Annotated in this window: 59 protein-coding genes (1 of these 59 only partly in view); 21 read left to right on the forward strand and 38 right to left on the reverse strand. The window is 73.6% G+C overall.

Going from position 1 to position 55,014, the window contains the following annotated elements; translation table 11 throughout:
• Positions 1-312 precede the first annotated feature (312 nt).
• Complete coding sequence (locus O2W53_RS15135; protein WP_269163885.1) at positions 313-942, reverse strand: alpha-ketoglutarate-dependent dioxygenase AlkB; 630 nt, start codon at positions 940-942, stop codon at positions 313-315.
• A gap of 55 nt (positions 943-997) precedes the next feature.
• Positions 998-3,238, reverse strand: a complete 2,241-nt coding sequence (locus tag O2W53_RS15140) for a RecQ family ATP-dependent DNA helicase (protein ID WP_269163886.1) — start codon at positions 3,236-3,238, stop codon at positions 998-1,000.
• Positions 3,239-3,318: 80 nt separating this feature from the next.
• On the opposite strand from O2W53_RS15140, the gene O2W53_RS15145 reads away from it, so the two are divergent.
• The 4 genes from O2W53_RS15145 to O2W53_RS15160 all read left to right on the forward strand — a co-directional run bounded on the left by O2W53_RS15145 (position 3,319) and on the right by O2W53_RS15160 (position 6,599).
• Entirely contained in the window at positions 3,319-4,146 is an 828-nt protein-coding gene (locus O2W53_RS15145; RefSeq protein ID WP_269163887.1) for a PHP domain-containing protein, read from the forward strand.
• 69 nt (positions 4,147-4,215) lie between these two features.
• A complete protein-coding gene (locus tag O2W53_RS15150; protein ID WP_269163888.1) occupies positions 4,216-4,464 on the forward strand; it encodes a hypothetical protein in 249 nt (82 codons plus the stop codon).
• Positions 4,465-4,515: 51 nt separating this feature from the next.
• Entirely contained in the window at positions 4,516-5,493 is a 978-nt protein-coding gene (locus tag O2W53_RS15155; RefSeq protein ID WP_269163889.1) for a carbamate kinase, read from the forward strand.
• Between the two features lie 2 nt (positions 5,494-5,495).
• Entirely contained in the window at positions 5,496-6,599 is a 1,104-nt protein-coding gene (locus O2W53_RS15160) for a ring-opening amidohydrolase (RefSeq protein WP_269163890.1), read from the forward strand.
• Between the two features lie 55 nt (positions 6,600-6,654).
• On the opposite strand, the gene O2W53_RS15165 is transcribed toward O2W53_RS15160, so the two are convergent.
• From O2W53_RS15165 to O2W53_RS15175, 3 genes are all read right to left on the reverse strand, one after another.
• Positions 6,655-7,317: a hypothetical protein gene (locus O2W53_RS15165; RefSeq protein WP_269163891.1), complete on the reverse strand. Its 663-nt coding sequence runs from the start codon at positions 7,315-7,317 to the stop codon at positions 6,655-6,657.
• A 182-nt stretch (positions 7,318-7,499) separates the two neighbouring features.
• The gene (locus tag O2W53_RS15170) at positions 7,500-7,859 is read right to left on the reverse strand and encodes a hypothetical protein (protein ID WP_269163892.1); all 360 of its coding nucleotides are present in this window, start codon (positions 7,857-7,859) and stop codon (positions 7,500-7,502) included.
• Between the two features lie 142 nt (positions 7,860-8,001).
• Positions 8,002-8,424 (reverse strand): organic hydroperoxide resistance protein, encoded by a 423-nt coding sequence (locus tag O2W53_RS15175; protein ID WP_269163893.1) that lies wholly within the window; start codon positions 8,422-8,424, stop codon positions 8,002-8,004.
• 176 nt (positions 8,425-8,600) lie between these two features.
• Here O2W53_RS15175 and O2W53_RS15180 point away from each other — a divergent pair, with 176 nt between their 5' ends.
• A complete protein-coding gene (locus O2W53_RS15180; protein WP_269163894.1) occupies positions 8,601-9,692 on the forward strand; it encodes a PP2C family protein-serine/threonine phosphatase in 1,092 nt (363 codons plus the stop codon).
• A 17-nt stretch (positions 9,693-9,709) separates the two neighbouring features.
• Here O2W53_RS15180 and O2W53_RS15185 read toward each other — a convergent pair whose 3' ends face one another.
• From O2W53_RS15185 to O2W53_RS15210, 6 genes are all read right to left on the reverse strand, one after another.
• A complete protein-coding gene (locus O2W53_RS15185) occupies positions 9,710-10,399 on the reverse strand; it encodes a lysophospholipid acyltransferase family protein (protein WP_269163895.1) in 690 nt (229 codons plus the stop codon).
• Positions 10,400-10,401: 2 nt separating this feature from the next.
• Positions 10,402-10,665, reverse strand: a complete 264-nt coding sequence (locus tag O2W53_RS15190; RefSeq protein ID WP_269163896.1) for a hypothetical protein — start codon at positions 10,663-10,665, stop codon at positions 10,402-10,404.
• A 113-nt stretch (positions 10,666-10,778) separates the two neighbouring features.
• A complete protein-coding gene (locus tag O2W53_RS15195; RefSeq protein WP_269163897.1) occupies positions 10,779-11,534 on the reverse strand; it encodes a hypothetical protein in 756 nt (251 codons plus the stop codon).
• Positions 11,535-11,571: 37 nt separating this feature from the next.
• Positions 11,572-12,984 (reverse strand): DUF1116 domain-containing protein, encoded by a 1,413-nt coding sequence (locus O2W53_RS15200; protein WP_269163898.1) that lies wholly within the window; start codon positions 12,982-12,984, stop codon positions 11,572-11,574.
• A complete protein-coding gene (locus tag O2W53_RS15205; RefSeq protein WP_269163899.1) occupies positions 12,981-14,447 on the reverse strand; it encodes an FdrA family protein in 1,467 nt (488 codons plus the stop codon). Before O2W53_RS15205 ends, O2W53_RS15200 begins: the two co-directional genes overlap by 4 nt.
• Before the next feature lie 11 nt (positions 14,448-14,458).
• Entirely contained in the window at positions 14,459-14,866 is a 408-nt protein-coding gene (locus O2W53_RS15210) for a DUF4345 domain-containing protein (protein ID WP_269163900.1), read from the reverse strand.
• Positions 14,867-15,091: 225 nt separating this feature from the next.
• On the opposite strand from O2W53_RS15210, the gene O2W53_RS15215 reads away from it, so the two are divergent.
• From O2W53_RS15215 to O2W53_RS15230, 4 genes are read left to right on the forward strand one after another with little or no spacing between them, the layout of a single operon-like run.
• Complete coding sequence (locus O2W53_RS15215; RefSeq protein ID WP_269163901.1) at positions 15,092-15,967, forward strand: FAD binding domain-containing protein; 876 nt, start codon at positions 15,092-15,094, stop codon at positions 15,965-15,967.
• A complete protein-coding gene (locus O2W53_RS15220; protein ID WP_269163902.1) occupies positions 15,964-16,527 on the forward strand; it encodes a (2Fe-2S)-binding protein in 564 nt (187 codons plus the stop codon). The genes O2W53_RS15215 and O2W53_RS15220 overlap by 4 nt, the downstream gene beginning before the upstream one ends.
• Positions 16,524-18,941 (forward strand): aerobic carbon-monoxide dehydrogenase large subunit, encoded by a 2,418-nt coding sequence (cutA, locus tag O2W53_RS15225; protein ID WP_269163903.1) that lies wholly within the window; start codon positions 16,524-16,526, stop codon positions 18,939-18,941. Before O2W53_RS15220 ends, cutA begins: the two co-directional genes overlap by 4 nt.
• Positions 18,938-19,591 carry an SRPBCC family protein gene (locus O2W53_RS15230; protein ID WP_269163904.1) on the forward strand — a complete coding sequence of 218 codons (654 nt, stop codon included), beginning with the start codon at positions 18,938-18,940 and terminating at the stop codon, positions 19,589-19,591. The genes cutA and O2W53_RS15230 overlap by 4 nt, the downstream gene beginning before the upstream one ends.
• On the opposite strand, the gene pdxR is transcribed toward O2W53_RS15230, so the two are convergent.
• Positions 19,567-20,994 (reverse strand): MocR-like pyridoxine biosynthesis transcription factor PdxR, encoded by a 1,428-nt coding sequence (pdxR, locus tag O2W53_RS15235; protein WP_269163905.1) that lies wholly within the window; start codon positions 20,992-20,994, stop codon positions 19,567-19,569. The genes O2W53_RS15230 and pdxR overlap by 25 nt on opposite strands.
• Before the next feature lie 66 nt (positions 20,995-21,060).
• Here pdxR and O2W53_RS15240 point away from each other — a divergent pair, with 66 nt between their 5' ends.
• Both O2W53_RS15240 and O2W53_RS15245 read left to right on the forward strand, forming a co-directional pair.
• Complete coding sequence (locus O2W53_RS15240; RefSeq protein ID WP_269163906.1) at positions 21,061-21,954, forward strand: DMT family transporter; 894 nt, start codon at positions 21,061-21,063, stop codon at positions 21,952-21,954.
• A gap of 131 nt (positions 21,955-22,085) precedes the next feature.
• Positions 22,086-22,688 (forward strand): hypothetical protein, encoded by a 603-nt coding sequence (locus tag O2W53_RS15245; RefSeq protein WP_269163907.1) that lies wholly within the window; start codon positions 22,086-22,088, stop codon positions 22,686-22,688.
• Positions 22,689-22,713: 25 nt separating this feature from the next.
• Here O2W53_RS15245 and O2W53_RS15250 read toward each other — a convergent pair whose 3' ends face one another.
• Entirely contained in the window at positions 22,714-23,430 is a 717-nt protein-coding gene (locus O2W53_RS15250) for an SDR family NAD(P)-dependent oxidoreductase (RefSeq protein ID WP_269163908.1), read from the reverse strand.
• A 90-nt stretch (positions 23,431-23,520) separates the two neighbouring features.
• On the opposite strand from O2W53_RS15250, the gene O2W53_RS15255 reads away from it, so the two are divergent.
• Positions 23,521-24,135 (forward strand): TetR/AcrR family transcriptional regulator, encoded by a 615-nt coding sequence (locus tag O2W53_RS15255; RefSeq protein WP_269163909.1) that lies wholly within the window; start codon positions 23,521-23,523, stop codon positions 24,133-24,135.
• A gap of 7 nt (positions 24,136-24,142) precedes the next feature.
• Here the strand turns inward: O2W53_RS15255 and O2W53_RS15260 are convergent, their stop codons facing one another.
• Entirely contained in the window at positions 24,143-25,024 is an 882-nt protein-coding gene (locus tag O2W53_RS15260) for an alpha/beta fold hydrolase (protein WP_269163910.1), read from the reverse strand.
• Positions 25,025-25,109: 85 nt separating this feature from the next.
• Here O2W53_RS15260 and O2W53_RS15265 point away from each other — a divergent pair, with 85 nt between their 5' ends.
• A complete protein-coding gene (locus O2W53_RS15265; RefSeq protein WP_269163911.1) occupies positions 25,110-25,649 on the forward strand; it encodes a CGNR zinc finger domain-containing protein in 540 nt (179 codons plus the stop codon).
• Between the two features lie 12 nt (positions 25,650-25,661).
• On the opposite strand, the gene O2W53_RS15270 is transcribed toward O2W53_RS15265, so the two are convergent.
• Positions 25,662-26,213, reverse strand: coding sequence for a TetR/AcrR family transcriptional regulator (locus O2W53_RS15270; protein WP_269163912.1), 552 nt, complete (start codon positions 26,211-26,213; stop codon positions 25,662-25,664).
• Positions 26,214-26,300: 87 nt separating this feature from the next.
• On the opposite strand from O2W53_RS15270, the gene O2W53_RS15275 reads away from it, so the two are divergent.
• The gene (locus O2W53_RS15275; RefSeq protein WP_269163913.1) at positions 26,301-27,332 is read left to right on the forward strand and encodes an aldo/keto reductase; all 1,032 of its coding nucleotides are present in this window, start codon (positions 26,301-26,303) and stop codon (positions 27,330-27,332) included.
• Positions 27,333-27,371: 39 nt separating this feature from the next.
• On the opposite strand, the gene O2W53_RS15280 is transcribed toward O2W53_RS15275, so the two are convergent.
• Entirely contained in the window at positions 27,372-27,779 is a 408-nt protein-coding gene (locus O2W53_RS15280) for a RidA family protein (protein WP_269163914.1), read from the reverse strand.
• Between the two features lie 80 nt (positions 27,780-27,859).
• Here O2W53_RS15280 and O2W53_RS15285 point away from each other — a divergent pair, with 80 nt between their 5' ends.
• Positions 27,860-28,498 carry a TetR/AcrR family transcriptional regulator gene (locus O2W53_RS15285; protein WP_269163915.1) on the forward strand — a complete coding sequence of 213 codons (639 nt, stop codon included), beginning with the start codon at positions 27,860-27,862 and terminating at the stop codon, positions 28,496-28,498.
• Here the strand turns inward: O2W53_RS15285 and O2W53_RS15290 are convergent.
• Positions 28,484-29,200 (reverse strand): TetR/AcrR family transcriptional regulator, encoded by a 717-nt coding sequence (locus O2W53_RS15290; RefSeq protein ID WP_269163916.1) that lies wholly within the window; start codon positions 29,198-29,200, stop codon positions 28,484-28,486. The two genes, O2W53_RS15285 and O2W53_RS15290, sit on opposite strands and share 15 nt — an antisense overlap.
• A gap of 93 nt (positions 29,201-29,293) precedes the next feature.
• Here O2W53_RS15290 and O2W53_RS15295 point away from each other — a divergent pair, with 93 nt between their 5' ends.
• The 3 genes from O2W53_RS15295 to O2W53_RS15305 are packed head-to-tail and all read left to right on the forward strand — an operon-like array spanning position 29,294 to position 31,109.
• Positions 29,294-29,983, forward strand: coding sequence for a DUF4386 domain-containing protein (locus O2W53_RS15295; protein WP_269163917.1), 690 nt, complete (start codon positions 29,294-29,296; stop codon positions 29,981-29,983).
• A gap of 44 nt (positions 29,984-30,027) precedes the next feature.
• Positions 30,028-30,474 carry a MarR family winged helix-turn-helix transcriptional regulator gene (locus O2W53_RS15300; protein WP_269163918.1) on the forward strand — a complete coding sequence of 149 codons (447 nt, stop codon included), beginning with the start codon at positions 30,028-30,030 and terminating at the stop codon, positions 30,472-30,474.
• Positions 30,471-31,109, forward strand: coding sequence for a hypothetical protein (locus O2W53_RS15305; protein ID WP_269163919.1), 639 nt, complete (start codon positions 30,471-30,473; stop codon positions 31,107-31,109). Before O2W53_RS15300 ends, O2W53_RS15305 begins: the two co-directional genes overlap by 4 nt.
• A 61-nt stretch (positions 31,110-31,170) precedes the next feature.
• Here O2W53_RS15305 and O2W53_RS15310 read toward each other — a convergent pair whose 3' ends face one another.
• Positions 31,171-31,944, reverse strand: a complete 774-nt coding sequence (locus tag O2W53_RS15310; RefSeq protein WP_269163920.1) for a hypothetical protein — start codon at positions 31,942-31,944, stop codon at positions 31,171-31,173.
• 11 nt (positions 31,945-31,955) lie between these two features.
• Positions 31,956-32,858 carry an ABC transporter ATP-binding protein gene (locus tag O2W53_RS15315; protein ID WP_269163921.1) on the reverse strand — a complete coding sequence of 301 codons (903 nt, stop codon included), beginning with the start codon at positions 32,856-32,858 and terminating at the stop codon, positions 31,956-31,958.
• A 179-nt stretch (positions 32,859-33,037) separates the two neighbouring features.
• Between O2W53_RS15315 and O2W53_RS15320 the strand changes: the two genes are divergently transcribed.
• From O2W53_RS15320 to O2W53_RS15330, 3 genes are all read left to right on the forward strand, one after another.
• The gene (locus O2W53_RS15320) at positions 33,038-34,177 is read left to right on the forward strand and encodes a sensor histidine kinase (RefSeq protein ID WP_269163922.1); all 1,140 of its coding nucleotides are present in this window, start codon (positions 33,038-33,040) and stop codon (positions 34,175-34,177) included.
• Positions 34,174-34,842, forward strand: a complete 669-nt coding sequence (locus tag O2W53_RS15325; RefSeq protein WP_269163923.1) for a response regulator transcription factor — start codon at positions 34,174-34,176, stop codon at positions 34,840-34,842. The genes O2W53_RS15320 and O2W53_RS15325 overlap by 4 nt, the downstream gene beginning before the upstream one ends.
• Before the next feature lie 75 nt (positions 34,843-34,917).
• Positions 34,918-35,259 (forward strand): hypothetical protein, encoded by a 342-nt coding sequence (locus O2W53_RS15330; RefSeq protein ID WP_269163924.1) that lies wholly within the window; start codon positions 34,918-34,920, stop codon positions 35,257-35,259.
• A 23-nt stretch (positions 35,260-35,282) separates the two neighbouring features.
• On the opposite strand, the gene O2W53_RS15335 is transcribed toward O2W53_RS15330, so the two are convergent.
• From O2W53_RS15335 to O2W53_RS15425, 19 genes are all read right to left on the reverse strand, one after another.
• Positions 35,283-36,053 carry a hypothetical protein gene (locus O2W53_RS15335; protein WP_269163925.1) on the reverse strand — a complete coding sequence of 257 codons (771 nt, stop codon included), beginning with the start codon at positions 36,051-36,053 and terminating at the stop codon, positions 35,283-35,285.
• 49 nt (positions 36,054-36,102) lie between these two features.
• Positions 36,103-37,209, reverse strand: coding sequence for an aminotransferase class V-fold PLP-dependent enzyme (locus tag O2W53_RS15340; protein ID WP_269163926.1), 1,107 nt, complete (start codon positions 37,207-37,209; stop codon positions 36,103-36,105).
• Positions 37,206-38,003, reverse strand: coding sequence for an amino acid ABC transporter ATP-binding protein (locus tag O2W53_RS15345; RefSeq protein ID WP_442929285.1), 798 nt, complete (start codon positions 38,001-38,003; stop codon positions 37,206-37,208). The genes O2W53_RS15340 and O2W53_RS15345 overlap by 4 nt, the downstream gene beginning before the upstream one ends.
• Positions 38,000-38,956 (reverse strand): amino acid ABC transporter permease, encoded by a 957-nt coding sequence (locus tag O2W53_RS15350; RefSeq protein ID WP_269163927.1) that lies wholly within the window; start codon positions 38,954-38,956, stop codon positions 38,000-38,002. The genes O2W53_RS15345 and O2W53_RS15350 overlap by 4 nt, the downstream gene beginning before the upstream one ends.
• Positions 38,949-39,899, reverse strand: a complete 951-nt coding sequence (locus tag O2W53_RS15355) for an ABC transporter substrate-binding protein (RefSeq protein ID WP_269163928.1) — start codon at positions 39,897-39,899, stop codon at positions 38,949-38,951. Before O2W53_RS15355 ends, O2W53_RS15350 begins: the two co-directional genes overlap by 8 nt.
• Positions 39,900-39,928: 29 nt before the next feature.
• The gene (locus O2W53_RS15360) at positions 39,929-41,008 is read right to left on the reverse strand and encodes a LacI family DNA-binding transcriptional regulator (protein ID WP_269163929.1); all 1,080 of its coding nucleotides are present in this window, start codon (positions 41,006-41,008) and stop codon (positions 39,929-39,931) included.
• A 197-nt stretch (positions 41,009-41,205) separates the two neighbouring features.
• Positions 41,206-41,814 (reverse strand): maleylpyruvate isomerase family mycothiol-dependent enzyme, encoded by a 609-nt coding sequence (locus O2W53_RS15365; protein ID WP_269163930.1) that lies wholly within the window; start codon positions 41,812-41,814, stop codon positions 41,206-41,208.
• Between the two features lie 108 nt (positions 41,815-41,922).
• Positions 41,923-43,005 carry an alkene reductase gene (locus O2W53_RS15370; RefSeq protein ID WP_269163931.1) on the reverse strand — a complete coding sequence of 361 codons (1,083 nt, stop codon included), beginning with the start codon at positions 43,003-43,005 and terminating at the stop codon, positions 41,923-41,925.
• Positions 43,006-43,186: 181 nt separating this feature from the next.
• Complete coding sequence (locus tag O2W53_RS15375; RefSeq protein WP_269163932.1) at positions 43,187-44,362, reverse strand: MFS transporter; 1,176 nt, start codon at positions 44,360-44,362, stop codon at positions 43,187-43,189.
• Between the two features lie 85 nt (positions 44,363-44,447).
• Positions 44,448-45,557 (reverse strand): ABC transporter ATP-binding protein, encoded by a 1,110-nt coding sequence (locus tag O2W53_RS15380; protein WP_269163933.1) that lies wholly within the window; start codon positions 45,555-45,557, stop codon positions 44,448-44,450.
• 99 nt (positions 45,558-45,656) lie between these two features.
• The gene (locus O2W53_RS15385) at positions 45,657-46,748 is read right to left on the reverse strand and encodes a mandelate racemase/muconate lactonizing enzyme family protein (RefSeq protein ID WP_269163934.1); all 1,092 of its coding nucleotides are present in this window, start codon (positions 46,746-46,748) and stop codon (positions 45,657-45,659) included.
• Positions 46,745-47,629 carry an NAD-dependent epimerase/dehydratase family protein gene (locus tag O2W53_RS15390; protein WP_269163935.1) on the reverse strand — a complete coding sequence of 295 codons (885 nt, stop codon included), beginning with the start codon at positions 47,627-47,629 and terminating at the stop codon, positions 46,745-46,747. Before O2W53_RS15390 ends, O2W53_RS15385 begins: the two co-directional genes overlap by 4 nt.
• Complete coding sequence (locus O2W53_RS15395) at positions 47,626-48,477, reverse strand: sugar phosphate isomerase/epimerase family protein (RefSeq protein WP_269163936.1); 852 nt, start codon at positions 48,475-48,477, stop codon at positions 47,626-47,628. The genes O2W53_RS15390 and O2W53_RS15395 overlap by 4 nt, the downstream gene beginning before the upstream one ends.
• Positions 48,474-49,640 (reverse strand): dihydrodipicolinate synthase family protein, encoded by a 1,167-nt coding sequence (locus O2W53_RS15400; protein ID WP_269163937.1) that lies wholly within the window; start codon positions 49,638-49,640, stop codon positions 48,474-48,476. Before O2W53_RS15400 ends, O2W53_RS15395 begins: the two co-directional genes overlap by 4 nt.
• Entirely contained in the window at positions 49,637-50,785 is a 1,149-nt protein-coding gene (locus O2W53_RS15405) for a Gfo/Idh/MocA family protein (RefSeq protein ID WP_269163938.1), read from the reverse strand. Before O2W53_RS15405 ends, O2W53_RS15400 begins: the two co-directional genes overlap by 4 nt.
• Positions 50,786-50,814: 29 nt before the next feature.
• A complete protein-coding gene (locus tag O2W53_RS15410; RefSeq protein WP_269163939.1) occupies positions 50,815-52,233 on the reverse strand; it encodes a Gfo/Idh/MocA family oxidoreductase in 1,419 nt (472 codons plus the stop codon).
• An 83-nt stretch (positions 52,234-52,316) separates the two neighbouring features.
• Positions 52,317-53,684 carry an ABC transporter substrate-binding protein gene (locus O2W53_RS15415; RefSeq protein WP_269163940.1) on the reverse strand — a complete coding sequence of 456 codons (1,368 nt, stop codon included), beginning with the start codon at positions 53,682-53,684 and terminating at the stop codon, positions 52,317-52,319.
• A 59-nt stretch (positions 53,685-53,743) separates the two neighbouring features.
• Positions 53,744-54,616 carry a carbohydrate ABC transporter permease gene (locus tag O2W53_RS15420; RefSeq protein WP_269163941.1) on the reverse strand — a complete coding sequence of 291 codons (873 nt, stop codon included), beginning with the start codon at positions 54,614-54,616 and terminating at the stop codon, positions 53,744-53,746.
• 7 nt (positions 54,617-54,623) lie between these two features.
• A protein-coding gene (locus O2W53_RS15425) for a carbohydrate ABC transporter permease (RefSeq protein ID WP_269163942.1) crosses the window boundary here: on the reverse strand, positions 54,624-55,014 show its final stretch. Its footprint extends 575 nt past the window's final position; only the last 391 of its 966 coding nucleotides appear in the window; its start codon lies beyond the right edge, outside the window; it ends in the stop codon at positions 54,624-54,626.

Here is a 55,014-nt window from a genome sequence, read left to right on the forward strand (position 1 = left end):
GAAGGACGCCGAATGGGGGTATTGATATATGGCACTGACTTTCGGCACGCTGTTGAGTTCTCAAGGAGCGGACGCGCACGTTCCCCGACCAATTTCTTGGCCGTTCTCCGTGGCGGTGATTTCCACTTTACACCAAGTTCCGCAGCGGGTGAACCTCGGGGGTTCTTCCGGCGGTTTCCCAGGCCCTGCGGCCCGGTCCGTTCTCGCTTGGTGCATGGAGAACGATACACGCCTTCAGAGGGGCTCTGCAGGGGGGTCCCCGGAGGGGTCTTCGAACGGTCCGGATGCGCTGCTGAGCAGGGAGAACGCGGCTCAGGCCACCCCGCGGGGGCGGAACTGGACGCTCACGCGTGGGCCGACGGGCTTGGTCGTCTTCGGGATGCAGTGCTCCCAGGTGCGCTGGCACGAGCCGCCCATCACCACCAGGTCGCCGTGCCCGAGGGTGAAGCGCCGGCTCTCGCCGCCACCCATCGGCCGGAGCAGGAGGGGCCGGGGGGAGCCGAACGAGACGATGGCGACCATCGTGTCCTCGGTGCGGCTGCGCCCGATGCGGTCGCCGTGCCAGGCGACGCTGTCCCGGCCGTCGCGGTACAGGCACATGCCGGCCGTCACGAACGGCTCGCCCAGCTCTGGCCGGTAGTGGTCGTCGAGGGCAGTGCGGGCGTCGGTGAGCACGGGGTGCGGGAGCACCTCGCCGCCCCCGTACCAACGCAGCAACCGGGGGACGGCGACCTCGCGGTCGTACATCTGCCGGCGGTCCTCCCGCCAGCCGATGTCGCCCAGCAGGACGTCGAGCACGCTGTCGGATCCCTCGACCCAGCCGGGCAGGTGGTCGACCCAGGCGCCACGGGTCAGCAGGTGCCGGGAGACCCGCCCCGCGAGCGGGCTGAGCGCAGCCTCCTCGGCCACGTCCCAGATCGACGGCTGGTGCGCGAGCGACATGGAGGGAGGTTACCCCCGGTTTCGCACAGGTGTTCGAAAACCTGTGGACAACCCGTCAGGCGCTGAGTGCCAGCACGAACGGCAGCACCGCACCGGCTCCCGCCAGCCGCAGCTCCCGGCCGGCGACGGTCATGGTCCAGCGCGAGTCGGCCAGGTCGTCGACGAGGAGCACCGGGGCGTCACCGAGCTCGGCCAGCCGGTCGCGGAGCTCCGGCCCGACCACGATGCGCTGCCAGACGCCCGCCAGCCGGAAGGCGCTGTTGCCGCCCGGCCCGCCGGTGGGGCCGCCGTGCGCCAGGTCGAGAGCCCCCAGGTAGGGCAGCCGCCCGAGCTGCGCCAGCCCCTGCGCCACGCCCGTCACCAGCGCGGGCCGCCGCCGGGACGGCATCGCCACCACGCCGGCTGGGCGCTGCGACCAGTCCCAGGAGCCCAGCACCCGCGCGCAGGCCTTGAGCAGCTCCTCGTCCGGCGGTGCGTCGTTGGGCAGGCCCGGCCGCATCACCCGGTGGCTCACGTCGTTGGCGGCGTCCGGGTCCTCCTCGATCGAGGGCGCCTCGAGGTCCTCCGCCAGGCTGGCCACGCCACCGACGCCGTCGTCCCCCAGGAGGGTGCGCAGGCGCTGACCCCAGCCCAGGTCGGTCAGCCGGGCCACGGCTCGACCGGTGGCGATCTGCTCGCCCGCCGCGATCTTGCCCTTCACCTCGACGCCCAGCCGGTCGGCGCCGGTGGGCCACTGCGCCCGCGGCGCGAGCTCCACGCCAGGACGGTCCAGCCGCGCGGAGGCCGCCTCGGCCGCCCCGGCCGGCACGTCGGTGGGGTACCAGGGGCCGGCGCAGACGTCACACCGCCCGCAGGGGGCGGCGGTCGGGTCGTCGAGGGCCGTCTGGAGGAAGGCCATCCGGCACTCGGCGGTGTCCACGGGCCGGGCGTAGCTGAGCATCGACCGCTGCTCGGCCTCCCGGGTAGCGGTGACCCGGGAGTACCGCTCGGCGTCGTAGACCCACGGGACGCCGGTGGAACGCCAGCCGCCCTGCACCCGCTCCACCGCGCCGTCGACGGCGAGCACCTTGAGCAGCAGCTCGAGCCGGGAGCGGCGCACGTCGGCCACCGTCTCCAGGCGGGCCACGGACCACGCCTTGCCGTCGGCCATCGCGGTGAGGACGGCGGCGGCGTGGTCCTCCCGGGGCATGGAGGACGTGGCGAACCACTGCCAGATCGCGATGTCCTCGGGGCCGGGGAGCAGCAGCACGTCGGCGTTGGCCACGGCGCGGCCGGCACGGCCCACCTGCTGGTAGTAGCTCACCGGGGACGACGGTGCGCCCAGGTGGACGACGAAGCCCAGGTCGGGCTTGTCGAAGCCCATCCCGAGCGCCGACGTGGCGACCAGGGCCTTCACCCGGTTCTCCCGCAGCGCCTCCTCGGCGTCCTTGCGGTCGGCGTCGTCGAGCCGCCCGGTGTAGGCGCGCACCTCGTGGCCGGCGTCGCGCAGCAGCGCCGCCGTCTCCTCGGCCGCGGCGACGGTGAGCGTGTAGACGATGCCGCTGCCCGGCAGGTCGCCGATGTGCGCCGACAGCCAGGCCAGCCGGGCGCGGTCGGTGTCCAGCCGCAGCACGCCCAGCCGCAACGAGTCGCGAGCCAGCGGGCCGCGGACCGTGGTGACCTCGACCCCGCCGGCGCCGAGCTGCTCGGCGACGTCGGCGACCACCCGCTCGTTGGCCGTGGCGGTCGTCGCGAGCACCGGGGTGCCGGCGGGCAGCTGACCGAGCAGGTCGCGGATGCGGCGGTAGTCGGGGCGGAAGTCGTGCCCCCAGTCGGAGACGCAGTGCGCCTCGTCGACCACCAGGAGCCCGCAGCGCTCGACCAGGCTGGGCAGCTGCTCGTCCCGGAAGCGCGGGTTGGTCAGCCGCTCCGGGGACACCAGCAGGACGTCGACGTCGTCGGCGGCGAGCCGGGCGTTGATGTCGTCCCACTCGGTCACGTTGGAGCTCGAGATCTCCACGGCCTTGATGCCCGCGCGGGCGGCCGCGGCCACCTGGTCGCGCATCAGCGCGAGCAACGGGCTGACCAGCAGCGTGGGGCCGGCACCGCGGCGGCGCAGCAGTGCGGTGGAGACGAAGTAGACCGCGGACTTCCCCCAGCCGGTGCGCTGCACCACCAGCGCGCGCTGGTGCCGCTCGACGAGCGCGGTGACGGCGGCGTCCTGCCCCTCGCGGAAGACGGCATCGGCTCGGCCGGTGAGCTCGCGCAGGACGCCGAGCGCCTCATCGGCCAGATCGGTCTCGACAGCGGTGCTCATGCCCCCGACCGTAGGCGGCGGCACCGACAACGGGGACCTGGGCGTGCGGTGGCTGTGGACGACCGGTTGGATGGGCCTCGATGCTGCCCCCGGACAACCACGTGCACTCCGAGTTCTCGTGGGACACCGGCCCACGAGCCTCTCTGCTGCGCGCCTGCGAGCGTGCCGTGGAGATCGGCCTCCCGGCCATCGCCTTCACCGAGCACCTGGACTTCACCGTCTGGGACGCCGCCGATCGCGCCACCGCGCAGGGGCTGACCGACCGCCACCCCGCCAACCAGCTGCCGATCGACGTCGACCTCTACGCCGAGACGATCTGGGAGGCCCGCCAGCGCTTCCCGACGCTGCGGGTCTGGTCCGGCGTCGAGGCCGGCGAGCCGCACCTGTTCGGTGCCAGCGTCGCCGCGCACCTGGGCGCCTCCCCGGTCGACCGGGTGCTCGGCTCGCTGCACTCGCTGCCGGTCGACGGTCGGCTGATGGGCGTCAACCGGCTGCTGCACGCCCCGGGCGTCGACGTCATCGCCACGATGCGCCGCTACCTCACCGAGATGGTGGCGATGATCGAGAGCAGCGACGTCTTCCAGGTGCTGGCCCACTGCGACTACCCCCGGCGCTACTGGCCCGGCGGCCGGGAGCAGTACCCGGAAGCCGTGTTCGAGGAGGAGTACCGGGCGGTGTTCCGGGCGCTGGCCGGCAGCGGCCGGGCCCTCGAGGTGAACACCACCAGCCCGCTGTGGTCGGTCGGGCTGCTCCGCTGGTACCGCGAGGAGGGCGGCGACGCCGTCAGCTTCGGCAGCGACGGCCACCAGCCACACCTGGTCGGGCAGCGGTTCGACCTGGCGGTCGACGTCGTCGAGCAGGCCGGCTTCCGCCCCGGCCGGGACCGCTTCGACTTCTGGCGCCGCTGAACGCGCTCGCGGACGACCATCCGAGAACGGTGGGTGTCGATCCGGTCGTGGACTGCCGATGAGGAGGTCGTGACCGTTCCGGCTGGCTCAGAGGCCCCGACCGACGAGGACGACGCCGTCCCCTTCGGCCCGCAGACCGTCGTCCAGGAGGCGACCACCGCCGGCCTGGCCGCCATCGCCCGGCTGCACGAGGAGGCCCTCGCGGCGATCGCCGCGCTGGCCGAGAGCTGGGAACAGCCCGCCGACCCCGTCCGGGTGCTCCGCACGGCCGAGCGGCCGGCCGTCGTCCTCCGGCCCGGGAGCGCGGCCGCCGCCTGATTCTCGCGGAGGTACTTCACCGCTAAGGCAGTTCACCGCTAGGGTCACGCAATGGCCCTCCCCCGTCGTGTCGTCATCGCCTTGGGCGGCAACGCGATGACCGGTGCTGACGGCTCCGCCACCCCACGCGCTCAGCGAGACGCCATCGCCGTGGCAGCCCGGCACGTGGCCGCCGTCGTCGCCACCGGGGCCGAGGTGGTCCTCACCCACGGCAACGGTCCCCAGGTCGGCAACCTGCTGGTCAAGAACGAGCTGGCCGCGCACGTGGTGCCACCGGTCCCGCTGGACTGGAACGTCGCCCAGACCCAGGCGACCATCGGCTTCACCTTCGCCGACGAGCTGGACGCCGCGCTGGCCGCCCTCGGCTCGCCGCAGCGCACCGCGGCGCTGGTCACCCGCACCCTCGTCGACCCCGCCGATCCGGGCTTCGCAACGCCGTCCAAGCCGGTCGGCCGGCACCTGCCCCGCGACGAGGCCCAGCGCTTCATCGAGCTCGGGCAGAACTGGGAAGACCGCGGCGAGCGCGGCTGGCGACGGGTGGTCCCCTCACCCGAGCCGCTGTCGGTGGTCGACGTCCCGGCCATCTCGGCGCTCAGCAGCGCCGGGTTCGTGGTCGTCTGCGCCGGCGGAGGCGGGGTCCCCGTGGTCCCGGGCGCCCAGGACGGCGATGCGCTGCTGGGCGTCGAGGCCGTCATCGACAAGGACCTCACCGCCGCGCTGCTCGCCCGGGAGCTCCGTGCGGACACGCTGGTCATCGCCACCGACGTCCCGCACGTGATGGTCGACTTCGGCACCCCGTCGGCCCGCCCGCTGACCCGGGTCACCGTCGCCGAGATGCGTGCCCACGCCGACGCCGGCCAGTTCGCCCGCGGCAGCATGGGCCCCAAGGTCGAGGCCGCGCTCCGGTTCGTGACCGACTCCGGGGACGGCCGTCAGGGCGCTCGCGCCGTCATCACCGCACTGACCCACATCTCCGACGCCGTCGCCCGTGACGACGTCGGCACCGTCCTCACCGCACAGAAGGAGTAGCCATGCCCGCACCGATCGAGGTCCGCAAGGTCCCGCTGCACAACGTCAGCGACGCCTCCGAGCTCGCCAAGCTCATCGACGACGGCGTCATGGAGGCCGACCGGGTCATCGCCGTCATCGGCAAGACCGAGGGCAACGGCGGCGTCAACGACTACACCCGGATCATCGCCGACCGTGCCTTCCGCGAGGTGCTGATGGAGAAGGGCTCGCGGAGCAAGGAGGAGGTCGGCGAGATCCCGATCGTGTGGTCCGGCGGCACGGACGGCGTGATCAGCCCGCACGCCACCATCTTCGCCACGCTGCCCGAGGACTCGGTGGAGAAGACCGACGAGCCGCGGCTCACCGTCGGGTTCGCCATGAGCGAGGTGCTGCTGCCCGAGGACATCGGCCGGCTGACCATGGTGGAGAAGGTCGCCGAGGGTGTGCGCCGGGCCATGGCCGAGGCGGGCATCACCGACCCGGCCGACGTCCACTACGTGCAGACCAAGACGCCGCTGCTGACCATCGAGACGATCCGCGAGGCCAAGTCCCGCGGCCAGGAGACCTACTACGACGAGCCGCACGGCTCGATGGACCTCTCCAACGGGACGACGGCGCTGGGCATCGCGCTGGCGCTGGGCGAGATCGAGATGCCGGAGCAGAAGCAGGTGATGCGCGACTTCGACCTGTTCAGCGCGGTCGCCTCCTGCTCCTCGGGCGTCGAGCTGGACCGGGCGCAGATCATCGTCGTCGGCAACGCCCGCGGGCACGGCGGCGACTACCGGATCGGCCACTCGGTGATGACCGACGCCCTCGACCAGGACGGCATCTGGAACGCCATCCGGGACGCCGGCCTCGAGCTGCCGGAGCGCCCGCACACCTCCGACCTGGACGGCAACCTGGTCAACGTCTTCCTCAAGTGCGAGGCCGACCCGACCGGTTACGTCCGCGGCCGGCGCAACGCGATGCTCGACGACTCCGACGTCTTCTGGCACCGGCAGATCAAGGCCACCGTCGGCGGCGTCGCCGCGTCGGTGACCGGCGACCCGGCGGTGTTCGTGTCGGTGGCCGCAGTGCACCAGGGCCCCTCCGGCGGCGGCCCGGTCGCCGCCATCGTCAAGACCTGACGGACGACGCGCGGCGCCGGTCGGGGCTCCCCGACCGGCGCCGCAGTCATGTCGGTCACGGCGTCCTGCGGTCGCATCCGATGAGGGCCTGGAAGTAGGTCATCGGTCCTCTGGCGCCGCTGCGCTCGTCCATCACGGGCGAGAGCGCCCGGCAATGTGCCGCAGTCAGGGGCCAGACCCGATGCGCCAGCAGGACCGCGACTGCGTGGCCTGCTCTGCTGTCGTCCGTCTCGGTGACGTACCGCACCACCTCGTCGTGACCTCCCTCCACCACCGCGCCGTAGGGCAGCGACGCGGACACGTGGACCTCCAGGTGACGACCATCGGGCAGCGACAGTCGGTAGGAGCAGCCGACGTCGTCCGAGTCCGCCACCGGGAGCACCTGAACCGGTGCGATCGCGGCGAGATCCCGCTGGATCGGCTCGTGCACGTTCGCACCTGCCCTGGCCCACGCGAGCTGAAAGTCAGGGTGCGCCGGGTCACCATAGGCGGACCGCAGGTAGTGGTCGATCGTCGCGTGCGCCGGGTCGGGTGGCACAGGACCGAGCTCAGGTTCCGCTGGGTTCGCCTCGTCGTCCCACCCGAGGTCATCATCAAGCTGCGCTGTCGCCGTGGCCAGCCACTCTCGGAGGTCCTCGAGCAGGGCAGTGACGTCGTGCTCGTCACCCAGCTGCCCGGTGCCCATCGCCAGCTCGCAGGCCCGGACCAGGCTGCGCACGGTCGCCTCGTCGCTGTACCGGACACACCAGACGAAAGGGTCGAGCACGGAGCCGCCCGCAGACAGGCGCTGCTCCAGCGCCCAGACGAGGAGCCGGTTGGCGTTCCGCTGGGTGAGGCCGGGCAGGTCGAGAGACCAGTACGGCCACTCGGTCAGCTCTGACTCCGTGGGTCCTCCTCCGATCAAGGAGCATTCCCCCCGAGCTCATCGCCCAACAGCCCGAGCACCTGGCCGGCGGGGTCGTCGGGGGTCCGCCGGTCTCGCTCCGGGCCGACGAGGTCCCAGAACGCCGCCAGCGTGTCCTCGGAGCGCGGCTGCCAGCGCCGCGGCTTGTTCCGCTTCCCGTCAAGCACCTCGACGGCGCCGGCGACGAGCAGCTCGTCGATGGTGTCGTGCCGCAGCGAGCTCCACCGCCAGGCCGTGGATCGCTCCATCACCCGGCGGTGGGTGGCGGCGTCGCAGTCCAGCATCGCCACGGCGAGTTCCTGCTCATCGCGCAGCCAGAGCTGTTCGGCGATGTCCTCCCGGGTGGCGACGATCACCGAGCGAGTGTGACGGCCCACAGCCTCGTCAGACGCAGCGACACCCGCTTGGGCGCACGTGCGATCCGTTCTCTCCGCGACCGGCGCGGTGACACCGGCGCCCACCCGGTCGCGGAACCGATCGGTGGGCCGTCGTCCTCCGTCAGGCGACGGTGGTCTCCAGGGTGACCGGGACGTTGCCGCGGGTGGCGTTGGAGTAGGGGCAGACCTGGTGGGCGGCCTCGACCAGCTGCTCCGCGGTCGCCTGGTCGACGCCGCCGAGCTCGACGTGCAGCGCGACCTCGAGACCGAAGCCACCGGCGTCGTTCGGGCCGATGCCGACCTCGGCGGTGACGCCGGCGTCGCTGATCGGGGCCTTCTGCTTGCGGGCCACCATCTTCACCGCGGACAGGAAGCAGGCGGCGTAGCCGGCGGCGAACAGCTGCTCCGGGTTGGTGGCCCCGCCCTCGCCACCCATCTCCTTCGGGGTGGCCAGGTCCAGGTCGATCAGACCGTCGGAGGAGCGGGTGTGGCCGTTGCGGCCGTCCCCGGTGGCGGTGGCGACGGCGGTGTAGACGCTGGACATGAGCGGGCCTCCAGATGGTTGGTCACGACACCTCCGTGTACCCGCCGTGTCGGCCGCACGCATCGGCGCGACGCCGATCTCGCTCACACCCGGGGTACACGAGGCTGACCAGTGGGTTGGCTACCTTGATCACTGCGCTGGCCCGGGGGAGGCCGGACGGACGAGGAGCTGCTGCGGTGACGAGGTCGCAACGCCTGCAACGGGCGCTGCCCGCCGGGGTGCTGGCCGTCGTCACGGTGACCGACGTCCTCAGTGGGCCGGAGCAGGTCATCCTGGGCCTGGTCGTCATGTCCCCGCTGCTCGCGGCGACGACGCTGGGCCGGCGGGCGACGGTCGGCTACGCCGTCCTCGCGCTCGTCCTGGCAGCGCTGCTGGGCATCTACGACGAGCAGTACACCGCGAGCACGCTGGTCCCCCAGGCCGTCCGGTTGCTGGCGGTGGCGATCGGCGGCGTCCTGGCCGTGGGCGCCTGCACGCTCCGGCAGCGACGCGAGGCCCAGCTGGCCCGGCTGAGCGCCCAGGCGGCCACCACCGAGGCGACGCTCCAGATGGCCGAGGCGCTGCAACTGAACCTGCTCGGCCCGCCGCCGCAGGTGGCCGGCCTGGAGTCGGCCGTGCGCTACCTGCCGGCCAGCCAGCACACCCAGGTGGGCGGCGACTGGTACGACGCCTTCTCCCTCCCCGACGGGAGCACCATGCTGGTCATCGGGGACGTCGCCGGGCACGACGCCCCGGTGGCCGCGAGCATGGCCCAGACCCGGGCGATGCTCCAGGCGATCGCCCACCGTTCGACGGGCTCCCCGGCGGAGGTGCTGCGGGCCCTGGACGAGGTGCTCGCCGCGCTGCAGCTGCACACCCTAGTCACGGTGCTGGTGGCCCGGATCGACGCGCGGTCGCCCGATGCCGTCGACGGCACGCGGCTGCTCCGGTGGTCCAACGCCGGCCATCCACCGCCGGTGCTGGCGCAGGCCGACGGCGGGGTCACGCTGCTCGATCGCCCCCCGGAGAGCCTGCTCGGCATCGCGCCCGGCGCCCCGCGGACCGACCACACCCTGCGGCTGTGCCCGGGCGACACGCTGCTCTTCTACACCGACGGACTCATCGAGCGACGCGACGCACCGCTCGACGACGGGTTGGCCTGGCTGGTCGACGAGCTGACCCGGACCGGCCGCGAACCCCTCGACCGGCTCTGCGACGGCCTGCTGGGCGAGCTCGGTGGGCGGGTCGACGACGACGTGGCCCTGCTCGCCGTCCGTCTCCCCGACTGAGCGCGGGCGCCGGGGGTTCAGGCCGCGCGGTCGCGCCCCTCGGCCTTGACGTCGGCGGCGTACCGGTCGACGTACTCGGCACCGGACAACCGCTGCAGCTCGGCCATGACCTCGTCGGTCACGCTGCGCAGCGCCGCCCCGTCGTCGGCCGGCCCCGGGTGGTCGGAGAAGTCCAGCGGTTCACCGATCCGGACGACCACCCGGCCGGGACGGGGCAGCCGCGCGCCCGGGGGCATCAGGGCGCGGCTGCCGATCACGGCGATCGGCACGACCGGGGCCCCGGTGGTCAGCGCCAGCCGCGCCACCCCGGTCTTGCCGCGGTGCAGCCGGCCGTCGGGTGACCGGGTGCCCTCGGGGTAGATGCCGAGCACCCCACCACCGGCGAGCACCTCCCGACCGCGCCGCAGCGCGGCCTCGGCGGCCGTGGCCCCGCCGCGGTCCAGCGGGACCATGCCGATGCTCTCGAGCAGCAGCCGCATCGCCCGGCCCAGCAGCCCGGGTCGGGTGAAGTACTCGCTCTTGGCCAGGTAGGTCACCCGGCGGTGGCTGAGCACCGGGGGGAAGAACTGGTCGAGGGTCGAGGGGTGGTTGCCGGCCAGGATCACCGGCCCGGTCGCCGGGAGGTTGTCCGCCCCCTCGACCTGTGGCCGGAACAGGCCCAGGACCAGCGGCCGCACGAGCGCGAGGACGACGGGGTAGGCGTCCATGCTCACCGCTCGTCCGGTGCCCGGCCGGCATGGTCGACCAACTGCTCGGCGCTGTCCTGCCCGTGCATCCGGGCGCAGGACGCACAGCAGAAGAAGACGCCGTCGGCCTCGACCCCGTGCCCGACCACCTTCACCCCGCAGTTCTCGCACACCGGTGCGAGCGCGTGGATCGCGCACTCGAAGCTGTCGAAGGTGTGCACCGCCCCCGCGGCGTGCACCTCGAAGCTGAGCCGGTAGTCGTTCCCGCAGACCTCGCAGCTGGCCATGGCCCCACCCTCCGTCTCCGGGTGACCGGGTCCGGTCACGTGCGATGCGACCTACCCGAGGACGCCGTGGGGTAACGGCGGGTACCGGATCGTCAGCGCTCGGTGCGGGACTGCTAGGTGCAGCTCTGCTCGGGGCCGGGCACGTAGCCGACCTGGAGCCCGTCGACGGCCGGACCGCTCCGCAGCCGGACGCCGGCGACCCCGGCACACAGCAGGGCCGCCGCGGCGCACGTCTCGATCAGCTCCTCGGCGTGGGAGACCAGCACGTACAGCGCGCCGTCCCCCACGGAGTCCAGCACCAACCCGCCGGCGGACTCCAGGCCGACGGCGGCCGCGAGCAGGGCCGCGACGCCCAGCAGCATCCACCGGCGCGGCGACGGCGGAAGCCGGCGGGCCGCCACGACCGTGACGACCGCCAGACCGGCGGCCAGCACCAGTCCGGGCAGCACCCAGGCGAAGTGCAGACCGCCCTCCCCCGCGCCCAGCGCACGCCCCAGCGGCTCCAGCCGTTCGTGCACGGCGAGCAGGTCGTCGACGGAGAGCAGGACCAGCGACCCGGCGGTCAGCAGCCACGGCCAGGCGGTCCGGCCGGCCCGGTGCGCCAGCACGGCCACCCCGGCGTGCAGGGCCGCACCCACGGTCAGCAGCGCGCCGTTGAACCAGGTGTGCAGGCTGCCCTCGGCGCGGACGTCGAGCAGCTGGACCAGCGGGGACGACGGGTCGCGCAGCACGTCCCAGGGGGTGATCCGCAGCAGCACCAGGCTGAGCCCGGCCAGCAGACCACCCACTGCGGCGAGGGGCCAGAAGACCGCGAACGCCCGCCGGTCCGTTGCGGTCCGGCCACCTGACGTCCACCTGGCGTTCCCCACCCGGGCACGCTAGCCCACTGGTTGACATCCGCAAGGATCAGGCGGCGCGGGACTCCTGGGCCAGCGCGGCGAGGGCCTGCTCGAAGCAGGCCTGCGGCGGCTGCACGAGCCCGGCGCCGACCTGGCCGGTTCCCGCGACCCGGCCGGCCATGCCGGTGTTGATCTGCGGCAGCCAGCCGGTGCGGGCGACCTGGAGGACGTCGATGCCGGTCGGGGAGCCGCGGAAGCCCATGATCGGGATCTGCATCGCTGGGTTCTCGGCCAGGGTGATCTGGTACATCCGCTCGGTGGTCGCCAGGGCGTCGGGCACGGTGCCGCCGACGAACCGGACGATCGCCGGCGCCGCGGCCATGGAGAAGCCGCCGACGCCGTAGGCCTCCATGATCGCGGAGTCGCCGATGTCGGGGTTGGCGTCCTCGGGGCCGTAGTCGCCGAGGTAGAGCCCCACCGGGGTGTTGGCCGGGGCGGTGAACCAGCGGTCGCCGGTGCCGGCGGTCTGGATGCCGAACTCGGTGCCGTTGCGGGACAGCACGGTGACCATCGACGACCCGGCGACGTCGCGGGCGGCGTCCATCGCGAGCTTCGCCGTCGGCATGCCGAGGTTCAGGTAGAAGTGCTCGTTGCCGCCGATGAAGCGCAGCACCTCGGCGATGTCCTGGGCCGGTGCGTCGACGCCGACGATGGACGGCGACAGCTCGCGCAGCGCCATCAGCGAGCCCGCGCGGTTGCGGTTGTGCCCCTCGTCGCCCATCTGCAGCATCTGGGCGAGGATCGCCTTGACGTCCAGCGGCTCGGGGCGGCTGCGGACGGCGCGCTGGAGCACCGGGCCGAGCACGTCGCGCATCCAGGCCAGCCGGGTGAGCACCTCGTCGTTGTAGGCGCCCATCCGCAGCACCTTGCCCAGGCCCTCGTTGAGGTTGCACCAGGCCTGCCCGCCGTTGGCCGGGTCCTCCAGGCACCACATCCACATCGACGGGCTGGTCACCCCGGCCATCGGGCCGACCGTGCGGTGGTGGTGGCAGGGGTCGAGCGCGATCTCGCCTGCGGCCAGGATGCGCTCGGCGTCGGCGACGTCGGTCGCCCAGCCCTCGAAGACGCAAGCGCCGATGAGCGCGCCGCGCATCGGGCCGGAGGCGGTCTCCCAGGTGAGCGGCGGCCCGGAGTGCAGCAGCATCCGGTCGGGCAGGTCGAGCACCTCGCGGGCCGGGCGGACGTCGACCAGCAGCGAGCCGGCGGCCAGCACCCGCTCGACGGCGACCCGGTTGGCGGCCGCCCGGCGCGGGTCGAGCGCGAGCTGGGTGAGGTCGTCGGCGCTGCCGAAGCCCGGCGGGCGCCAGTCGACGTCGGTGACGCTCGCGCCCTGCTGCCGGAGCGCGGTGGAGAACACCTCGACGCCGGCGGCGACGATGGACGGCGGGGCGGACAGCAGTCCGCCGAGGGGCTCCGTCATGCCTGGTCTCCCAACAGCGCGAGTGCGTAGCGGACAGCGGCCGCGTTGGAGGCGAAGACCGCAGCGCCGGCCTCGGCGAGGGCGTCGGCCTGCCGGGACCAGCCCTGCGGGTCGCCCTCCGTGCCGACCAGCGCCACCACGGTGGGCAGGCCGGCCGACCGCAGGGCGGGCACCAGGGTGGCGGCCGGGTCGGGGTCGGCACCGTGGCCGAGGACGACGTCGAGCAGCAGGACGGCGGGCTCCCCGCCGGCGGCGAGGCCGGCGATCGCCTCCAGCCGCAGCGTCGGGTCGATCATCGGGTGCGCGCGGCCCACGGTGAGCGCGTCGTCGCCGAAGTCGACGACCACGTGGCCGCGGGCGGCCAGGTCGGTGCCGAGGTCGAGCTCGGGGCGCAGCGGGGTGTTGGAGCGGATGTCGCCCAGGGCCGGGGCGGCGATCAGCATCGTCTCGTCGGCGAGGGTGCCGCCGGAGTAGAAGCCCTTGAGGACGGCGCCGTCCGGCACCGCGTCCGCGGTCCCGGGCCGGGAGGGCCACTCGGGGACGGCGACGCCCAGGTCACCGAGCAGCGCCTCGACCGCGGCGGTGAGGTCGGGCTGCTCGGGGCTGAGCGCAGCGGAGCGGACCGGGACGTCCAGCCCGCGGGCCACCTCGGCGACCCGGGCGGCGACCGACGGAGCCGGGGGCTTGGAGACCAGCAGCACCCGCTCGGTGGCCGGGTCGGCGTCCAGCGCCGCCAGCGCATCGAGGGTGGCCAGCCCGCCGACGGCCTCGGAGAGGTCGCGGCCGCCGACGCCGAGCACGTGCGAGACGCCGACGCCGGCCGCGTCGAGCAGGCAGCTGACCTGCTGGGCGCCGGTGCCCGAGGCCGCGACCAGGCCGACCGGACCGCGGCGGACGACGTTGGCGAAACCGAGGGCGACCCCGGAGACGATCGCCGTCCCGCAGTCGGGGCCCATGACCAGCACCCCGGCGTCGTGCGCGGCCCGCTTGAGCGCGACCTCGTGCTCGACCGGCACGCCGTCGCTGAAGATCAGCACCGACCGGCCGGCCGCGATGGCGTCGGCGGCCTCGGCGACCGCGTACTGCCCGGGCACGCTGATGATCGCCAGCGTCGGGTCGGGGGCGCCGTCCAGGCCGGCGCCGATCGTGCGGGGCGGGATGGTCTGCGCCTCGCCCCGGTCGGCGCGGGCGGTGAGCGCGGCGTCGACGGCGGCGACCGCGGCGGCCAGCTCGGCGTCGTCCGTGGCGGTCAGCGCGATGAGCAGCTGGTCGGGCTTCGCCTCGCCGTCGGGCGCCAGGCCCATGCCGGCGGCGAGCTCGAGGTTCAGCGGCGTGGCCATCGCGACGACGACGGTGTGCACGCCGGGGCGGTCACCGATCTCGCGACTGACCTGCATGAGCCGGACGGAGTCGGCGTAGACGCCGCTGCGCAGGGAGACGTGCCGGACTGGACTGTCGCTCACCTGGCGGGACGCTACCGGAGAAACCCTCTTAGCGGTGAGAGACCGTTTCCGGTTCTGCGGCCGGAGAGCCCCGGGAGTCGGCGCCGCAGGGCGAGGAGCACCGGGGGCAGCGTGAGCTCCAGGGCCGTCAACGCCGAGAACAACGGGTGAGGCCGCCCGCTCGCCTGCACCGCGACCAGCCGCGCCACTCCTCCGATGACCGTGGTGGCGCAGACCGAACGCAGCTCATCCGCATCGAGCGCCGGATCACGGGCCAGTCGCCAGGCGCGCGGCCCCTGCGCCGCCCACCAGACCGCGTAGAAGCGCAGCACGCTGTCGACGCTGGCCGTCGTCGGCGCGCCACCCGGGATGGCGGCGGGACCCCGTGCGACCACCGACGTGCCTGTTGCCGACGCGACCGCGCCCATGGCCACCAGCACGACACGGATCGTGCGGGCCGCCGCCGCGGGCGTCATGCAGCCGGGACGTCGTGGCACGGGGACATGCCCCGATCCTCGCAGCTCGGGAGCCGGCAGCGCGCCTGCCGTGCTCCTGGACGCCGTCACGAAGATTTAGCACTGAGGTACTTCCGCCTCCCAGGATCCGGTGACACAGTTGCGCCTTCCCCGCCCCGTAGGCCCGCACCCGGAGGTGACCCGCACCCGGTGAAGCCCGCTCCGTTCGGCTATGCCGACCCGACCTCGGTCGACGAGGCGCTCGACGTCCTGACCAGCGAGGGCGAGGGCGCGAAGGTGCTCGCCGGCGGGCAGTCACTGCTGCCGCTGCTGTCGATGCGACTGGCCGCGCCCACCACCCTGGTCGACATCAACCGGGTGCCCGGCCTGGACCAGATCTCCGCCGGCCCCGATGGGGTGCGAGTGGGGGCGCTGGTCCGGCACGCCCAGCTGCTCGCCTCCTCCGAGGCGGCCGGCGTCCAGCCGCTGCTCGGCCGGGCCACGGCGAACGTCGCCCACCCGGCCATCCGCAACCGGGGGACGACGGTCGGCTCCATCGCGCACGCCGACCCCTCGGGCGAGATGACCGCGGTGCTGGCGCTGACGGACGGCTCCGTCACGGTCGCGACGCCCGAGGGGCGCGAGACGATCGGCTGGGGCGACTTCTTCCTCGGGCCGCTGGAGACCTCGGTGCACGGGCCGGCGGTCGTCCTGGACGCCTTCTTCCCGGCACTGCCGGAGCGGGCGGGCACCGCGTTCGCCGAGATCGCCCGGCGCAAGGGCGACTACGCCGTCTGCGGGGCGGGCGTCGTCGTCACGCTGGACGCCGACCGGCGGGTCAGCTCCGCCCGGGCGGCCTACCTCTCCGTCGGGCTGGTGCCCGAGGTGCACGACCTGACCGACGCCGTCGTCGGCCAGCCGGTCGACTCCGCGGACTGGGCGGCGGCCGGCGAGCTGGCCCGCGGCCTGGTCGACCCGGACGGCGACCTGCACGCCAGCGCCGACTACCGGCGACTGCTGGTCGCGACCCTCACCGCCCGCACGCTGGCCGACGCCGGCGCCGAAGCAGCCAGGAGGACCGCGTGACCGAGGTCAGGACCGAGCGGGCGATCTCCGTGGTCGTCAACGGTGTTCCACGTGAAGCGACCGTGCCGGTGCGCTGGCTCCTGTCCGACGCGCTGCGGCACGAGTTCGGGCTGACCGGCACGCACGTGGGCTGCGAGCACGGCGTCTGCGGTTCGTGCACGGTGCTGGTCGACGGGCAGCCGACCCGCTCCTGCCTGGTGCTCGCGGTGCAGGTCGACGGCCGCGAGGTGACCACGGTCGAGGGCCTGTCGCGCTCGGACCACCAGGGCGGGCAGGTGCTGCACCCGATCCAGGAGGCGTTCCGGGAGTGCCACGCGCTGCAGTGCGGGTTCTGCACGCCGGGCTTCCTGACCACGATCGCCGCCGGCCTGGACGCCCGCGACCCGTCGGTGGAGATCACCGAGGAGGAGGTCGACGAGCTGGTCGGCGGCAACCTGTGCCGCTGCACCGGCTACGCCAACATCAAGAAGGCCTGCCGGCACGCAGCAGCGACCATGCGCGAGGCGACCACCCCGACAGAAATGGCCATTTCTGTCGGGGATGAGGAGGCGGGGCGGTGACGACCAAGTTCTTCGGGGAGCCGGTGCGCCGGCGCGAGGACGCCCGGCTGATCATCGGCCAGGGCCGCTACCTCGACGACATCGGCTCCGGCGCCTACGAGGCGGCGTTCGTCCGCAGCCCGTACGCGCACGCCCGGGTGCTCGACATCGACGTCAGCGCGGCGATGGACGTCGAGGGCCTGCTGGCGATCTACACCTACGAGGACCTCACCGGCCCGATGGCCGAGCCGCTGCCGGTGCTCATCCCGCACCCCCAGCTCACCGCCCCGCGCACCGGCTACCCGCTGGTGAAGGACGTCGCCCAGCACGTGGGCGAGCCGATCGTGATGGTGGTGGCCACCGACCGGTACATCGCCGAGGACGCCGCCGCGCTGATCGAGATCAGCTACGAGGAGCTGCCGGTCGTGGTGGGCGTCGACGCGGCCGAGGCCGCCGAGCACACCGTGCACGACGACGTCCCGGACAACGTCGCCGCCCGGCACCACCAGGAGACCGGCGACGTGGAGGCGGCGCTGGCCGCCAGCGCGCACACGCTCTCCTTCACCCAGTACTTCGAGCGCAGCGCCTCCATGCCGATGGAGGGCAAGGGCGTGCACGCCCGCTGGGACGACGCCGACTCCTCGCTGCGGGTCTACTCCTCCACCCAAGCCTCCACCTCGGTGCGCGCGGCGATCGCGGCCAAGCTCGAGCTGTCGATGGAGAAGGTCGAGGTCATCGCGCCCGACGTGGGCGGCGGGTTCGGCGTGAAGATCGTGCACCCGTGGCCGGAGGAGCTGCTCGTGCCGATGGCCGCCCGGCTGCTGGGCCACGAGGTGAAGTGGACCGAGGACCGGCGCGAGCACTTCATCTCCAGCGCGCACGAGCGTCAGCAGCGGCAGGAGATCAGCGTCGGGTACGACGACGACGGGCGGATCACGGCCCTCGACGTCCTGGTCTGGCACGACAACGGCGCGTACACGCCCTACGGGATCATCGTGCCGATCAACACGGCCACCCAGCTCTGTGGCCCGTACGACATCCCGGTCTACCGGGCCCGGGTGAACAGCGTCTACACGAACACCGTGATCGTCACGCCCTACCGCGGGGCCGGCCGGCCGCAGGGCACGTTCGCGATGGAACGCACGATGGACCGGATCGCCCAGGCGCTCGGGATCGACCGCGCGCTGGTGCGGGAGCGGAACCTGATCCAGCCCGACCAGTTCCCCTATGACTGGGGCCTGACGTTCCAGGACGGCCGCCCGCTGATCTACGACTCCGGTGACTACCCGGCGATGATGGCCAAGCTGAAGGTGCTGGTCGACTGGGACGGGTTCGCCGAGCGGCGGGCCGCGGCCGAGGCGCGCGGGAAGCTGCTGGGCATCGGGATGGCGCCCTACGTCGAGGGCACCGGGCCCGGGCCGTACGAGGGCGCGCACGTGCAGGTGCTGGGCAGCGGCAAGGTGCTGGTCTCCACCGGGCTGACCTCGCAGGGCCAGGGACACGAGACGGTGTTCGCCCAGCTGGCGGCGGCGGAGCTCGGTGTCCCGATGGAGGACGTCGAGGTCACCACCGGCGACACCCGGCGGTTCGGGTACGCGGTCGGGACGTTCGCCTCCCGGGCCGCGGTGGTCAGCGGCAACGCCGTCGCGCTCGCGGCGCGCGGGGTGAAGGAGAAGGCGCTGCGGATCGCCGCCGAGGTGCTGGAAGCCGACCCGGCCGACCTGGAGATCGACGAGGGCCTGGTCCAGGTCAAGGGGACGCCGGGCGCTTCCATCCCGCTGCGCACGGTCGCCGTCCTGTCCAACCCGCTGCGGTACGCCTTCGACGAGGCGGCGCGGCAGGCGACCCAGTTCTCCGGGCCGGGCGACGACTCCAAGCCGCCGGTCGCGGTCGGGGACGCGCCGGGGCTGGAGCACACCGACTACTACTCCCCGCTGCGCTCGACCTTCGCCTCCGGCGCGCACGCCGTGGTCGTGGAGATCGACCCGGCGACGTGGGAGATCCAGATCGAGCAGTACGCGGTGGTGCACGACTGCGGCACGATCATCAACCCGATGATCGTCGAGGGACAGGTGCACGGCGGCGTCGCGCAGGGCGTGGGCGGGGCGCTGTACGAGCGGATGGCCTACGACCGCGACGGCCAGCTGACCAACGCCTCGTTCATGGACTTCCTGATGCCGTACGCCTCCGAGGTGCCCGACGTCGACATCGACCACCAGTCGACGCCGTCGCCGCTGAACGAGCTGGGCATCAAGGGCGCCGGCGAGGCCGGCGTCATCCCCGGGTCCGCGGCGATCGCCTCGGCGATCGAGGACGCGGTGGGACGGCGGATCGCGGCGATGCCGATCTCCCCCACCGAGCTGTACGACCTGGTGCGCTCGGACGCCGAGCGCGTGACCAACTCTTCTCCCCACGACTCTGGAGCGATGGCGTGAACCTCGACGGCAGTGCGGTCCTCTCGGCGGCCCCGGAGCAGGTCTGGGCGGTGATCACCGACCCGGCGGTGCTGGCGCGGACCATCCCGGGCTGCGAGTCGCTGCAGCAGGTCGGCGAGGACAGCTACACGATCGTCGTCTCGGCCGGCGTGGGCGCGATCCGCGGGAAGTACGCAGGTGAGGTGCGGCTGAGCGATCTGTCGTTCCCGAAGTCGTACGTGATGCACGCGTCCGGCTCGGGTGGGCCGGGGTCGGTGCGGGCGACGGTGCAGATCAACCTGGCGCCCTCGGGTGACGGCACGGAGCTGACGTACTCGGCGGACGCCGTGGTCGGTGGCGCGGTCGCGGGTGTGGGCCAGCGGATGATCACCGGCGTCGCCAAGAAGATGGCCGGGCAGTTCTTCTCCGCGGTGGACAAGGAACTGGTGGAGCCGAACGTGGTGGCCGACGTCATCCCGATCGCCGCCGACGTTCCCGCGGGAACGTCCGCCAACGCCGCTCCCACTCCGGCCACCTACGCCAACGCCCCGGCCGCTGCGGGCGGCTGGGTGCCGGCCGAGGCGCGGCCCCTGCTGGTCGGCGCCGCCGGCGGCGGACTGCTCACCCTGCTCGGCGTCTGGATCGGCTACCTCCTGGGCCGCCGGGGCTGAGCGTCGGCCAGACGCTCGATCGCGGTGCGGAGGCGGTCGGGGGCGTTGGCGGCGTAGCCGAGGACGAGGCCGGGGTCGCCAGGGGTCAGTCGGTGCCAGGACAGCGGGTGCACGACGACCCCAGCGTCACGGACGGAACTGGCCAGCTCGACGTCGTCGGCGTCCGAGCCGGGGAACGTGATCAGCACGTGCAGCCCGGCCGCCACCCCGGAGACGACCGCGCCCGGCAGGTGCTGGGCCAGCGCGGTCACCAGCGCGTCCCGCCGGGCCCGCTGCCGGCTCCGCACCAGCCGCAGGTGCCGGTCGTACTCCCCTGACCGGTGCAGCTCGGCCAGCACGAGCTGCGGCAGCGCCGGGCTGCCCAGGTCGCTCGCGTGCTTCGCCGCCACCAGGTCGGCGTCCAGGGACGACGGCGCGACCAGCCAGCCCAGCCGCATCCCCGGCGCCAGCGTCTTGGACGTGCTCCCGGTGTGCGCCACGTGCTCGGGCGCCGACGGCTGCAACGCCGGGACCGGCGCCCGGTCGTACCGGTGCTCGGCGTCGTAGTCGTCCTCGATCACCAGCCCGCCGCCGTCCCGGGCCCAGCCCAGCAGCTCCCGCCGCCGCCCCGGCGACAGCACCACCCCGGTCGGGAACTGGTGCGCCGGCGTCACCATCACCGCCGGCACGGCCGGCATCGCCGCGACGACCAGCCCGTCGGCGTCCACCGGCACCCCGACCGGCCGCAGCCCCCAGTGGGCGAACTCCTCCCGCGCACCCCGCGACCCCGGGTCCTCCACACCGACCGTCTCCGCGCCCCGCGACCGCAGGGTCTGGGCCAGCAGCGCCAGCGCCTGCGCCACCCCGGACACCACCAGGACCTGCTCCGGCGCGACCTGCAGGCCACGGGTCCGGCCGAGCCAGCCGGCCAGCTCGCCGCGCAGCCGGGCACTCCCCCGCGGGTCGCCGTAGCCCAGGTCCGCCGCCGATGCGTCCCGCAGCACCGCCCGCTCCGCCCGCAGCCAGGCCGCCCGCGGGAACGCCGCCAGGTCGGGCACCCCCGGCGACAGGTCGATCTCGCCCTCCGCCGCCGGCCGGTTCGTCGGCAGCGGCAGCCGCACGGGCCCGGCGGGTGTGTCGACGGCGGGGCGGGGCGGCGCCGCGACCGACCGGGGCAGGACGACGGTGCCCGACCCGGTCCGGGCCGCGACCAGCCCCTCGTCCACCAGCCGCTGATAGGCCTCGACCACCACGCCGCGGGCGATGCCCAGGTCGCCGGCCAGTGCGCGGGTGGCCGGCAGCCGGTCGCCCGCCGCCAGCCGACCGTCCAGCACCGCCGCCCGCACCTCAGCGGTCAGCCAGTCGGTCAGCCCGCGCGCCGGCGCGACCGCCGGGTCGAGCTGGAGGAAGTCGGCGCCGCGCATTGGTCCACTCCCGACGACGGTGATTGGCCCTCCACGGTGGACCAGCAGGCCAGCAGCATGGCAGCCATGACGGTCACGGCGGAAGCACCCCAGCAGCAGTCGGCGGCCACCGCCGTCCTCACCGGGGCGACCGCGATGGGCTTCGTCGGCAGCAGCGTGGCGATCTCCGCCGTCCTCTCCGACGCACCGCTGTTCTCCGCCCAGTCGCTCCGGTACGCCGCGGCCTGCCTGATCCTGGTCGGCTTCGCCCGACTGGCCGGACGGTCGGTGACCAGGCCGCGCGGTGCGGAGTGGGCCTGGCTGCTCGGCATCGTCGGCACGGGCATGGTGCTGTTCAACGTGGCGCTGGTGCGCGGGTCCGAGCACGCCGAGCCGGCCGTGCTCGGGGTGGCCGTGGCCAGCGTGCCGATCGCGCTCGCCGTGGTCGGGCCGCTGATGACCGGACGGCGTCCCGAGGCGCGGGTGCTGCTGGCGGCCGCGGTGGTCACCGTCGGCGCCGGGCTGGTGCAGGGCCTGGGCCGCAGTGACGCCGTCGGGCTGGCCTGGGCGGTCGTCGTCCTGGCCTGCGAGGCCGGGTTCACCCTGCTCGCCGTCCCGCTGCTGGCCAGGCACGGCGCGTGGGGCGTCTCGGTGCACACCACCTGGCTCGCGGCGGTGGTGTTCGGCGTGCTCGGGCTCGCCACCGAGGGGCCGACGGCGGCCGCCGAGCTGACCGGCGGCGAGCTCGCCGCGGTGGGCTACCTGGCGGTCGGGATGACCGCGGTCGCCTTCGTGCTCTGGTACTCCGCCGTCGGCCGGCTGGGCACCGCCCGCGCTGGCCTGCTCACCGGTGTCGCCCCGGTCGCCGCCGCCGGGGTCGGCGTGGCGATGGGCGGTGCGGCGCCCGGACCGCTGGTGTGGCTCGGCATCGCGGTGGTCGGCGCCGGGCTGACCGTCGGCCTCACCTCCCGGGCAGGCTGACCGCGCGGCGCGGGCGGCGCCGGGCTCATCTCGACAGGCGAGGCCCATGGGGACCACAGGGTGCGCACAGGCGCTCGGCCGACGCTGAGGGCATCGGTCGGATCGCCTGACCGGAGTCGGAGGAGACCATCGTGCGCACGAAGCTGATCACCCTCACCACCGCCGGGCTGCTCGCCGTGGGCGGCGCCGCCGTCGCCGTCCCTGCCCTGGCCGCCACGGACTCGACCGACCCCGCCGCCGCGGAGTCATCGCGGGTCGACCGGATCACCGAGGCACTGGCCGGGCTGGTCTCGGACGGTTCCCTCACCCAGGAGCAGGTCGACGAGGTGGCCGCCACCCTCGACGCGGCCGACCTCGGTGGTGGACACGCCGGCGGACACGGCGGGTGGCACGGCGGGTGGGATGGCGGCCCTGGCAACGGTCGTGGCCTCGAGACCGCGGCGACGGCCCTGGGCATGACGGAGGAGGACCTGCGCACGGCCCTTGAGGCCGACGGTGCCACGCTCGCCTCGGTGGCCGAGGAGCAGGGTGTGGCCGTGGACACCCTGGTCGACGCCCTGGTCGCGGCCGCGCAGGAGCGCGTCACCCAGGCCGTCACCGACGGCGACCTGACCCAGGAGCAGGCCGACGAGCGCCTGGCCGACCTGGAGGCGTGGATCACCGAGCGGGTGGACAGCAGCTGGGGCGACCGGGGGCAGCGCTGGACCGACAGCGAGGACGACGCCACGGACTGACCCCGCTCACGGCGGTCCGTGACGGTCAGAGCCTCGCGACCATCCGCCCGAGGGTCTGCGGCGCGATGCGCAGCAACGTCGGCATCAGCTTCGTCTGGCCCGGCAGCGCCATCGGCCGCCGCTGCCGGAGTGCGCGCAGCGTCACCGCGGCGACCTCGTCAGGTGACAGCTTCGGCCCGGCCCGGCCGGCGTTCATGGGCGTGTCGGTGGTCGGCGGGAGCACCTCGAGCACGTGCGTGCCGCGAGGTGCCAGCTGGCGGCGCAGTCCCTCGGCGAAGCCGTGCAGGCCGGCCTTGACGGCGCCGTAGGTCGGGGCCCGGGTGGGCGAGACCAGGGCGAACCCCGACGTCACGAACACGATCGCCTCCAGGGCCGGCCAGCGCTGCAGCGCCTCACCCGTCAGCTGGATGGGTGCGGTGAGGTTCAGGTCGATCTCCTGCTCGAGCGCCGCCGTGGCGTCGTCCGCGGCGAAGTCCCGCTCGACGAACGTGCCGGCGTTGTTGACCAGCACGTCCAGCCTGCCGAACCGGTGGGTGATGGCGTCGAGCACGGCGTCTCGCGCCTCCGGGACGGTCACGTCTGCCTGGACGGCCAGCGCCTCCGGATGCGCCCGGCTGAAACTGTCGAGCGCCGTCCGCGATCGGCCGCACACGGCCACCGCCGCTCCGTCGCCCAGGAAGGCCTCGGCCAGCCCCAGGCCGATGCCCGACGTCCCACCGGTGATGAGCACGACCTTCTGCACAGCTGCCTCCAGAGACTTCGGTATCGAGCGGTACCGAATGAGACCGTAGCACTTCTGAACCGCTCGGTACCGAAGACGTACGCTGGAGTGGTGGAGGACGAGCGGACGGCACCGATCGGCAGGCCGCGCGGCTTCGACGTCGACGAGGCCCTCGACCGCGCGGTGCGGGTCTTCTGGGCGCAGGGCTACGAGGGCGCCAGCCTCGACGACCTGACCCGTGCCATGGGCATCAACCGCACGAGCATGTACCGGGCCTTCGGCAACAAGGAGGAGCTGTTCCGCAAGGCGCTGACCCGGTACGCCGAGGGCCCGGCGTCCTACGTCGCCCGGGCACTGGGGCAACCGACCGCCCGCGAGGTGGCCACCACGTTCCTCGGCGGCGCGGTCGAGGCCAGCACCCTCCCGGACTGCCCTGCCGGGTGCTTGAGCGTCCAGGGGTCCCTGGCGGCCGGCGAGTCCGGCCGCCCGGCCCGGGACACGCTCACCGCCTGGCGAGAGGAGGGCACCACCCACCTGCGGGCCCGCTTCCAGCAGGCCGTCGAGGACGGCGACCTGCCGGCCGGCGTCGATCCCGGGCTGCTCGCCCGGTACCTGATGACCGTGGCCAACGGGATCGCCGTCCAGGCCGCAGGCGGCACCAGCCGTGCCGAGCTCCAGCTGGTGGCCGACGTCGTTCTTCAGAACTGGCCCCCCACCGGCCCCTGACCGGAGATCAGGGCGCCGCAGCTCCGGCCAGCCGCCGGCCGAGGAAGTCGCGGATCAGCTCGGCGACCTGGCCACCGGCGCTCTCGAGCAGGAAGTGCCCGCCGTCCAGCAGGTGGACCTCGGCGTCGACGGCGTCGTGGGCGAAGCTGCGCGCGCCCTCCGGGCCGAAGATCTCGTCACCCGCTCCCCAGACGGCGAGCACGGGCACCCGGCTGTCGCGCAGGTACTGGTGCAGCGCCGGGTACAGCGGCGGGTTCGTGCGGTAGTCGCGGAACAACGCCAGCTGAGCGAGGTCGTTGCCGGGGCGCGAGACCAGCGCGTGGTCGTGGTGCCAGGTGTCCGGGCTGACGACGGTCCCGTCCGCGACCCCGTGCAGGTACTGCCAGCGGATCGCGTCGATGCTCAGCGCGCCCCGGACCGCCGCCTCGGTGTCGACGTTCGGGTTCTGCGCGTAGTCCCAGACCGGCGCCCAGAAGTCCTCGACGAAGCCGGCGTCGTAGCCGTTGCCGTTCTGCGTGACGATCGCGGCGATCGCCTCCGGGTCGCGCAGCGCCAGCCGCCAGCCGACCGGGGCGCCGTAGTCCTGCACGTAGACCGCGTACCGGGTCACGCCCAGCTCGCGCAGCAGGCCGGCCGTCAGGTCGGTGAGTGCGTCGAAGGTGTAGTCGAACTCCGTCACCGGCGGCGCGTCGGACAGCCCGAAGCCGAGCATGTCCGGGGCGATCACCCGGTAGCGGTCGGCCAGCTGCGGGATCAGCTCGCGGAACATGAACGAGCTGGTCGGGTACCCGTGCAGCAGGACCACGACGGGCGCGTCGGCCGGTCCGGCCTCCCGGTAGAACAGCTGCCGGCCGTCGACGGTGGCGAAGCGGTGGTGGACGTGTGCCATGGTGGCTAACCCTTCTAGGTTCGATTGGTGGTTACAGACGCTGGCACGGCAGCGTGTAACCTGTCAAACGAACCGAGGAGGTTAGATGCAGCTGGTCGACGACTCACCCGCCGACGAGGCGTTCCTGCTCGAGCTGCTGAACACGACACCGATCGTCGACCACGCTCAGCGGGACCTGCTGGACGGCGAACCCGGCAGAGCCTGGCTACGGGAACGGGGCGGCGATGGATCGGCCGCCGAACAGGGCGCGACCCGCGCCGCCCGCGACGCGCTCCAGGCGGTCGCTCGCGGGGACGAGGGTGCACAGTCGCTGGCACCACTGCTGTCCGACCTGCGCCTGGCGCCCTCGATCGAGGACGAGGGCATCAGCTGGAGCCTCACCGACGTGCCGCCGGCCCGCACCCTGGCCGTCCGGGCACTGCTGGCCTGGGATGCCGTGCGCCGCACCAGCCCCGGGCGGCTGCGACCCTGCGCCAACGACGAGTGCGCACTGTTCCTCATCGACCACAGCAAGCCCAACCGGGCTCGCTGGTGCTCGATGGCCACGTGCGGCAACCGGATGAAGGCCCGCCGGCACCACGAGCGCACCCGCGCCGAGGCATCCGCCGCCGAGTCCGGAGGCTGACGGCCGAGCTGGTCAGCGCCGCGAGCCGGTGACCCGCAGGCCGTCGAGCGCGGCGACCAGGATCGGCCGCGAGTAGTCGGGGTCGCCGTGGATCGCGCTGACCGCGATCACCATGTCGAGCACCTGCTCCAGCGTCAGGTCGCCCCGGATCTCGCCGGCCTCCTGCGCCGCGGCGAGCAACGGCCGGCCGGCGGCCATCACCCGCTCCCGGCTCCGGTCCAGCACCGGGCCTGGGCCCTCGGCCTGGGCGAGCAGCTCGGCGGCGATCTCGTGCTTGCTGGCGAAGAAGCCCACGAAGTGGTCGACCCAGGAGAGGAACCGGTCGCTGGGTGATCCGTCGACCGAGGCAGCGGCCGCGCAGACGGCGTCCACCTGGTCGGTGTAGAGCGCCTCCAGCAGGTCCCGCCGTCCGGGGAAGTTGCGGTACAACGTGGCCATCCCGACGCCGGCGCGGCGAGCGACCTCGGCCATCGACAGCGGGGCGCCCGGCTCGGCGAACCCGGTTCGCGCGGCGGCGAGGATCCGCTCGCGGTTGCGCTCGGCGTCGGCACGTCTGGCAGGCATGACTTCCTAAGTGGAGAGGTTATCCGGTACGGTAGGTGGACAGCCTGTCCACATCGGACAGATCGTACCCACCGCGAGGAGCACACCGTGGAACAGCGACCCCTGGGCCGGACCGGCATGTCCGTCAGCCAGCTCTGCCTCGGCGCGATGATGTTCGGCGCCGTCGGCAACCCCGACCACGACGAGGGCGTGCGGATCGTCCACCGCGCCCTCGACGCCGGCATCACCTTCATCGACACCGCCGACGTCTACTCCGGCGGGGAGTCCGAGGCCGTCGTCGGCAAGGCGCTGGCCGGCGGCCGGCGCGACGACGTCGTCCTGGCCACCAAGGTCGGCCTGCCGTTCGGGCAGGACCCCAACCAGCGCGGCATGTCCCGGCGCTGGATCACCGAGGCCGTGGAGAACTCGCTGCGTCGCCTGGGCACCGACTGGATCGACCTCTACCAGCTGCACCGCCTCGACCCGGACACCGACGTCGACGAGGCGCTGGGCGCGCTGTCCGACCTGGTGCACGCCGGCAAGATCCGCGCCTTCGGTGCCTCGACGGTGCCGGCGTCGGAGATCGTCGAGGCCCAGTGGACCGCCGAGCGACGCGGCCGCGAGCGGTTCCGCACCGAGCAGCCGCCGTACTCGGTGCTCACCCGCGCCGTCGAGGTCGACGTCCTGCCCACGACCCAGCGGTACGGGATGGGCGTGCTCAGCTACAGCCCGCTGGCCGGCGGCTGGCTGTCCGGCAAGTACCGGAAGGGCCAGGAGGTCAGCGGGCCGGGCTCGGTCGGTCGCGCCCAGCGGTTCCCCGGCGTCTTCGACGCGGCGAACCCGGCCAACGCCGCCAAGCTCGACGCCGCCGACGCCCTGGGCGCGCTCGCCGACGAGGCCGGGCTGACCCTGGTGCAGCTGGCCATCGGGTTCGTCGTCCGGCACCCGGCGGTGACCTCGGCGATCGTCGGGCCGCGCACGATGGACCACCTGGAGTCCTACCTGGCCGCCGACGGCGTCGAGCTGTCCAGCGACGTCCTCGACCGGATCGACGAGATCGTCCCGCCCGGGCACACGATCAACGTCGCGGACAACATGTGGATGACACCCGCGCTGACCCCGGCGGCCCGCCGCCGGTAGCGGTCCCGCGGCCCGGGCCGGCGACCTCGCCGGCCCGGGTCAGTCGAGGACGGCGGTAACCTCGAGCTCGACCAGGAAGTCGGGATCGAACAGCACCGACACCCCGATCATCGACCCGGGCGCGGCGGAGGTGGCGCCCAGCTGCGCCGCCGCCCGGGCCACCCCGTCGAGGAAGGCGGGCAACTTGTCCAGCGTCCAGTCGACGACGTAGAAGGTCAGCTTGGTGACGTCGGCGAAGGTGGCGCCGACCTCGGCCAGCGCAGTGCCCGCGTTGAGGTAGGCCTGCTCGACCTGGGCGGCGAAGTCGCCGACGCCCACCTTCTCCCCCGCGGCATCGACGGCGACCTGGCCGGCGACGAAGACCAGCCGCGAGCCGGTCGCCACCGAGACCTGGTGGTACATGTCGGTCGTGGGCAGCCCTGCGGGGTTCACCAGGGTGATGGACATGCTGACTCCTCGTTCACGGACGCCCGGGCGCTCCGGGCTGCGCTGAACATAGCATCGCTATGCCATGTAGTGTTCCGGCCATGGCCCGCCCGAAGGACCCGGCGGTCCGCACCCAGCTGATCGAGCGGGCCGCCGCGATGCTCCGGGCGCGCGAGCCGATCACGCTGCGCTCCCTGGTCGCCGGCACCGGCGTCTCGACGATGGCCGTCTACACGCACTTCGGCGGGATGGACGGCCTGTGGCAGGGGCTGCGCCAGGAGGGCTTCACCCGGCTGGGCGCCCGGCTCACGACCGTGCCGGTGTCCGACGACCCGGTGCGCGACCTCACCGCCCTGGCCGCGGCCTACCTGGACAACGCCCTCACCCACCCCGACCTCTACCGGGTGATGTTCGACGCCAGCGTCGACCTGGAGGACCTGCCGGCCGCCGACGCCACCCTGGAGCACCTGGTCCAGGCCGCGCGCCGGGGCCGGGACGTCGGACGGTTCCGCACCGACGTCGTCCCGCTGGACCTGGCGATCCAGAGCTGGGCCATCGGCCACGGACTGGTCTCCCTGGTCGCCACCGGACCGCTCCCGCGGGAGACCCTCGACCACGGCCCGCTCCTGCTCCGCGCGCTGTTCACCGCCTGTGGCGACGACCCCGACCGCTGCCGCGGCTCCGTCGAGCAGGGCTGGCACCGCCCGGCCCCGGACGACGAGCGGTCACACCAGGCCTGACGTCGCCGTGCGCGCGGAGGTCCAGCCCTGCGCACGGAGCCGGTCGAAGCCGTCCAGCAGCAGGTCGAGGGCGAACTCGAACTCGAACTGCTCGTCACAGCCGGCGCCCACGCCGGACAGGTCGCCGCCGGTCGCCGCCACGGCGATCTCCAGGATGTGCGGGTAGTCCGCCGCGAACTGCGCGGCCAGCGCCTGCTGCTCCTCGGCCGACGGCGGCGCGGCATCGGCGGCGGGCGGCTCGTCGAACAGCTCGGGGCTGAACCCCCAGATCCGGTTGCCCAGCGCGTGCATCACGTGGTGGGTCAGGTCGGCGGAGAACCCGCCGCGGCGGAACGCGCCGGCCAGCGAGTCCATGTAGCCGAGCACCGTCGGCGTCCGGTGCGTGCGCGACTCGATCGCCTGCCGGGCCCACGGGTGCCGCAGCACCGCCCGCCGCGCCGACAGCACCCGAGCGCGGACGGCTGCCTGCCAGTCCAGCGCCGGGTCCGCCGGCTCGATCTCCCCGAGGACGACGTCGACCATCCCGTCGAGCAGCTGGTCCTTGTTCGCCACGTGCTTGTACAGCGCCATCGGGACGACGCCGAGCTCCTGGGCCAGCCGCCGCATGCTCACCGCGTCGATGCCCACCGCGTCCGCCAGCTCCACTGCGGCGCGCAGCACGCGATCGGTGCTCAGCGGCGCTCGCCGCCCCGGAGGAGCCATGAGCGGAACCTACCTCGTTGACAGGTGTACGGCGTACACCTAGCTTCTCCGTCGTAGGTGTACGCCGTACACCAATCGACAGGAGGCCAGACGATGAGCAGGTACCGAGGCAATGCCACCGCGGCTGGGTGGTTCTTCATCGTGGCGGCCGTGGCCGCGATCGCCGGACTGGCGCTGTACCAACCAGCACTCGGCGACCCGGCCTACGTGCTGGGTGCCGGCTCCGACGGCCGGGTGCTGCTCGGCGGCTTCCTCGAGGTGGTCCTCGCCGCCTCGTGCATCGGCACCGCCGTGGCGCTCTACCCGGTGGTCAAGCGGGAGAGCGAGAGCGTGGCGCTCGGCTACGTCTGTGGCCGGCTGCTCGAGGCCGCCGTCATCACCACCGGCATCGCGGCGACCCTGTCGCTGGTCACCCTCCGCGGCGCCGGAAGCAGCACCGAGGTCGCCCGGGCGCTGATCGCAGTGCACGACTGGACGTTCCTGCTCGGCCCGGGCCTCGTCATCGGCGTCAACAGCCTGCTGCTCGCCTGGCTGATGCACCGCTCCCGACTGGTCCCCCGCTGGATCGCCGTCCTCGGGCTGATCGGTGGTCCACTCGTGTTCGTCTCGTCGACCGCGGTGCTGTTCGGGCTGTACGAGGACACGAGCCCCTGGCGCTTCGTCGCCGCCATCCCGGTCACCGCCTGGGAGATGAGCCTCGCCGTCCGGCTGATCGCGAAGGGCTTCACCCGCCCGGTCGACCGCGAGCCACTCCCTCACGCCGGCGCGCTCACCACCGCCTGACCAAGGGACTGTGAAGTTGCTTCACGGTGAAGTAGCGTCACGGTATGCCCGACGGCGTGCACGTCTTCGACCGCCTGCTGGAGATCGCCCTGCTCATCCAGCAGGACATGTCCCGGGAGCTGGGGCCAGCCGGCCTGACCGCAGCTCGGACGCACCTGCTCTGGGAGGTGCACCACCGCGGGCCGTCCACGCAACAGGCCCTGGCCGCGGCCCTGCAGGTCAGCCCGCGGAACGTGACCGGGCTGGTCGACGCCGTGGAGAAGGGTGGGTTCGCCCGCCGCGAACCGCACCCCACCGACCGGCGGGCCACCCTGGTGACGCTGACCGAACAGGGCACCCGGGCGATGGCGGACATGGTCGCGAGCCGGGGGCAGATCGCCGCGCACCTGGTCTCCGACTTCGACACCGCTCAGCTCCAGCGGTTCACCGCCGACCTGGACGCCGTGACCGCGCGACTGCACGAGCTCATGGACGACGGGAGCCCGACGTGACCGCCGTCGTCGTCCCCCGTCGGACCGGGCGGCAGCTCGTCGCCCACCTGGCCCGCCGCGCGATCGCGATGGAGATCGGCGTATGGCAGAGCCTCCACCGGTTCCTGTTCCGCCGTCCGCGGGTGCCGGCCGGCGCGGTCGCGTTCACCTACCACCGCGCGGTGCTGCCGCTGATCGTCACCTTCATCGTGCTGTCGGTCCTCGAACTGGTCGTCGTCGACCTGGTCGTCCACCGCTGGCCGGTCGTGCGCGTGCCGCTGCTGGTCCTCGGCATCTGGGGCGTGACCTGGATGCTCGGCTTCCTCGCAGCCCTGGTGACCCGGCCGCACTCGGTCGGCCCCGACGGCATCCACGCCCGGTACTCCACCGACGTGGACGTCGCCCTGCCGTGGTCCGCGATCACCGCGGTGACCCGGCGGCTCGACACCCGGGCGGAGAAGGCCCCGCGGCTCACCCGCGACGCCGCCGGCGCGGTCACCCTGCACCTCTGGATGCAGGACCGGACCAACGTCGACGTCGAACTCGACCAGCCGGTCAGCGTGCGGCTCCCGGAAGGCACGACGACGGTGCACCGGATCGGCCTCTTCGCCGACGACCCGGCAGCCTTCCTGGCGGCGGTCCGGCAGCACTGCTGACCCCGACGCCGACGGCCGGGAGCCGGCGAACCGGTTCCCGGCCGTCGCCGGTGGACTGCCGTCACTGCACCGGGCGCCGCCTGCTGAGCACCCAGCCCGCGAGGAGCGAGGCGACCACCCAGCCGCCCAGGGTCAGCAGCGAGGCCACCTCGGCGTCGCCGCGGGCGAACCGGAGCACCGCCTGCTGCGGGTCGACGGCGTCGGCGACCTGCGTGTCCCAGGCCCGGATGATCTGCACCAGCCCGAGCACGGTCAGGTAGAGGCCGGTCAGCGCGGCCGGGGTGTTCGCGGTCGCGGCGCCGACCCCCACCCCGATCAGCGCGAACGCCGCCCCGGCGCCCACCGCGGTCAGCGCGGCCTGGGCGGCGCCGTCCCAGGACACGCTCGGGTCGGCCAGCACGGCCAGGATCAGCCACGACGCCCCCATCGAGAGGGCGGTCAGGGCCGCGCCGAGCAGCGCCGTCGCGACGGCCTTCGCCGCGAGTACCCGGCCGCGCTGCGGCACCAGCAGGTAGGTGGTCTGTGCGGTCCGGTGCGTCCACTCGCCGGCGGTGCTCAGCACCCCCATGGCGAGCAGCAACAGCCCCGTCATGATGCCCACCACGGCGAACGGGCCGGCCACGGAGGGAAAGGCGTCGTCGCTGGCCTCCAGCAGACCCATCCCGACCGGTCCGGCCAGCACCCCGGCGAGGGCGAGCATCCGGCCGGAGCGGGTGGTCAGGGTCTTGCGTACCTCGAGGCCGACGAGCGTCGGCAGCGAGGCGCGGGTCGGACGGACGGCGGGCCGTACCGGAGCAGCAGTGTCGAGGGTCATCGTGTTCGAGCTCGTGGTCATGTCGGGGCGCCTCAGTGCTCAGCGGGGGTGGGGGCAGCTCCGGAGTTCTCCGTGAGCTGGAAGAACAGGTCCTCGAGGCCGCGCTGCACGGGATGCAGGTCGATCAGCGCGACCCCGGCCTCGGCGGCGACGGCGCCGATGGTGGCTGGCTCGGCACCGTCCACGATCAGCACGCCGTCGGCCTGGCGTTCCACGTGGAACTCCCGGGCCCGCAGCGCGTCGGCCAGCCCGCGGGGGTCGACCGACCGGACCGCGGTGCCGCTGGCGCCCAGCAACGAGCCGACCGGCCCGTCGGCGACGATCCGCCCGCCACCGATCACCAGCAGCCGGTCGACGGTGTGCTCGACCTCGCCGAGCAGGTGCGAGGAGAGCAGCACCGTGCCGCCGTTCGCCGCGTAGCTGCGCAGCAGTGCCCGCAACCAGCGGATGCCCTCCGGGTCCAGGCCGTTGGCCGGCTCGTCGAACACCAGCACCGGTGGGACGGTGAGCAGCGCGCCGGCGATGCCGAGCCGCTGCCGCATCCCCAACGAGTAACCGCCCACCGGCCGGCGGGCGGCGTCGGCGAGGCCGACGAGCTCCAGCACCTCGTCGACCCGGCGGGAGTCGACGCCGACGGCGAGGGCGTGCAGCCCCAGGTGCGCCGGGCCGGTACGCCCGGGGTGCACGGCCGAGGCGTCGAGCAGGGTGCCGACGAGAGCGCCCGGGTTGGGCAGGTCGGCGTAGGGCCGGCCGTCGATCGTCGCCGTGCCCGCGGTCGCCGGGATCAGCCCGGTCATCATCCGCATCGTGGTGGTCTTGCCGGCGCCGTTCGGGCCGAGGAAGCCGGTCACCGTGCCGGGCTCGAGGGTGAAGCTGACGTCGTCGACGACGGTGCGTGCGCCGTAGCGCTTGGTCAGTCCGCTGACCGAGATCATGGGTGCCTCCGGGGTTCGGTGTGGTGTCCCCAATCTGCGGTGGACCCCCTGGTCAGCGCGTCGGCCGGAGGCCGCCACCTCGCGCACCGGACGGTGCGACCCGGTCATCCGGAAGAGGACGTCGGCAGTCGCCCCGCGGGTGACCCGCAGCTCGCCGGACACGACCTACGCTCCGACCCATGGGGGTCCGCGAGCGCATCTGGCCGGGACTCACCACCCGCGGCATCGCGCTGGAGGCCGGCCTCGCCGGGCTGGCCGTGGTGATGATCGTCAGCGGTTTCGGCACCCTCGCGGCCCCGTCGCTGGACCTGGGCGCCGTCGCCGTGGCCACCTCGCTGATGGCCCTCGGGTTGTTCCTCTTCCGCCGCACCCAACCCGCGGTCCCCTTCGCGGTGTGCGCCGTGTCGGCCGTGCTCGGCTTCTCCCCCACCGGGCCCTGGCTGCTGGCCAGCTACGCCGTCGGCCGCTACAGCAACTCGTGGTGGGTCCGGGGCGGGGTGGGGATGGGTGGGGCCGTGGCGATCGCCGTCACCGCCGACCCGGTCACGGTCGGGGGTTGGACGATCGTCGCCGCCGCCACCGGGGCGATCGTCGCCCTCCCCGCCGCCCTGGGGATCTGGCAGCGCACCCGCGAGCAGTTGCTGGGGGTCCTGCGCGAGCGCGCCGAGCGGGCCGAGGCCGAGCGGGAGCTGCTCGCCCGCGACGCCGTCCTCTTCGAGCGGACCCGGATCGCCCGGGAGATGCACGACGCCGTCGGGCACCGGGTGAGCCTGATGGTGCTGCAGGCAGGCGCGATCGAGCTGGCCGCCCGCGACGCCGACCGGGTCGAGCAGCTCGCCGGGCAGGTGCAGACCGCAGGGCGCCGCGCGCTGGTCGAGCTGCGTCAGATGGTCGGCGTGCTCCGCGCCGGGGACGTCGACGAGGACGCACCCCTGGGCCCGCAGCCGGGCCTGGAGGACCTGCCCCGGCTGGTCGACCAGGCGCGCGAGGCGGGCATGGACGTCGCCCTGACCGGCGTCGCCGACGTCCCCGTCGACCCCGTGGTGGGCCGGGCCGCCTACCGGATCGCGCAGGAGGCGCTGACCAACGCCGGCAAGCACGCCCCCGGCGCCCGGGTGCAGGTGAGCGTGGAGCACCGCCCCGAGGAGCTGCACCTGCGGGTGGTCAACGGCGCACCGACCCGCCCGCCACAGCCGGTGCCCGGTGACGGGTACGGCCTGGTGGGCTTGGGTGAGCGGGTGCGCACCCTCGGCGGCCGGCTCACGGCCGAGCCCCGGTTGGACGGCGGTTTCGTGGTCGAGGCGGTGCTGCCGGCATGACCGGTGACCCGGTCCGGGTGCTGCTCGTGGACGACGAGGAACTGGTGCGCTTCGGCCTGCGCACGGTGCTGGAGTCCTCCGGCGGCTTCGAGGTCGTCGGTGAGGCGGGGGACGGCGCCGCCGGTGTGCGGGCGGCGCGGGAGCTGCGGCCCGACGTCGTGCTGATCGACGTCCGGATGCCGGTGCTGGACGGGCTCGCGGCGACCGAGCAGATCCTGGCCCTGCCCCAGCCGCCGCAGGTCGCCGTGCTCACCACCTTCCACCAGGACGAGTACGTCCACGCCGCGCTCGCCGCCGGCGCGGCCGGCTTCCTGCTCAAGGACACCCCACCCCGGCAGATCGCCGCCGCCGTGCGGGCGGTCGCCGACGGGACGGCGACGCTGTCCCCGGCGGTCACCACGACGCTGATCGACTCCTACGTGCGCCGCCGGTCCGCGCCCCGGCGGGCCGAAGCACTGCGCCGGGTCGAGACGCTGACGGACCGGGAGCGGGAGGTGCTGGCGCTGCTGGGCCGCGGCGACTCGAACGCCGAGGTGGCCGGGCGGCTGTTCGTCAGCGAGGCCACGGTGAAGACCTACGTGTCCCGGCTGCTCACCAAGCTGGACCTGGCCAACCGCACCCAGGCGGCGATTCTGGCGCACGAGGCCGGGCTGCTGGAGGACTGAGCCGTCGGCCGGAGATCACCAGAACGCCGTGACGAACCAGTTCCGGCGCGGCCCGGGGCTGCCGATGAGGTGGACATGAGCATCCACGCGGCTGCCGAGCACACCGCCACGGACGTGCAGGCCATCGAGGAGATGGCCACCGCCGTCCTGGCGTCCATCGCGCGCATCCACGCCGACGGCCTGGCCGCCGTCGCCACCATCGCGGAGGACCCGGCATCGGTCCGGATGTCCCTGCCCGAGGCGGCAGCCCCGGTGGCGGCCCCGGTGGCCGAGCCGGTCGTCGACATCGCGCCCGCGGAGGCCGAGCCGGAGCCCGAGCCGGTCCAGCTGATCCGTGCCGCGCCGCCGCTGCCGCCCCGCGGCCGGCACCTGGCCGAGGCCCTGACCGACCAGCTCCCCGTCCAGCACGCCGCCTGACCGGCGGACACCACTGCCCTGGTTCAGGCGATGGTGATCTCGCCGGCCGGGACCTCCACGTGGTGGCCGAGGGCGGTGAGCACGGCGGCCTGGTCGGCGGGCAGCGCCAGCCCCTCCACGAAGCCGTCGTCGTTCGGCACGACCTCGCCGGTGAAGGACACCCGATCGCCCGGGCTGACGTCCACCGGGGACTCACCCGGCGCGGTCAGCTGCACCCAGATGCGGACCTCCTCGGTGCCGATCCAGAAGCCCTCGTCGTTGGGGACGGCGAACACCGGGACCTGCGTGGCCACCGCGGGCTCGTCGGGCAGCCCGGCCAGCGCGGTCTGGGGGTCGGCCTCGGTCAACAACTGCGGGATCCCCACGTCACCGGCGACGAAGGCACCCGGCGCGACGGCGCCCACGGCACCGGCCTCCGCCGGCTCCTCCTCCTCGAGGAAGTCGGCCTCGTCCTGGGTGACCCCCGCGTTCTCCCCGAGGGCCTCGGCCTCCTCGTTGTAGATCTCGACCGCGGTGACGCCGTCCTCCCCCTCCGCGCCGCACCCGGTGAGGACCAGGGCGAGCGCGGCCGCACCGGTGACCGGCACCGAGACGAGCCGGCTGCGCCGACCCGGACGGACGGCGGACGAGCGGAACGGGGTGGAGGTGCGCATGACGATCTCCTCACCGGGCCACGACGGGCCCAGGACGTCGTGTGTCGGCTGGTGGCGGTCGTCATTCCCCGTGTGGGCGGCCCGCAACACGGTGAGTGCCCACCGGATCGACTCCCGCACGACGCCGGCGTCGACCGTCACCGGATCGAGACCTGGCAGGAACGGGTGCCGCAGCCGCCCGGACCTGCCGTCAGGCCTGGGCGGCCGCCGCACCCAGTGAGAGCAGGGCGTCGTCCACCCGGTCCAGCGCGGCCGGCGTCGTCGTCGCGTGCACGCTCAGCCGCACCCGCTCGCCGTGCCGGGTGCAGGTGACCCCGGCCCGGCCCAGCGCAGCGTGCAGGTCCGCGCCGTCCACGCCCGGCACCCGGAACGCCACGATCCCGGCCCGCTCCGCCGGCTCCCGGGACGACGTCACCACCACGCCCCGCCGGTCCAGCAGCTCCAGCAGCTCCTCGACCCGTGCAGCGATCCGGCCGGCGACGCCGCCCACCCCGGCGGACTCCAGCAGCATCAGCCCCGCGGCCAGGCACGCCTGCGCCACCGGGCTGGTGTTGGTGGTGCCGAACCGGGCCGCGCCGGCGGCCAGCGGGTGCTCCACGCCGTCGTAGTCGGTGGCGTCCCGCACCGCGGTCCAGCCGGCCAGCAGCGGGTCCAGCCGCTCCAGCGCCCGGTCGGACACCGCGACCACCCCGGTGCTCCAACCGCTGCGCAGCCACTTCTGCCCACCGGCGACCAGCACGTCGGCCGCCGTCCAGTCGACGTCGACCGCACCGAGACCCTGGATCGCGTCGACGACCAGCAGCCGCTCCCCCAGCACCTCGCGCAGGCCGGGCAGGTCGGCCCGGAAGCCGGTGGCGAAGTCGACCGCGCTGACGACCAGCGCCGCCGCGTCCGGGGCAGCGCGGACGGCGTCCGGCGTCACCGGCCCGACCGGCAGCGGGACGACGTCCAGCCGCCCGGCCGACTCCGCCCGCCACCAGGGGTAGAGGTTGGCCGGGAACTCCGCCGGGCTGACCAGCACCGGCCCGCGCACCGCGAACGCCGCCTGGAACAGGCCGGCCGAGGTGCTCGGTGAGTAGGCGACGTTGCCCGGCGGGAAGCCGAGCAGCCGGGACGCCGCGGCCAGCGCCCGGCCCTCGGCGCCCATCAGCTCGTCGACGGTGCCCAGCCCCGCGGCCGACACCGCGGCCAGCGCCGCGGTGCCGGCCTCGACCACCGGCCGGGACGGCGGGCCGACCCGGGCGAAGTCCAGGTAGCCCTCCTCCTCGGCGAAGGCGGACAGGTAGGCAGGGTTCACGCGGTCACCCGGGCCAGGAACGCACGGGTGCGCTCGTGCTGCGGCGCGCCGATCACCTGCTCCGGCGGCCCCTCCTCGACCACCACCCCGCCGGCCATGAAGACGACGTGGTCGGCGACCTCGCGGGCGAAGGAGATCTCGTGGGTCACGACGATCATCGTCATCCCCTCCCGCGCCAGCTCGGTCATCACCGCCAGCACCTCCCCGACCAGCTCGGGGTCCAGCGCGCTCGTCGGCTCGTCGAAGAGCAGCAGCTTGGGCCGCATCGCCAGCGCCCGGGCGATCGCCACCCGCTGCTGCTGCCCACCGGAGAGCCGGTCGGGGTAGGTGTCGACCTTGTCGCCGAGCCCCACCCGCTCCAGCAGCTCCCGGGCGTAGGCCTCCGCCTCCCGCCGCGGGACGCCGCGCACCTGCACCGGCCCCTCGGTCACGTTGGCCAGCACGGTGCGGTGCGGGAACAGGTTGAACCGCTGGAACACCATGCCGATCTCCGCACGCTGCCGGGCGACGTCCTTCTCGCGCAGCTCGTGCAGCCGGTCGCCGTCGCGCCGGAAGCCGATCGGCACGCCGTCCACCCAGATCTCGCCGCCGTCGGCGGCCTCGAGGTGGTTCACGCAGCGCAGCAGCGTGCTCTTGCCCGCACCCGAGGCCCCGAGCAGGACGACGACCTGCCCGCGCCGCACCGTCAGGTCGACGCCGCGGAGCACCTCGAGCGACCCGTAGTGCTTGCGCAGCCCGCGGGCCCGGACGAGCACCTCGCCCTGGGCGGCACCCTCGCCCATCGCGGCGCTCACCGGGAGCCCCGCATGAACGGCGGGGTGCGCAGCGAGCCGCCGACCTTGGCCCACACCGACCCGCGGGTGCCCGTGGGCCGGATCGAGGCGTTGTAGTGCCGTTCCAGGTAGTACTGCCCGACGTTGGCCACGCTCACCACCACCATGTACCAGACGGCCACGGCCAGCAGCGTCTCCATGACCGCGAGGCTGCGGCTGGAGAGCGCGTTGGCAGCGTGGATGAGCTCGGTGAAGCCGATGACCGAGGCGATCGACGTCCCCTTGAGCATGTTGATGAAGTCGTTGCCGGTCGGCGGGATGATCACCCGCATCGCCTGCGGCAGCACGACCCGGCTCAGCACCTTCGCCGGCGACATCCCGACCGACTTGGCCGCCTCGGTCTGCCCCCGGTCGACGCTGGTCAGCCCGGCCCGGACGATCTCGGCCATGTAGGCGCTCTCGTTGAGCCCCAGGCCTAGCAGCGCGGCCAGGAAGCCGGTCATGATCACGTTCGCCGGCTGGTCGAGCAGGTAGGCGTCGGTGAACGGGATCGGGATGGAGAACGTCGGGAAGACCAGCGCGATGTTGTACCAAAGCAGGATCTGCAGCAGCACCGGCAGACCGCGGAACACCCAGATGTAGGCCCAGGAGACCCAGCGCAGCACCGGGTTGGCCGAGGTGCGCATCAGCGCCACCACCGTGCCGATGACGATCGCCCCGGCCTGGGCGATCACCGCCAGCACGATGGTGTCGACCAGCCCCTCCAGGATCACGTCCTGAGTGAGCAGCGCCGGGATGCTGGCGTAGTCGATGTCGCCCCGCGAGATCGCCTGGAACAGCAACCCCAGCACGGCGAGGACGGCCAGCCCGGCGACCACGCGCCCCCAGTGCCGGATCCGCACCTGGGGCAGCAGCTCGCCGTCCCCCGGTGCGTCGACCGGCCTGGTCAGCGCCGCGCCGGCGCGGTCAGCCACCGTTGACGGTCGCCTGGTCGACCGCGCCGGAGGTGACGTCCCACGCCTCGAGGATCTCGTCGTAGGTGCCGTCGTCGATCAGCGACTGCAGCGCCTGCTGGATGGCGTCGCGCAGCGCGGCGTCGTCCTTGCTGAGCCCGATGCCGTACGGGCCGCCGTTGATCGGGTCCTGGTCGACGGTCTCGAAGTACTCACCGTCGCCGGCGGTCTGGGAGATGTAGACGGCGGTGGGCAGGTCGTTGAGGATCGCGTCGACCCGGCCGGTGCGCAGCTGCGTCTGGTTCTGCGAGTCGCTCGGGGTCGCGGTGACCGCCAGCGGCTCCTCCCCGTTCGCCTCGCACTCGGCGGACTGCTCGGCGGCGAAGTCCTCCTGCGTCGTCCCCTGGACGACGGCGATGGCCTGGCCGCACAGGTCGGCGCTGGCCTCGATCCCCGCCGGGTTGCCCTTCTGCACCATGATCGTGATGCCCGACTCGAAGTAGTCGACGAAGTCGATCGACTCCTGCCGCTCCGCGGTGTCGTTCATCCCGGCGATCGTGGCGTCGACCCGGCCGGTCTGCAGGCCGGTGATCAGCGAGTCGAAGGCCATGTCGGAGTACTCGACGTCCAGGCCCAGCTTGTTGCCGATCGCGGTGATGATGTCGACCTCGAAGCCGACCGGGGTCGACCCGTCCTCGGCGTAGAAGTTGTTCGGCGGCGACTGCACGTTCGACCCGATGGACAGCGAGGCCAGGTCCGCCGGCAGGCCCTCGGCCAGCGCGGCGTCCTCGCTGACGCCGCCGACGATGTCGCTGGTGTCGGGCACCGCGGAGTCGGTGGAGCCCTCGGCGGCCGGCTCGGCGGCAGCGGACTCGTCGTCGCCCCCACCGCAGCCGGCCAGCAGCAGGGCGGTGGTGAGCGCGACCGGGACGGCGGCGCGGACGGAGAGGCGGGTGCGGGACATGGGCTGCTCCTGGAGGTCGGGACGGGCGGTCATCGGTCGTTCCTGACGGGTGGTGCGGACGCGCCGTCCGGCGGCGGACTGGACCGCCGGACGACGAGACGGGTGGGGACGACGACCGAGCGGGGCGGCAGGGTCGGCGTGGCGAGCCGCTCGAACAGCAGGTCGACCGCGGCCGAGCCGATGCCGGCGGCGTCCTGGGCGACCGTGGTGAGCGGCGGGTCGAGGAGGTCGGCGAGGTCGAGCTCGTCGAAGCCGACGTGCGCGGGGCGCGGACCGGTGCGCGCGTGCAGGTGGTGCAGCAGGGCGACGCTGGCCCGGTTGTTGCCGGTCACCACGGCGGTGACCCCGGCCGAAGCCCAACCCGACACCGCGGCGGCGATGCGCTCGGGGGTCAGCGCGCCGAGGGACACCAGGCCCTCGGTGCGGAGGCCGCGCTCGGCGCAGGCGGCGAGGAAGCCGTCGCGGCGCTGGCGGGAGGTCCAGAACCGCTCGTCGTCGCCCAGGTAGGCGATCGACCGGTGCCCGCGCTCGGCCAGGTGGTGCACGGCCGAGGCGATGCCGCCGGCGTTGTCCGACAGCACCTCGTCGGTGCCGTGGTCGGCGCTGGGCCGGTCGAGCAGCACCGCCGGGACGTCGGGCGGCAGGTTGGCGGTGAGCACCTCGTCGCCGACCAGGTTCGGTGCGATGAGCAGACCGTCGACCCGGCGGGCGGCGAAGGCCTGCACCAGCCGGCCGGCGCGCTCGGCGTCCCCGTCCGCGGAGCCGGTGAGCAGCAGGTACCCGTGCTCGCGGGCCCGGCGCTCCACGCCCGCGGTGAGCGCGGCGTAGAACGGGCCGGCGAGGTCCTCGAGGACCAGGCCGATGCTCGCGGTGCTGGTGCCCCGGCGCAGGTGACTGGCGCCGTCGTGCCGGCGGAAGCCCAGCTCGGCGATCGCCCGCTGCACCCGCTCGATCGTCTCGGGACGGACGCCGGGCTCGGCGTTGACCACCCGGCTGACGGTCTTCTGCGAGGTGCCGGCGGCGCGGGCGACGTCGACCATCGTGGGCAGCCGGCCGAGCGTCCGACCAGCGCCCGCACCTGCGGCGACGTCCGATGACAACGTAGTCATCGACTCGTCGGTCGATCCCGATGACAACGTAGTCATGCGGGGGATCGTCGGGGTGACGACGACCACATGTCAAGGGGCTGAACGGTCCGCAACGGTTCCGTGACCGCGCGGCCGCTCGGCCCGCCGTTGTGCGCTGGTCGTCGGTCCGCCGCCCGGGAAGCGACGATCAGCGCACAACGGCGCCACCCTGGCGGGGGTCAGGTCCGGGGCAGGGCTCGGCCGTCGGGGAGCGTGCGGCCGCTCAGCAGGGCGACCAGGTGGCCGCTGTCCGCGCGGACGACCTCGCCGTCCCCCCAGCTCCAGGCGGTGTCCGCGGCCTCCACGCGGAGGCCGGTCAGGTCGATCCCGAAGTACGCACCGTCCGCCGCGGTGAGCTGGTCGAGGACGGCGAGCACGCCCTCGGCCGGTGCCACCGGCGGCTCGCCGAGCGCGACGGTCACGTCGAGGGAGTGGATGACGGCGTGGCTGAGTGCACCGACCGCGCCACCGCCCGGGGGTTGCCAGCCGTGCAGCGTCGAGGAGCGCAGCGCAGCCAGGAGCTCGGCGGCGGGCAGGGACGCGTCCCGGGCCGCCACGGTGTCGGAGAGCACGGTGAAGTCCCCGCCGGCCGCCGCCATCTCGGCACCGAACTGCTCGGCCGACAGCCGCGCCGGCATGGTCACGTGGGCCACCACGTGCCGGACCCGCCAGCCCGCGCAGAGCGAGGGGGCGTCCCAGGCCCCGGCCGGCCCGTCGGCCAGCAGGTCGGCGAGCCCGTCGTACGTCCTCGCCGCCCAGGACTGCAGGTCATGCGCGTTCCCGGTCATCTCGATGCCTTCCCTCGCCCACGCTCGGTGGACGCCCGTCCGGGCGCCTCACCTACGAAGACGTCCGCCGGCGCCGGGACTCATCGCCCACGGCGCCGGCGGAAGCGCTCAGCTCTGGCTGAGCTGCAGGGTCGGGTAGTCGGTGTAGCCCTCGGCACCCGCGGCGTAGAACGTGGCCGGGTTCGGCTCGTTCTCCGCGTGCTCGCCGGCCCAGCGCGCGACCAGGTCGGGGTTGGCGATGACCGCGCGGCCGACCGCCACGGCGTCGGCGTGCGCGGCCTCGATCAGCTGCACCGCCTCGGCGCGGGTGGTCACGGTCCCGAAGCCGCTGTTGGCGATCAGCGGGCCGGCGAAGCGGCGGCGGAGCTCCTGGACGAGCTCGCCGGCCGGCTCGGCGTGCAGCACCGACAGGTAGGCCAGGCCCAGCGGACGGAGCGCGTCGAGCAGTGCGCCGTAGGTGGCCCGGACGTCGTCCGGGTCGGTCTCCAGCACGTCCTGGATGTTGTGGGCGGGCGAGATCCGCAGCCCGACCTTGCCCGCACCGATGGCCTCGGCGACCGCGGTGACGACCTCGATCACGAACCGGGCCCGGTTCTCCGGGGAGCCGCCGTAGACGTCGTCCCGCTGGTTGGAGGCGGGCGACAGGAACTCGTGCAGCAGGTAGCCGTTGGCGCCGTGGACCTCCACGCCGTCCAGGCCGGCGGCGACGGCGCGCTTCGACGCGGCGACGATGTCGGCCACCGTGGCGCGCGCCTCCTCCGTGGTCAGCGCGTGCGGGACCGGGTAGGCCGCCTTGCCCTTGGGGGTGTGCGCCTCGCCCTGGATGGCGATGGCCGACGGGGCGACGATCCGGTCGGTGCCGGCGATGTCGGTGTGGGAGACCCGGCCACCGTGCATCACCTGCATGACGATGCGACCGCCGCGGGCGTGCACCTCCTCGGCGACGCGCCGCCAGCCGGCCTCCTGCTCGTCGTCGGCGATCCCCGGCTGGCCGGGGTAGGCGCGCGACTCGGCGTTCGGGTAGGTGCCCTCGGTGATGATCAGGCCGACACCGGCCCGCTGCGCGTAGTGCTCGACCACCAGGTCACCGGGGACGCCGGCGGCACCGGAGCGCATGCGGGTCAGCGGCGCCATGACGACGCGGTTGGCGAGCTCGAGGTCGCCGAGCGTGACGGGGGAGAACAGGTCCATGCCAGGCGGAAGGCCGTCGCGAGCGGCGACCATTCCCCACTGCGTTGTGCATCACTGGTCTCGGAGGACCACCGGTGCCGGATGCGCTGCGGCCGTTGCCGAGTGACAGCTGAGTGGGCTTCCTCCGGCGCGAGAGCCCGCTCAGCTGTCACTCGGCGGAGGCGCCTCCCCCGCCGGTCGCTCAGTCGCTGTGCCGCGCGCCGACCACGGCGACCGCCAGCAGGCCGCCGAGCAGCCAGAACGCCGCGGAGACCCCGGCCGTCCCGGCCAGCAGCCCGGCCGCCGCCGGGGTGCCGACCAGCCCGACCCGGTTGCCCACCAGCCGCAGCGCCAGTGCGGTGCCGCGGGCGTCGTCGGGGACGGCCCGGATGATCAGCGTCATCAGCAGCGGCTGGCCCACGCCGAGCAGGAACCCGATCAGCGCCAGCAGTGCGCCGAGCGCCCAGACGTTGCCGGTGGCCGGGAGGAACGCCACGGCGATCCCCGAGCCGACGGTGCTCAGCACGACCAACCGGGCCCGGCCGACCCGGACCAGCATCCGCTGCACCAGCACCCGTGAGGCCACCGTGGCGCCGGCGCGGACGCTGAGCAGCACCCCGACCACCGCCGGGGAGATGCCGCGGTTCTCCCCGAGCAGCGGCAGGTAGGCGGTCAGCAGGTCGACCGCGGCAGCCAGCACCAGGCTGGCGAAGATCCCGGAGCGCACCGCCGGTCGGCCGAGCAGCCCGAAGGCCGACGTCCGGCCGGTCGGCCGGGCCGCGGCCGCCGGGAACCGCCGACCGCTGGCCAGCCACCAGGACGCCGGCAGCGCGAGCGCGCACAGCGCGGCGGAGAGCATCAGCGCGCGGGCGGTGCCGGTGGACAGCTCCCCCGGCGCGGTGGCCAGCACCGCCCCGGCCAGCGCCGGCCCGACCAGCTGCCCGGCCGAGACGACCGCGGTGAACAGCCCGAAACCGGAGTCCAGCCGGTCCCCGGGCAGCCGGGCGACGACGTTCTCCCCGCCGACGATGCAGCCGAGGTTGCCCAGGCCGAGGACCACGTTGCCCAGCGCCACGGCCAGCAACGAGCCGCTGGTGGCCAGCAGCACGCAGCCGACCACCAGCAGCACCACGCCGCTGACCAGGATCGGCTCCGGCCGCCAGCGGTCGGCCGCCCGGCCCAGGGGCAACGCCACCACCATCGGCAGCAGCGCGAACGCCGCGGTGAGCAGGCCGATCTCGGTGGCCCCGGCACCCAGGTCGATCGCCCGGTAGGCGGAGACCGGCCGGGCGACCGCGATGGCCGCCTGGATCAGCACCATCACACCCAGCAGCTGGAACAGCCACCGCGGCGCCCGCCCCGGAAGGGGATCGGTCATCGCCCCCGCCCCGGGCCCAGCCCTGTCGGCCCCGTCCCGAGTCCCGCCCCGAGCTCGCGCAGGGTGGGGAGGACGGGGCCCGCCATCAGTGGGACAGTCGCCGGCCGGTGCTGGTGGAGAAGACGTGCTCCTCGCCGGGCCGGATGCTCAGCCACACGTCGCCGCCCTTGGCCGGTGGGCGCCGCGCGTCGACGCGGGCCACGATCTGCGCGGTGTCGCCGCCGTGCAGGTGCTCGGCCAGCTGCTCGTCGGCGATCGTGGCGTAGACGAAGGCGTCGGAGCCCAGCTCCTCGACCAGGTCGACCTTGACCTTGAAGCCCTGCCCGGGCTCGGCCAGCTCCAGCGCCTCGGGCCGGAACCCGAGCGTGACGGACTGGTCCGCACCGGCAGCTGTCAGGGTCTCCCGCGGGAGCTCGACCCGGATGTCCCCGAGCCGGGCGCCACCGTCGACCAGCGGCACCTCGGCCAGGTTCATCGCCGGGGAGCCGATGAAGCCCGCGACGAAGACGTTGGCCGGGCGGTCGTACATCTCCCGGGGGCTGGCGACCTGCTGGAGGACGCCGTCCTTGAGCACCGCGACCCGGTCGCCCATGGTCATCGCCTCGACCTGGTCGTGGGTGACGTAGACGGTGGTGATGCCCAGCCGGCGCTGCAGCGAGGCGATCTGGGTGCGGGTCTGCACCCGGAGCTTGGCGTCCAGGTTGGACAGCGGCTCGTCCATCAGGAAGACCTGCGGGGAGCGGACGATCGCCCGGCCCATCGCCACGCGCTGGCGCTGCCCACCGGAGAGCGCCTTCGGCTTGCGGTCCAGGTACGGCTCCAGGTCGAGCAGCTTGGCCGCGTCGACGACCCGGGAGCGGCGCTCCTCCTTGCCCATCCCGGCGATCTTCAGCGCGAAGCCCATGTTGTCGGCGACGCTCATGTGCGGGTAGAGCGCGTAGTTCTGAAACACCATCGCGATGTCCCGGTCCTTCGGCTCGACGTCGGTGACGTCCTTGTCCCCGATCCGGATCGCGCCGCCGTCGACCTCCTCCAGGCCGGCGAGCATCCGCAGCGAGGTGGACTTCCCGCAGCCGGAGGGGCCGACGAGGACCAGGAACTCACCGTCCTCGATCTGCAGCTCGAGCTGGTCGACCGCCGGCTTGTCGCTGCCGGGGTAGAGCCGGGTCGCCTTGTCGTAGGTGACCGATGCCATGGGGGAGCTCCCTCGCTCGTGCGCTGTCGCGCCTGTGACTGCCGTCACCGTACGGCAAGCGCTTTCCGTGATCAATGGTGTGGTGCACGCGCCGGCGGCTCAGCCGTCCAGCGCCTCCATCCGGTCGGTGGCGAAGACCAGCCCGTGGCCGGGCGCCGTCTGCGCCCGGAGCACGCCGTCGGCGATGGTCACCCCGCTGGGCTGGGCGAGTGCGCCCAGCGCCGCGAACGAGGCGTCCTCGACGTCCTCGACCATGGTGGTCAGCGGCAGGCACATCGCCAGCTGCCCGGACACGTCCGGCAGCAGGTGCGGCGCCACCGGCACGCTCGCCGCCGCCGCGAGCTGGGCGATCCGCAGGAACGGGGTGATCCCGCCGACCCGCACCACGTTGGGCTGGACCACGTCCGCCGCTCCGGAAGCCAGCAGCGCGCGGTACTGGAACGCGGTGTAGACGTTCTCCCCCACCGCGATCGGCACGCCCAGCCCGGCGTCGTGCAGCCGGCCCAGCGCCGGCAGGTCGTCGGCGACCAGCGGCTCCTCCACCCAGTACAGGTCGTAGGGCGCCATCGCCCGGACCGCGCGCATCGCCGTCGGCAGGTCCCAGCGCTGGTTGGCGTCGACCATCAGCCGGCGGTGCGGCCCGAGCGCCGCGCGCACGGCGGCCACCCGCTCGACGTCCTCGGCCAGGTCGGGGCGGCCCACCTTGATCTTCACCGCGGTGCAGCCGTCGGCGACCCAGCGTTCGGTCTGCGCGACCAGCTCCTCGAGGGAGTAGTGGAAGTTGACCCCGCTGCCGTAGACGGCGACCGAGTCGCGCCGGCGGCCCAGGTGGTCGACCAGGCTCTGCCCGGCGGCCTTGGCCGCGAGGTCCCACAGCGCGGTGTCGACGGCGGCGATCGCCATCGTGGTCAGCCCGCCGCCGCCCGCCTCGTGCAGGTGCCACCAGAGCCGGTCCCAGACGACGCCGGGCTCCACCGGCCCACCGACGACCATCGGGGCGACGTCGTGATCGACCAGCGACTGCAGCGCGCGGGCCCCGATCGACGGCGTCCAGCTGAACCCGGTGCCGGTGCGGCCGTCGCTGGTCTCCAGCTCGGTGACCAGCAGGTGCAGCGCGGGCACGTCGGCGCCCCACGGCCGGGACAGCGGCAGCCGGAACAGCCGGCTGGACAGCCCGGTGACCGTGCTCATCGCAGCTCCGTGCGCCAGCTGCGCGACGCCGTCCAGCCCAGCAGCCGCTCCGCCTTGGCGGTGCTGAACGCCGGGCTCGTGCCGGTCAGGCCGGCGGCGAGCTCCGGGGCGACCCCGGAGAACTCCGGGAGCAGCTCGGCGAGCGGCGCCTCGGCCAGCGCGTCCTGGGCGCCGACGAAGAAGACCTCGCCGTTGGGCACCTCGCCGGCCTTGCCCAGCAGGGTGTCCAGGAAGTCCGCGCAGTCACGGGCGTCGACGTAGTTGAACAGCGCGACCGCGCCGTGCCGCGGGTCGGCGATCCGCTCGCGCACCGTGTGCCCCTGCTGGGTCGGCGCCCCCGCCCACTCCTCCGGCGCGATGACGAAGCACGGCCGGAACGCCGCCAGCCGCACCCGGTCGCCGTACTGGGCGGCGAACATCCGCATGGTCTGCTCGGCGGCCAGCTTGGAGAGCCCGTAGGCGTTCCACGGCCGCGCCGGGTGCTCCTCGTCAAGCGGCAGGTACCGCGGCGCCCAGCCGGCCGGGCTGCCGTAGCCCATGACGGTGGGGCTGCTGGCCGTGACCACGGTGCCGACACCGAGATCGATGGCGGACTGCAGCACGTTGTAGGCCAGCGCGGTGTTGGTGGCGTGGATGACCGACTCGGGCCGGCTGAACGGGACGGCGATCGCCGCCAGGTGGACGACGGCGTCCGGCCGGTACCGGGCCATCACCCCGTAGGCCTGGCCGAGGTCGGTCAGGTCGGCCGGGAACGTCGCGGCGGCCTTCTCCAGCGGCGCGGCGGTGACGTCGACCGAGACCACCTCGTGGCCGGCGTCGGCCAGCCCGTCCACGACGCTGCGGCCGAGCCGGCCGGCGCCCCCGGTCACCAGCACCCTCATGCGGGCACCCCGTCCGCCAGCACGACGTCCAGGTAGCGCTGCTTCACCGTCTCCACGACCTCGGCCTTGGGCTGGGCCCAGACGTCGGCGTTGAAGATCTCCACCTCGACGTCCCCGGTCCAGCCCGCCGCCTCGACCGCGGCCACGAACGGCGGGAAGTCGATCACCCCGTCGCCCATGTAGCCGCGGGCCATCAGCGCGTCGGCCGGGATGGGCATGAGGAAGTCGCAGACCTGGAAGGAGGCGATCCGGTCACCGGCCCGGGCGATCGACGCCCAGACCTCCGGGTCCCACCAGAGGTGGAAGGTGTCGACGACCACGCCCACCTGCGCCGACGGGAAGGGCGCCGCCAGGTCGAGGGCCTGGGCGAGGGTGGAGAGCACGGCCCGGTCGGCGCAGTACATCGGGTGCAGCGCCTCCAGGGACAGCCGCACGCCCCGCTCGCCGGCGTAGGGGACCAGCTCGGCCAGCGCCTGGGCCACCCGCTCCCGGGCGCCGACCAGGTCGCGGGAGCCTGCGGGCAGGCCGCCGACCACCATGACCAGCGATTCGGCGCCCAGGGTGGCGGCCTCGTCGATCGCCCGCCGGTTGTCCGCGAGCGCCGTGGCCCGGGCGACCGGGTCGGTCGCGGTGAGGAACCCGCCGCGGCAGTGCGAGGTGACCCGCAGGCCGGCGTCCCGGATCAGCTTCGCGGACCGCTCCAGGCCGAACTCGGCGACCGGCTCGCGCCAGGCGCCGAGCGCGGAGAGCCCCGCCGCGGCCACCCCGTCGACGAAGTCGGGCATCGACCAGCCCTCGACCGTCTTGTGGTTGATCGACAGCCTGGCCAGCCGCGGGTCGGCGGTCACTGGGCCACCCCCACGGTCGACAGGTACGTGCTCATCCGCCCGGCGGCGAGCTCCGGGTCGGGCAGCAGCCCGGCGGCGTCGGCCAGCCGGAAGACCTCGGCCAGGTGGACCGGGCTGCGCGAGCTCTCCAGCCCGCCGACCATCCGGAAGCCCTGCTGGTGGCCGGCCAGCCAGGCCAGGAAGACGATGCCGGTCTTGTAGTAGTACGTGGGCGTGCCGAACAGGTGCCGGGACAGCGCCACGGTCGGCTCGAGCAGCCGGTCGTAGGTGGCCAGGTCCCCGCGGTCCAGCGCCTGCAGGGCGGTGGAGGCGGCCGGGGCGATCGCGTCGAAGATGCCCAGCAGGGCGTGCGAGTACGACTCGCCGTCCCCGCGCACCAGGGTCGGGTAGTTGAAGTCGTCGCCGGTGTAGAGCCGGACGCCGTCGGGCAGCCGGCGACGCATGTCCACCTCGTGCGCCTCGTCGAGCATGGAGACCTTGATGCCGTCGACCTTGGCGCTGTGGTCGGCGATCACCTGCAGCACGGTGTCGGTGGCCTCGGTCAGCTGCGCCGAGCCCCAGTAGCCGGCCAGCGCCGGGTCGAACATGGGGCCGAGCCAGTGCAGGACCACCGGCCGGGACACCTGCTCGAGCAGCCGGGCGTAGACCTTGGCGTAGTCGTCGGCGCTACGGGCCACCCGGGCCAGCTGCCGGCTGGCCATGATGATCACGTTCGCGCCGGCGCCCTCGACCACCTCGATCTGCTCGAGGTAGGCGGCCAGCACCTCGTCGGTGCTGGCCAGGTCGGCCGGCGCCTGGTCGGTGCCCGCACCGCAGGCCAGCAGCCCGCCGCAGGCCTGGGCCTCGGCGGCCGAGCGGCGGATCAGCTCGGCGGTGGTGCTCCAGGGCATGCCCATGCCGCGCTGGGCGGTGTCCATCGCGTCGGCGACGCCCAGGCCGTAGGACCACAGGTGCCGGCGGAAGGCGAGCGTCGCCTCCCAGTCGACGTCCACCGGCGCACCGGGGGTGTTGTCGCCGAACGGGTCGGCCACCACGTGCGCCGCGGCGTAGGCGGTGCGGCTGGTCAGCGGGCCGTCGGGGCGCGTGAAGGCGCCGGGCTCGCCGAGCCGGTGCTCGGCGACCGTGCCGTCGGCCCGGGGCAGCCGGACGGTCGGGCCGCTCACACCGTCACCTCGGGGATCTCGATGCGGCGCCCCTCGGCCGAGGACTGCAGGCCCAGTTCGGCCACCTGCACGCCGCGGGCACCGGCGAGGAAGTCGTAGGCGTGCGGGGCGTCCTCCAGCACGTGGCGGAGGAACTGCTCCCACTGCGCCCGGAAGCCGTTGTCCAGGTCGGCGTTGTCCGGCACGACCTGCCACTGGTCCCGGAACCGCTCGGTGACCGGGAGGTCGGGGTTCCAGACCGGCTTCGGGGTGGTGGCCCGGTGCTGGATCTTGCACTCGCGCAGCCCGGCGACGGCGCTGCCCTCGGTGCCGTCGACCTGGAACTCGACCAGCTCGTCGCGGTAGACCCGCACCGCCCAGGAGGAGTTGATCTGCGCGATCACGCCGCCGGGCAGCTCGAAGATGCCGTAGGCGGCGTCGTCGGCGGTGGCCGGGTACGGCTGCCCGTGCTCGTCGATCCGGGTGGGGACGTGGGTGACCGCCTTGGCGGTGACCGCCTCCGGCCGGCCGAAGAGGTTCTCCAGCACGTAGGACCAGTGGCAGAACATGTCGACGACGATGCCGCCGCCGTCCTCCTTGCGGTAGTTCCAGCTCGGCCGCTGGGCCTCCTGCCAGTCGCCCTCGAACACCCAGTAGCCGAACTCGCCGCGCACCGACAGGACCTGGCCGAAGAAGCCGCCGTCGATCAGCCGCTTCAGCTTGACCAGGCCCGGCAGGTAGAGCTTGTCGTGGACGACGCCGTTCTTGACCCCGGCCTCGGCGGCCAGCCGGGCCAGCTCCAGGGCGCCCTCGAGGGACTCCGCGGTCGGCTTCTCGGTGTAGATGTGCTTGCCGGCGGCGATCGCGGCCTTGATCGACTTCTCCCGCGCCTGGGTCACCTGGGCGTCGAAGTAGATCGGTGCGGAGTCGTCCCGCAGCGCCTCGTCCAGGTCCGTCGTCCACCGCTCGATGCCGTGCTGGGCGGCGAGGTCGGCCAGCTTGCGCTCGTTGCGGCCCACCAGGATCGGCTCGGGCACGACCCGGCGGCCGTCGGCGAGCTGCAGCCCACCGGCGTCCCGGATCGCGAGGATGGACCGGACCAGGTGCTGGCGGTAGCCCATCCGGCCGGTGACGCCGTTCATGATGATGCCGATCGAGCTGTCCACGGTGCTTGCCTCCGAAGCGGGTGAGGGGGTCATCGGGTGCTCCCGGCGGGAGCGGCTGCGGCCTCGGGCCGCAGCGGGATGCCGTAGTCGGCCAGGTGCACGACCTGGCCGGTGGTCAGGGACTGGTTGGCGGCCGCGCCGACGAGGACGCTGCGGACGCCGTCGAGCCAGCCGGCCGCCTGGCCCAGCGGGTCCGACCGGGTGCCGGGGCGGAACAGGTCGTCGAGCAGCAGGGCGTCGCCACCGCCGTGCGCACCGGGCCCCTCGGGGACCTCGATCCGCTGGGCGGCCTCCCAGCGGCGTTGCAGCACCAGCTCGGTGCCCTCGCTCCGGGCACCGGAGGCCGCCTGGACCTCCTCGGGCGTGGCGCTGGGGTCGACGGCGACGCCGAACCCGCCGATGACGTCGTCCGCGGCGACGACCGCGGCCCGCTCGACCACCGACAGCTCGATCCGGCCCTCGGTGCCGTTGATGCTCACCCGGTAGCCCTCCCAGGGGCCGTGGGCGTTGAGCGAGTAGCTGAGCACCGGGCCGTCGGCGTAGCGGAGCAGCAGCGCCATGTTGTCCTCGATGGTGATGCCCGGGGAGAACACGTCCTGGTCGCGGATGTAGCCGTCCTCGGCCTCCGCCTCCAGGTAGAGCTGGCGCAGCCGGTCGTTGCCGGCCAGGTCGAGGGCGAACGGGTCGCGGCCGGCGTCCGGGGCGCCGTGGCTGCGCGCCGGGCGCTCGCCCAGGCCCCGCTCCTTGGCGTTGGCGTCGCCGTAGAAGCGCAGGTCACCGAGGGCGAAGACGGTCTCCGGCACCGCGCCGACCCACCAGTTGACCAGGTCGAAGTGGTGCGTGGCCTTGTGCACGAACAGGCCGCCGGACAGCGACTTGTCCCGGTGCCACCGGCGGAAGTAGTCGGCGCCGTGGACGGAGTCCAGCACCCACTCGAAGTGCACCGAGGTGACCGCACCGATGGCGCCCTCGGCGACGAGCCGGCGGACGGCGGCGTTCCGCGGCGAGTAGCGGTAGTTGAAGGTGACGACGAGGTCGCGGCCGGTCTCGTCGACGGCGTCGACGATGGTGCGGCAGCCGGCGGCGTCGGTGGTCAGCGGCTTCTCGGTGATCACGTCGCGACCGGCGCGCAGCGCGCGGGTGATGTACTCGGCGTGGGTGAAGTCGGTGCTCGCGACGATGACGACGTCGGGCTGCTCCCGGTCGAGCATCGTGTCGAAGTCCTCGGGCCCGTAGGCCGGCAGCGGCGCCGCGCCGGGGTGGGCTGCGGCGAACTGGCGCTGGTAGTAGGCCATCCGCGTGCTGTTGGGGTCGCAGAGGGCGACGAGCCGGCCGACGTCGGCATGGCTGCCCAGCAGCGCCGCGACGTACATCTCGGCGCGGTGGCCGGTGCCGACGATCGCGTAGCGACGCGGCTCCGGGGGCGCGGACGAGGCGGTGGTGGTCACGTCTCCCTCTCGGTGGTGGGGCGGGTGGCGCAGGGAGGGGGTGCCAGGGGGCGGCCGGTGACCGGCCGCCCCCTGGCCGGCGATCAGGCGATCGCCGACTCGACCTCGGTCATGAACCGCTCGGCGGCGTCCTCCACCGAGATCTGGTCGAACAGGATCTGCTCGGTGTAGCGCTGCAGGATCGCCTGCACCTCACCGGCGCCCTGCGGGGGCAGCGCCGGCGGGTCCTGCAGGTCCGGGGTGATCTCCTCGACGAAGGACACGGCGGCCTGACCGGCCGGGTCCAGCGTCGGGGCGATCTGGTCACGCAGCTCGGTGTTCACCGGCAGGCCGCGGTCGGCCTTGATGATCTCCACCGCGTCCTCGGAGTTGATCAGCCAGTCGACCAGCATCGCGGCCTCCTGCGGGCTCTCGCAGCTGCTGCTGACCGCCCAGAACATGGCCGGCTTCAGGTACATGCCGGTCTCGCCGTCCCCCTCCTCGGTGGGGAACCGCATGAACTGCAGCTCGGTGCCGGCCCCCGCGGTCAGGGCGGGCAGCTCGTTGGTCCACCAGAACCCCGAGGCACCCCGGCCGGTGGCGACCAGCGCCTGGTCGACCCCGCCGTTGAAGACCTCGACGGTGGTGGACGGCGGCGGCTCGGCGCCGGTCTCCGACGCCTGCTTCTCGATGTTCCACCACTCGGCCAGGGTCTCCTGGGTGAAGCCGATCTCGCCGTTCTCGTCGAACAGCGCCTCACCCTGCTCCCGGGCGTAGACCTCGAAGTTGGTGTCACCACCGTTGAGGCCCATCGCCTGCATGCCGTACACCTGGCCGCCGGTCGCCTGGGTGACCTGGGCGGCGGTGTCGACCATCTCCTCCCAGGTCCAGGACGAACCGTCGGGCACCGGCACCCCGGCGGCCTCGTAGGCCGCCGGGTCGATGACCACGGAGAAGGCGTTCACCCCGGTCGGGATCGCGTAGGTGGCGTCCTCGACCATGCCCGTCTCGGCGACGTTCTCGTCGAGGTTGCTGGTGTCGATGGTGCCGTCCTCGATGTACGGCGTCAGGTCCAGCAGCGCGTTGCGGTCGGCGTACTCCCGCACGTAGCGGGTGTCCTGCTGCATGACGCACGGCGCCTGGCCACCGGCGGTGCCCGTGGCGAGCCGGTCCCAGTAGTCGGCGAAGCCGGTGAAGTCGCCCTCGATCGTGACGCCCTCGTTCTCCGACTCGTAGAGGTCGATCAGCTGCTGGGTGGCCGCGTGCCGGGTGTCACTGCCCCACCACGACATCCGCATGCTGACCGGGCCGTCCTCCCGGGTGGTGCCGCCGTCGGCAGCCGCACCACCGCCTCCGCCGCCGCTGTCGCCGCCGCAGGCAGCGGTGGTCAGCAGCAGCCCGAGGACGCCGCCGGTCACGCCGAGGCGGGTGGGCCAGGGCGCACGCGCCCAATTCGTCCGGTTCGTGTGCACGTTCCTTACCTCCTTGTAAGTGCTGCGTGAATGGGTGCCGCGTGAGCCGTGGGGTGGTGTCACTTGAGCCCCGTGGTGGCGATGCCTCGGACGAGATAGCGCTGGCCCGCGAGGAAGAAGCCGAAGACCGGCGCCAGGGCGACGATCGACATGGCGAAGACAGGACCCCACGGCGTCTGGCTCGTCGCGTCGACGAACGTCCGCAGGGCGACCGGGACGGTGTACATCTCCGGGTCGGTCAGGAAGATCAGCTGGCTGAAGAAGTCGTTCCAGGTCCAGATGAAGGTGAAGATGGCCGTGGTGGCCAGGGCCGGCACCGACAGCGGGATCACGATCCGCCAGAAGATCGCGAAGTGCCCACAGCCGTCGATCCGGGCGGCCTCGTCCAGTTCGGTCGGGATGCCCCGGATGAACTGCACCATCAGGAAGATGAAGAAGCCGTCGGTGGCCAGCAGCTTCGGCACGATCAACGGCCAGTACGTGTTGATCCACTCGAGCTCGGAGAACAGGATGTACTGCGGCACGATCACCACGTGGATCGGCAGCATCATCGTCCCGAGCATCACCGCGAACCAGAACTTCTTGAACCTGAAGTCCAGCCGAGCGAATGCGTAGGCCGCCAAGGAACAGGCCAGCAGGTTGCCGATGATCGAACCGACGACGATGACCAGCGAGTTCCAGATGTAGTGGCCGAAGTCCCGCGGCAGCGCGGTCCAGCCGTCGGGGTAGTTCTGCCCGGTGACGCGCTCGGGGATCAACCCGGTCTGGCTGAAGATGTCCTCGGTGAACTTGAACGAGCTGGAGAGCATCCACAGCAGCGGGTAGAGCATGAGCAGCGCACCGAGGATGAGCACGATGTGCGCCAGCCAGCGCGGCCGCTGCTTCTTCTCCCGGTCGGGCAGCTTCTCCGTGGCGGCCACAGGGGGGGCCACGGTCAGGTCAGTCGCCATAGAACACCCAGTACTTCGCTGCGAAGAAGTTGATCGCGGTCAGCCCACCGACGATGAGCAGGAGGAACCAGGCCAGCGCCGAGGCGTAGCCCATGTCGAAGTTGCCGAAGCCGCGCTGGTAGAGGTAGAGCGTGTAGAAGAGCGTCGAGTCGGCCGGACCACCGGTGCCGCCGCTGACGATGAACGCCTGCGTGAACGTCTGGAACGCGTTGATCGTCTGCAGCACGAGGTTGAAGAAGATGATCGGCGAGAGCAGCGGCAGGGTGACCTGCAGGAACTGCCGGACCTTCCCCGCGCCGTCCAGGGACGCCGCCTCGTAGTACATGGTCGGGATCTGCCGCAGCCCCGCCAGGAAGATGACCATCGGGGCGCCGAAGGTC

Origin of the sequence: Modestobacter sp. VKM Ac-2978 (genome assembly GCF_026968025.1) — a bacterium.
GTDB lineage: Bacteria > Actinomycetota > Actinomycetes > Mycobacteriales > Geodermatophilaceae > Modestobacter.

What these genes read in the sequence shown, in the direction of transcription:
- O2W53_RS15135 (WP_269163885.1), bottom strand. Translation starts at nt 942, where the DNA reads ATGTCGCTCGCGCACCAGCCGTCGATCTGGGACGTGGCCGAGGAGGCT.
- O2W53_RS15140 (WP_269163886.1), bottom strand. Translation starts at nt 3,238, where the DNA reads ATGAGCACCGCTGTCGAGACCGATCTGGCCGATGAGGCGCTCGGCGTC.
- O2W53_RS15145 (WP_269163887.1), top strand. Translation starts at nt 3,319, where the DNA reads ATGCTGCCCCCGGACAACCACGTGCACTCCGAGTTCTCGTGGGACACC.
- O2W53_RS15155 (WP_269163889.1), top strand. Translation starts at nt 4,516, where the DNA reads ATGGCCCTCCCCCGTCGTGTCGTCATCGCCTTGGGCGGCAACGCGATG.
- O2W53_RS15160 (WP_269163890.1), top strand. Translation starts at nt 5,496, where the DNA reads ATGCCCGCACCGATCGAGGTCCGCAAGGTCCCGCTGCACAACGTCAGC.
- O2W53_RS15175 (WP_269163893.1), bottom strand. Translation starts at nt 8,424, where the DNA reads ATGTCCAGCGTCTACACCGCCGTCGCCACCGCCACCGGGGACGGCCGC.
- O2W53_RS15185 (WP_269163895.1), bottom strand. Translation starts at nt 10,399, where the DNA reads ATGGACGCCTACCCCGTCGTCCTCGCGCTCGTGCGGCCGCTGGTCCTG.
- O2W53_RS15190 (WP_269163896.1), bottom strand. Translation starts at nt 10,665, where the DNA reads ATGGCCAGCTGCGAGGTCTGCGGGAACGACTACCGGCTCAGCTTCGAG.
- O2W53_RS15200 (WP_269163898.1), bottom strand. Translation starts at nt 12,984, where the DNA reads ATGACGGAGCCCCTCGGCGGACTGCTGTCCGCCCCGCCGTCCATCGTC.
- pdxR (WP_269163905.1), bottom strand. Translation starts at nt 20,994, where the DNA reads ATGCGCGGCGCCGACTTCCTCCAGCTCGACCCGGCGGTCGCGCCGGCG.
- O2W53_RS15240 (WP_269163906.1), top strand. Translation starts at nt 21,061, where the DNA reads ATGACGGTCACGGCGGAAGCACCCCAGCAGCAGTCGGCGGCCACCGCC.
- O2W53_RS15260 (WP_269163910.1), bottom strand. Translation starts at nt 25,024, where the DNA reads ATGGCACACGTCCACCACCGCTTCGCCACCGTCGACGGCCGGCAGCTG.
- O2W53_RS15265 (WP_269163911.1), top strand. Translation starts at nt 25,110, where the DNA reads ATGCAGCTGGTCGACGACTCACCCGCCGACGAGGCGTTCCTGCTCGAG.
- O2W53_RS15270 (WP_269163912.1), bottom strand. Translation starts at nt 26,213, where the DNA reads ATGCCTGCCAGACGTGCCGACGCCGAGCGCAACCGCGAGCGGATCCTC.
- O2W53_RS15280 (WP_269163914.1), bottom strand. Translation starts at nt 27,779, where the DNA reads ATGTCCATCACCCTGGTGAACCCCGCAGGGCTGCCCACGACCGACATG.
- O2W53_RS15285 (WP_269163915.1), top strand. Translation starts at nt 27,860, where the DNA reads ATGGCCCGCCCGAAGGACCCGGCGGTCCGCACCCAGCTGATCGAGCGG.
- O2W53_RS15290 (WP_269163916.1), bottom strand. Translation starts at nt 29,200, where the DNA reads ATGGCTCCTCCGGGGCGGCGAGCGCCGCTGAGCACCGATCGCGTGCTG.
- O2W53_RS15295 (WP_269163917.1), top strand. Translation starts at nt 29,294, where the DNA reads ATGAGCAGGTACCGAGGCAATGCCACCGCGGCTGGGTGGTTCTTCATC.
- O2W53_RS15300 (WP_269163918.1), top strand. Translation starts at nt 30,028, where the DNA reads ATGCCCGACGGCGTGCACGTCTTCGACCGCCTGCTGGAGATCGCCCTG.
- O2W53_RS15310 (WP_269163920.1), bottom strand. Translation starts at nt 31,944, where the DNA reads ATGACCACGAGCTCGAACACGATGACCCTCGACACTGCTGCTCCGGTA.
- O2W53_RS15315 (WP_269163921.1), bottom strand. Translation starts at nt 32,858, where the DNA reads ATGATCTCGGTCAGCGGACTGACCAAGCGCTACGGCGCACGCACCGTC.
- O2W53_RS15320 (WP_269163922.1), top strand. Translation starts at nt 33,038, where the DNA reads ATGGGGGTCCGCGAGCGCATCTGGCCGGGACTCACCACCCGCGGCATC.
- O2W53_RS15325 (WP_269163923.1), top strand. Translation starts at nt 34,174, where the DNA reads ATGACCGGTGACCCGGTCCGGGTGCTGCTCGTGGACGACGAGGAACTG.
- O2W53_RS15330 (WP_269163924.1), top strand. Translation starts at nt 34,918, where the DNA reads ATGAGCATCCACGCGGCTGCCGAGCACACCGCCACGGACGTGCAGGCC.
- O2W53_RS15355 (WP_269163928.1), bottom strand. Translation starts at nt 39,899, where the DNA reads ATGTCCCGCACCCGCCTCTCCGTCCGCGCCGCCGTCCCGGTCGCGCTC.
- O2W53_RS15360 (WP_269163929.1), bottom strand. Translation starts at nt 41,008, where the DNA reads ATGACTACGTTGTCATCGGACGTCGCCGCAGGTGCGGGCGCTGGTCGG.
- O2W53_RS15365 (WP_269163930.1), bottom strand. Translation starts at nt 41,814, where the DNA reads ATGACCGGGAACGCGCATGACCTGCAGTCCTGGGCGGCGAGGACGTAC.
- O2W53_RS15370 (WP_269163931.1), bottom strand. Translation starts at nt 43,005, where the DNA reads ATGGACCTGTTCTCCCCCGTCACGCTCGGCGACCTCGAGCTCGCCAAC.
- O2W53_RS15375 (WP_269163932.1), bottom strand. Translation starts at nt 44,362, where the DNA reads ATGACCGATCCCCTTCCGGGGCGGGCGCCGCGGTGGCTGTTCCAGCTG.
- O2W53_RS15380 (WP_269163933.1), bottom strand. Translation starts at nt 45,557, where the DNA reads ATGGCATCGGTCACCTACGACAAGGCGACCCGGCTCTACCCCGGCAGC.
- O2W53_RS15385 (WP_269163934.1), bottom strand. Translation starts at nt 46,748, where the DNA reads ATGAGCACGGTCACCGGGCTGTCCAGCCGGCTGTTCCGGCTGCCGCTG.
- O2W53_RS15390 (WP_269163935.1), bottom strand. Translation starts at nt 47,629, where the DNA reads ATGAGGGTGCTGGTGACCGGGGGCGCCGGCCGGCTCGGCCGCAGCGTC.